Annotated in this window: 51 protein-coding genes and 2 pseudogenes (1 of these 53 running past the window's edge); 42 read left to right on the plus strand and 11 right to left on the minus strand. The window is 27.5% G+C overall.

Translation table 11 applies throughout. The features are described 5' to 3' along the window. The 3 genes and pseudogenes from CLPUN_RS28655 to CLPUN_RS28660 form a co-directional block, all read left to right on the plus strand. A pseudogene (locus CLPUN_RS28655) lies at positions 1 to 136 on the plus strand (GH25 family lysozyme); the annotation flags it as partial. Between the two features lie 130 nt (positions 137 to 266). Beyond that, entirely contained in the window at positions 267 to 416 is a 150-nt protein-coding gene (locus tag CLPUN_RS28025) for a hypothetical protein (protein ID WP_198944313.1), read from the plus strand. Positions 417 to 846: 430 nt separating this feature from the next. After that, complete coding sequence (locus tag CLPUN_RS28660; RefSeq protein WP_242954101.1) at positions 847 to 1,572, plus strand: hypothetical protein; 726 nt, start codon at positions 847 to 849, stop codon at positions 1,570 to 1,572. 153 nt (positions 1,573 to 1,725) lie between these two features. Here CLPUN_RS28660 and CLPUN_RS10000 read toward each other — a convergent pair whose 3' ends face one another. Beyond that, entirely contained in the window at positions 1,726 to 2,259 is a 534-nt protein-coding gene (locus CLPUN_RS10000) for a hypothetical protein (protein ID WP_077847140.1), read from the minus strand. 11 nt (positions 2,260 to 2,270) lie between these two features. Continuing rightward, on the minus strand, positions 2,271 to 2,870 hold the full coding sequence (locus CLPUN_RS10005; RefSeq protein WP_158078745.1) for an amidase domain-containing protein: 600 nt from the start codon (positions 2,868 to 2,870) through the stop codon (positions 2,271 to 2,273). Between the two features lie 489 nt (positions 2,871 to 3,359). Between CLPUN_RS10005 and CLPUN_RS10010 the strand changes: the two genes are divergently transcribed. Next, positions 3,360 to 4,127, plus strand: a complete 768-nt coding sequence (locus CLPUN_RS10010; protein WP_077847141.1) for a hypothetical protein — start codon at positions 3,360 to 3,362, stop codon at positions 4,125 to 4,127. Between the two features lie 499 nt (positions 4,128 to 4,626). Here the strand turns inward: CLPUN_RS10010 and CLPUN_RS29600 are convergent, their stop codons facing one another. The 3 genes from CLPUN_RS29600 to CLPUN_RS10025 form a co-directional block, all read right to left on the minus strand. Further along, the gene (locus CLPUN_RS29600) at positions 4,627 to 4,722 is read right to left on the minus strand and encodes a helix-turn-helix domain-containing protein (RefSeq protein WP_423237290.1); all 96 of its coding nucleotides are present in this window, start codon (positions 4,720 to 4,722) and stop codon (positions 4,627 to 4,629) included. Positions 4,723 to 4,763: 41 nt separating this feature from the next. Beyond that, positions 4,764 to 5,132, minus strand: a complete 369-nt coding sequence (locus tag CLPUN_RS10020) for a helix-turn-helix domain-containing protein (protein ID WP_077847142.1) — start codon at positions 5,130 to 5,132, stop codon at positions 4,764 to 4,766. 80 nt (positions 5,133 to 5,212) lie between these two features. Next, positions 5,213 to 5,473, minus strand: coding sequence for a helix-turn-helix domain-containing protein (locus CLPUN_RS10025; protein WP_158078746.1), 261 nt, complete (start codon positions 5,471 to 5,473; stop codon positions 5,213 to 5,215). A gap of 232 nt (positions 5,474 to 5,705) precedes the next feature. Between CLPUN_RS10025 and CLPUN_RS10030 the strand changes: the two genes are divergently transcribed. From CLPUN_RS10030 to splB, 7 genes are all read left to right on the plus strand, one after another. After that, entirely contained in the window at positions 5,706 to 5,888 is a 183-nt protein-coding gene (locus CLPUN_RS10030; protein ID WP_077847144.1) for an aspartyl-phosphate phosphatase Spo0E family protein, read from the plus strand. 93 nt (positions 5,889 to 5,981) lie between these two features. Continuing rightward, entirely contained in the window at positions 5,982 to 6,227 is a 246-nt protein-coding gene (locus tag CLPUN_RS10035) for a hypothetical protein (RefSeq protein WP_077847145.1), read from the plus strand. Positions 6,228 to 6,655: 428 nt separating this feature from the next. Next, on the plus strand, positions 6,656 to 7,225 hold the full coding sequence (locus CLPUN_RS10040) for a xanthine phosphoribosyltransferase (RefSeq protein ID WP_077847146.1): 570 nt from the start codon (positions 6,656 to 6,658) through the stop codon (positions 7,223 to 7,225). Between the two features lie 476 nt (positions 7,226 to 7,701). Further along, the gene (gene dltD, locus CLPUN_RS10045) at positions 7,702 to 8,898 is read left to right on the plus strand and encodes a D-alanyl-lipoteichoic acid biosynthesis protein DltD (protein ID WP_077847147.1); all 1,197 of its coding nucleotides are present in this window, start codon (positions 7,702 to 7,704) and stop codon (positions 8,896 to 8,898) included. Positions 8,899 to 9,413: 515 nt separating this feature from the next. Further along, positions 9,414 to 10,583, plus strand: a complete 1,170-nt coding sequence (dltB, locus tag CLPUN_RS10050; RefSeq protein ID WP_077847148.1) for a D-alanyl-lipoteichoic acid biosynthesis protein DltB — start codon at positions 9,414 to 9,416, stop codon at positions 10,581 to 10,583. Between the two features lie 291 nt (positions 10,584 to 10,874). Further along, positions 10,875 to 12,092 carry a peptidase T gene (gene pepT / locus CLPUN_RS10055; RefSeq protein ID WP_077847149.1) on the plus strand — a complete coding sequence of 406 codons (1,218 nt, stop codon included), beginning with the start codon at positions 10,875 to 10,877 and terminating at the stop codon, positions 12,090 to 12,092. Positions 12,093 to 12,377: 285 nt separating this feature from the next. Further along, on the plus strand, positions 12,378 to 13,400 hold the full coding sequence (splB, locus tag CLPUN_RS10060) for a spore photoproduct lyase (protein ID WP_077847150.1): 1,023 nt from the start codon (positions 12,378 to 12,380) through the stop codon (positions 13,398 to 13,400). Positions 13,401 to 13,827: 427 nt separating this feature from the next. Here the strand turns inward: splB and CLPUN_RS10065 are convergent, their stop codons facing one another. Then, positions 13,828 to 14,085: a hypothetical protein gene (locus tag CLPUN_RS10065; protein WP_077847151.1), complete on the minus strand. Its 258-nt coding sequence runs from the start codon at positions 14,083 to 14,085 to the stop codon at positions 13,828 to 13,830. Positions 14,086 to 14,345: 260 nt separating this feature from the next. Here CLPUN_RS10065 and CLPUN_RS10070 point away from each other — a divergent pair, with 260 nt between their 5' ends. From CLPUN_RS10070 to CLPUN_RS10080, 3 genes and pseudogenes are all read left to right on the plus strand, one after another. Next, positions 14,346 to 16,103 carry a helicase-related protein gene (locus CLPUN_RS10070; protein ID WP_077847152.1) on the plus strand — a complete coding sequence of 586 codons (1,758 nt, stop codon included), beginning with the start codon at positions 14,346 to 14,348 and terminating at the stop codon, positions 16,101 to 16,103. Positions 16,104 to 16,524: 421 nt separating this feature from the next. Next, positions 16,525 to 17,165 (plus strand): annotated as a pseudogene (locus tag CLPUN_RS10075) (ABC transporter ATP-binding protein). A 455-nt stretch (positions 17,166 to 17,620) separates the two neighbouring features. Beyond that, positions 17,621 to 18,712, plus strand: coding sequence for a ribose-phosphate pyrophosphokinase (locus CLPUN_RS10080; RefSeq protein ID WP_077847153.1), 1,092 nt, complete (start codon positions 17,621 to 17,623; stop codon positions 18,710 to 18,712). A 139-nt stretch (positions 18,713 to 18,851) separates the two neighbouring features. On the opposite strand, the gene CLPUN_RS10085 is transcribed toward CLPUN_RS10080, so the two are convergent. Together CLPUN_RS10085 and CLPUN_RS10090 are read right to left on the minus strand one after the other, a co-directional pair. After that, positions 18,852 to 19,115, minus strand: a complete 264-nt coding sequence (locus tag CLPUN_RS10085; protein WP_077847154.1) for a hypothetical protein — start codon at positions 19,113 to 19,115, stop codon at positions 18,852 to 18,854. 651 nt (positions 19,116 to 19,766) lie between these two features. Beyond that, on the minus strand, positions 19,767 to 20,795 hold the full coding sequence (locus CLPUN_RS10090; RefSeq protein WP_077847155.1) for a 3-deoxy-7-phosphoheptulonate synthase: 1,029 nt from the start codon (positions 20,793 to 20,795) through the stop codon (positions 19,767 to 19,769). 308 nt (positions 20,796 to 21,103) lie between these two features. On the opposite strand from CLPUN_RS10090, the gene CLPUN_RS10095 reads away from it, so the two are divergent. The 6 genes from CLPUN_RS10095 (at position 21,104) to CLPUN_RS10120 (ending at position 30,000) form a co-directional block, all read left to right on the plus strand. Further along, a complete protein-coding gene (locus tag CLPUN_RS10095) occupies positions 21,104 to 22,015 on the plus strand; it encodes a cytochrome b5 domain-containing protein (protein WP_077847156.1) in 912 nt (303 codons plus the stop codon). 241 nt (positions 22,016 to 22,256) lie between these two features. Next, positions 22,257 to 23,234, plus strand: a complete 978-nt coding sequence (locus CLPUN_RS10100) for a phosphotransferase enzyme family protein (RefSeq protein ID WP_077847157.1) — start codon at positions 22,257 to 22,259, stop codon at positions 23,232 to 23,234. A 221-nt stretch (positions 23,235 to 23,455) separates the two neighbouring features. Then, complete coding sequence (gene argF / locus CLPUN_RS10105) at positions 23,456 to 24,451, plus strand: ornithine carbamoyltransferase (protein WP_077847158.1); 996 nt, start codon at positions 23,456 to 23,458, stop codon at positions 24,449 to 24,451. Positions 24,452 to 24,923: 472 nt separating this feature from the next. Continuing rightward, positions 24,924 to 27,872 carry an EAL domain-containing protein gene (locus CLPUN_RS10110; protein WP_077847159.1) on the plus strand — a complete coding sequence of 983 codons (2,949 nt, stop codon included), beginning with the start codon at positions 24,924 to 24,926 and terminating at the stop codon, positions 27,870 to 27,872. A gap of 228 nt (positions 27,873 to 28,100) precedes the next feature. Continuing rightward, the gene (locus CLPUN_RS10115) at positions 28,101 to 28,709 is read left to right on the plus strand and encodes an ECF transporter S component (RefSeq protein ID WP_077847160.1); all 609 of its coding nucleotides are present in this window, start codon (positions 28,101 to 28,103) and stop codon (positions 28,707 to 28,709) included. A 310-nt stretch (positions 28,710 to 29,019) separates the two neighbouring features. Beyond that, the gene (locus CLPUN_RS10120; RefSeq protein ID WP_077847161.1) at positions 29,020 to 30,000 is read left to right on the plus strand and encodes a D-isomer specific 2-hydroxyacid dehydrogenase family protein; all 981 of its coding nucleotides are present in this window, start codon (positions 29,020 to 29,022) and stop codon (positions 29,998 to 30,000) included. 234 nt (positions 30,001 to 30,234) lie between these two features. Here CLPUN_RS10120 and CLPUN_RS10125 read toward each other — a convergent pair whose 3' ends face one another. Further along, positions 30,235 to 30,522 carry a GNAT family N-acetyltransferase gene (locus CLPUN_RS10125; RefSeq protein ID WP_077847162.1) on the minus strand — a complete coding sequence of 96 codons (288 nt, stop codon included), beginning with the start codon at positions 30,520 to 30,522 and terminating at the stop codon, positions 30,235 to 30,237. 314 nt (positions 30,523 to 30,836) lie between these two features. Here CLPUN_RS10125 and CLPUN_RS10130 point away from each other — a divergent pair, with 314 nt between their 5' ends. The 8 genes from CLPUN_RS10130 to CLPUN_RS10165 all read left to right on the plus strand — a co-directional run bounded on the left by CLPUN_RS10130 (position 30,837) and on the right by CLPUN_RS10165 (position 39,124). After that, the gene (locus CLPUN_RS10130; RefSeq protein WP_077847163.1) at positions 30,837 to 31,367 is read left to right on the plus strand and encodes a 2'-5' RNA ligase family protein; all 531 of its coding nucleotides are present in this window, start codon (positions 30,837 to 30,839) and stop codon (positions 31,365 to 31,367) included. A gap of 227 nt (positions 31,368 to 31,594) precedes the next feature. Further along, the gene (locus tag CLPUN_RS10135) at positions 31,595 to 32,221 is read left to right on the plus strand and encodes an ankyrin repeat domain-containing protein (RefSeq protein WP_077847164.1); all 627 of its coding nucleotides are present in this window, start codon (positions 31,595 to 31,597) and stop codon (positions 32,219 to 32,221) included. 118 nt (positions 32,222 to 32,339) lie between these two features. Then, the gene (locus CLPUN_RS10140) at positions 32,340 to 33,539 is read left to right on the plus strand and encodes a CobW family GTP-binding protein (protein WP_077847165.1); all 1,200 of its coding nucleotides are present in this window, start codon (positions 32,340 to 32,342) and stop codon (positions 33,537 to 33,539) included. A 56-nt stretch (positions 33,540 to 33,595) separates the two neighbouring features. Beyond that, positions 33,596 to 34,534 carry a TIGR03943 family putative permease subunit gene (locus tag CLPUN_RS10145; RefSeq protein ID WP_077847166.1) on the plus strand — a complete coding sequence of 313 codons (939 nt, stop codon included), beginning with the start codon at positions 33,596 to 33,598 and terminating at the stop codon, positions 34,532 to 34,534. Between the two features lie 250 nt (positions 34,535 to 34,784). After that, on the plus strand, positions 34,785 to 35,759 hold the full coding sequence (locus CLPUN_RS10150) for an ABC transporter ATP-binding protein (RefSeq protein ID WP_077847167.1): 975 nt from the start codon (positions 34,785 to 34,787) through the stop codon (positions 35,757 to 35,759). Continuing rightward, positions 35,756 to 36,559 (plus strand): ABC transporter permease, encoded by an 804-nt coding sequence (locus CLPUN_RS10155; protein ID WP_077847168.1) that lies wholly within the window; start codon positions 35,756 to 35,758, stop codon positions 36,557 to 36,559. Before CLPUN_RS10150 ends, CLPUN_RS10155 begins: the two co-directional genes overlap by 4 nt. A 3-nt stretch (positions 36,560 to 36,562) precedes the next feature. Next, positions 36,563 to 37,345, plus strand: coding sequence for an ABC transporter permease (locus CLPUN_RS10160; protein ID WP_077847169.1), 783 nt, complete (start codon positions 36,563 to 36,565; stop codon positions 37,343 to 37,345). 219 nt (positions 37,346 to 37,564) lie between these two features. Beyond that, a complete protein-coding gene (locus tag CLPUN_RS10165) occupies positions 37,565 to 39,124 on the plus strand; it encodes a hypothetical protein (protein WP_077847170.1) in 1,560 nt (519 codons plus the stop codon). Between the two features lie 114 nt (positions 39,125 to 39,238). On the opposite strand, the gene CLPUN_RS10170 is transcribed toward CLPUN_RS10165, so the two are convergent. After that, complete coding sequence (locus CLPUN_RS10170; RefSeq protein WP_077847171.1) at positions 39,239 to 39,979, minus strand: NADPH-dependent oxidoreductase; 741 nt, start codon at positions 39,977 to 39,979, stop codon at positions 39,239 to 39,241. A gap of 329 nt (positions 39,980 to 40,308) precedes the next feature. Between CLPUN_RS10170 and CLPUN_RS10175 the strand changes: the two genes are divergently transcribed. Beyond that, positions 40,309 to 41,202, plus strand: coding sequence for a hypothetical protein (locus tag CLPUN_RS10175; RefSeq protein ID WP_077847172.1), 894 nt, complete (start codon positions 40,309 to 40,311; stop codon positions 41,200 to 41,202). 213 nt (positions 41,203 to 41,415) lie between these two features. Here CLPUN_RS10175 and CLPUN_RS10180 read toward each other — a convergent pair whose 3' ends face one another. Further along, the gene (locus CLPUN_RS10180; protein WP_158078747.1) at positions 41,416 to 41,607 is read right to left on the minus strand and encodes a nitroreductase family protein; all 192 of its coding nucleotides are present in this window, start codon (positions 41,605 to 41,607) and stop codon (positions 41,416 to 41,418) included. A 159-nt stretch (positions 41,608 to 41,766) separates the two neighbouring features. Here CLPUN_RS10180 and CLPUN_RS10185 point away from each other — a divergent pair, with 159 nt between their 5' ends. The 13 genes from CLPUN_RS10185 to CLPUN_RS10245 form a co-directional block, all read left to right on the plus strand. Further along, entirely contained in the window at positions 41,767 to 42,186 is a 420-nt protein-coding gene (locus CLPUN_RS10185) for a 3D domain-containing protein (protein ID WP_077847174.1), read from the plus strand. Positions 42,187 to 43,305: 1,119 nt separating this feature from the next. Next, on the plus strand, positions 43,306 to 46,590 hold the full coding sequence (locus tag CLPUN_RS10190; protein WP_077847175.1) for a hybrid sensor histidine kinase/response regulator: 3,285 nt from the start codon (positions 43,306 to 43,308) through the stop codon (positions 46,588 to 46,590). Between the two features lie 4 nt (positions 46,591 to 46,594). Beyond that, complete coding sequence (locus tag CLPUN_RS10195) at positions 46,595 to 48,013, plus strand: HD domain-containing protein (protein ID WP_077847176.1); 1,419 nt, start codon at positions 46,595 to 46,597, stop codon at positions 48,011 to 48,013. Positions 48,014 to 48,328: 315 nt separating this feature from the next. After that, entirely contained in the window at positions 48,329 to 48,760 is a 432-nt protein-coding gene (locus CLPUN_RS10200; RefSeq protein WP_077847177.1) for a MarR family winged helix-turn-helix transcriptional regulator, read from the plus strand. Between the two features lie 58 nt (positions 48,761 to 48,818). Further along, a complete protein-coding gene (locus tag CLPUN_RS10205) occupies positions 48,819 to 50,558 on the plus strand; it encodes an ABC transporter ATP-binding protein (RefSeq protein WP_077847178.1) in 1,740 nt (579 codons plus the stop codon). Continuing rightward, on the plus strand, positions 50,545 to 52,476 hold the full coding sequence (locus tag CLPUN_RS10210; protein ID WP_077847179.1) for an ABC transporter ATP-binding protein: 1,932 nt from the start codon (positions 50,545 to 50,547) through the stop codon (positions 52,474 to 52,476). The genes CLPUN_RS10205 and CLPUN_RS10210 overlap by 14 nt, the downstream gene beginning before the upstream one ends. 366 nt (positions 52,477 to 52,842) lie before the next feature. Next, the gene (locus tag CLPUN_RS10215; RefSeq protein WP_077847180.1) at positions 52,843 to 53,568 is read left to right on the plus strand and encodes a class I SAM-dependent methyltransferase; all 726 of its coding nucleotides are present in this window, start codon (positions 52,843 to 52,845) and stop codon (positions 53,566 to 53,568) included. A gap of 268 nt (positions 53,569 to 53,836) precedes the next feature. After that, entirely contained in the window at positions 53,837 to 54,196 is a 360-nt protein-coding gene (locus CLPUN_RS10220; protein ID WP_077847181.1) for a PilZ domain-containing protein, read from the plus strand. Positions 54,197 to 54,288: 92 nt separating this feature from the next. Continuing rightward, complete coding sequence (yqeC, locus tag CLPUN_RS10225; RefSeq protein ID WP_077847182.1) at positions 54,289 to 55,095, plus strand: selenium cofactor biosynthesis protein YqeC; 807 nt, start codon at positions 54,289 to 54,291, stop codon at positions 55,093 to 55,095. Between the two features lie 105 nt (positions 55,096 to 55,200). Further along, the gene (gene yqeB / locus CLPUN_RS10230) at positions 55,201 to 55,989 is read left to right on the plus strand and encodes a selenium-dependent molybdenum cofactor biosynthesis protein YqeB (protein WP_077847183.1); all 789 of its coding nucleotides are present in this window, start codon (positions 55,201 to 55,203) and stop codon (positions 55,987 to 55,989) included. Between the two features lie 129 nt (positions 55,990 to 56,118). Beyond that, positions 56,119 to 56,724, plus strand: coding sequence for a sulfurtransferase-like selenium metabolism protein YedF (yedF, locus tag CLPUN_RS10235; protein ID WP_077847184.1), 606 nt, complete (start codon positions 56,119 to 56,121; stop codon positions 56,722 to 56,724). 80 nt (positions 56,725 to 56,804) lie between these two features. Continuing rightward, entirely contained in the window at positions 56,805 to 57,071 is a 267-nt protein-coding gene (locus CLPUN_RS10240) for a hypothetical protein (protein ID WP_077847185.1), read from the plus strand. 408 nt (positions 57,072 to 57,479) lie between these two features. Next, positions 57,480 to 57,671, plus strand: partial view of a MarR family winged helix-turn-helix transcriptional regulator gene (locus CLPUN_RS10245; protein WP_077847186.1) — the start only. 240 nt of this gene lie beyond the right edge of the window; 192 of the gene's 432 nt are visible here — the first part of the coding sequence; it begins with the start codon at positions 57,480 to 57,482; its stop codon lies off the right edge, out of view.

The following is a 57,671-nucleotide window of genomic DNA, read 5'->3' on the forward strand; positions in this document are numbered from 1 at the left end:
TGGAGCAATGCAAACTGGTTGGATAAAAGATGGTGGGAAAGACTACATGCTATATTCTACTGGACAAATGGTATCTAATATAGATTATGTAGGCTATAGATTTGATAGTGATGGTGTTGCAACTAAAATAAGTTAAGTCTTAGAGTATGGGAGTAATCCTGTACTCTTATTTTGTATAAATAAATCTTATCATATTAGGTTAAAATATCTATAAATTATACGATAATAAATTTAAGCTTCTATATTTTAATTTAAGGGGTGAGCTTATGAGTAATGTAACTAAAGATACAATAATGGAAACAATGAAAGGACTTCCAGAGGAGCAACAAGAAATTATATTACATTTAATGGAGATATTTGAAGGTGAAGAAGAGACGATTAATGAGTATATAAAGAACGAGTTAATTAATAGGTAGTGTAATTATTGATATAATACATTTGGCTAAATTGCCAGACGGTAGGCGTTAGAGGTAGATTTGTTAGAAATGGTAGGTCTGCCTTTATTTTGTTAAAGAAATGTACAGAAAAGTGAATTATAATAGAAATTGGTAAAAATTTTTTCATTAATTAAGGGCAGCAGATGGGAGAAATCTTGTTTGCTGCCCTTATTTTATTCAAAATTATTTACATAATATGTTATAATTAATGAGAAATGGTAATTTAGCACAAAGAACGTATTTTTAGGAGGTATAAAAAATGGAACGAATGCCACATAAATAATCAACTCCATATTGTGGATATATGTATATTTGAATATAGCATTCAAAATATAGTAAGAGTATTTTCCATAATATATTATAATTTCTTATAGGTATTTCCGACTTTGAATTGTGAGGTGTTAATTAAATGATATTAGAAAGATTATTTAACTTAAAAAATAGAAAGATTAACTTTATACTTATTATTATGATGATTACAATCTTTTGTAACTATTTTGTAGGCTGTAGTACTAAAAATACCACTACTACTACAGATGAAACAACTAAAGAAACACAAAAATTAAATAATAATACAACTGATGAAGTTGTAAAAGAAATAAAAAAATCACAAAACTTAACATTTACAAAAGTAGTATATGCTTCAAAAGATAGAGTTATTTTATATTGCGGTATTGGTTTGATTGTCTATGATATCATAAATCAACAAATTTATAGAGCAATAGATTTAAAATCTATTCATATGAATTTGTTTCAAGGTGATGATGTTACTATATTTAAAGTAAAAGTGGATGGAAGTCAAATATTAATGTATAACGAATTAATGTACAATAAATCAAATAACCTTGATGATAGATATTTATATGATATAGAAAATGATATATTAGAAAAAACTGATATTAAAGAATTTACCAATCAATATGATGGAATGAATCAGTTTGGTGAAATAAATCCTTATAATGATGACCATTTAAAAAAATATGAAAACATGGAGTTTATTGACTGTATAAATATAGATAAGAGCAGTATTTGTTATTTGATTCATCCTCGTAGCTCAGAAGAAACGGCACTTTTACAAATGCTCATAGTAAATAAAGATACAAATAAAGATACAATGTATACTATTTTCAGTTGATTTATATTAGTTTATAAAATAAAGAGTAATATTTGACTGGGAGACTGTATTGGTATAATCTACAGCTATTTTATTATATAGAGAAACCCCTACAAGATAGATTTTTATAAGGTATCTTGTAGGGGATATTTTAGTTACCACTAAACTATTATTTTAATTATCTACATCTGAACGGTCTTCTAATCTTTCTAATAATTCTTTAGAAGGGCGTTCATTAGAAATACTGTTTAAAGAAGAATCCAATGCTATGTTATTATTGCTTTTCTTTTTGTCATTAATTTTCATTTGAGCTTCTATATCCGCTAACTTTTTCTCAGTTTTATCAATGAAATCCTGGTTTTCTTGCACGTAATGTACTTTTTGTTCTTCTTTAGTATCCGCCAAACCACATTTAACACCAGCTATAAATGATTCAAGCTCTCTTCTATAATCTTCTTCAGTTTTTGTCTGTTCGCTTAGATCTGCTATTTGTATTCCCAGTGATTTTACTGCTTTAGCTTGGCTGGAAGTAGTTGAATAGACACCTGTCTTCTCCAAATCGCTTTTTTGGGAATTGAATTGTTCTTTTAATGTTTCAATTTTACTTTGTAAATTGATTGAAGAAGCTGTTACAGTTGTAGATCCTACCGCAGAAATAATCACTAAAGCAGAAATAGCAAATTTTAATAATTTTCTATTTTTATTCATAAATATCCTCCTTATTTACCATTTTTAATAAGATGAAAACAAACTCCACTACTGCTAGGTTTACCTGTTAGATAACCTTTAAGATTTCCATCTTTATAATAACCAGAACTAGAAGTTGAGTGCTGAGCATAAGATAGATATTTTGAAGAGTTATCATATCCGGTAATTATTTGGGAATGTGTTGCATTTACTCCATTCACCGTTGGTGTATAATTTACTATATCGCCTGGCCATAGCATTGAATAAATTGAATTCCATTCGTGCAAAGCGACCCCGACAGAATAAACTCTATAATCATAATCCCGATTTTGCGACCAGTAATACCTAAAATTATTTGCGTTTTGCCAAGGACCTGTACCAGGTTTCCATTCACTAGTAAGGCTCATTCCACCTGCATATAAACATTGGGAAATAAAGTTTGTACAATCACCTTGACCTGGAACATCGTAATGGGGATAGGCTGGATTATTTGATTCAGCCCAATCATTAGCATAACTTACAGCATCATCTCTATTGTATCCTGAATTTGAATTAGCAAATGTAGTAACACTGCTCGCAGTTAAACATAGCATTGTTGCAATTGCAAGAACTGTTTTTTTACATTTTATCATTATTTGTCCCCCCTTATTGTCATATTTTACATTTATTGTCTTGAGTATTTTTACATAACTTGTAAGAAATGTACATAATAATTGCACCAAATGCATAAATTCGAGCGTAAAATAACTCAAAAATATACAGACTTGGTGCAAAGTATATTTTTCCCATATAAATGCCTTAAAACAATACAAATGACATGTGGGCTATTTTTATACGTATTTTAAGTTGTTTCTTAATCCTTCTTAAAGATGCAGTCATTGATTTTGCTGCATTTTTTGTCCAAATGAAAAAAGGCAGAGCCGAAGCTCCACCAGTCCATTTTGCAATATAATTTTAACATATATAAATTCATAAAGGAAGAGATAGTATTTAGGTGATGAGTAAAAATACTATCTCTTTCATATATTATTGAACAGAAAAATTATGAACACAATAGTATTATTGACAAAAGTTTCTAATAATATACAATAATAGTATAAGAACAAAGGGGGGAAACAATAATGAAAAATTTAAGAAGAATACTTGCTAGTTTGATTACATTTATATCATTGTTAGGAGCAAATCCAGTAGTGATACATGCAGACTGGAAAGAAGATAATAAAGGCAAATGGAATACAGAAGGTAGTTCATATTCGATAGGTTGGAAACAAATTGATAATACTTGGTACTATTTTTATCCAGATTCTAATTATGATATAAAAGGGTATATGGCACATGATACTATTATTAATGGATACTATTTAAATAATAATGGAACTTGGTCAAATGGAGGATCTGAAATACAAACATATATTAATTTATTAAACGATACAAATTGGCAGAAAAAGAATGGAATTATATTTGGTAATGATAAAAGTACTGTAGATAAAAATATTATTGTAGATATAGACCAAGATGGAGTATTTGAAATGTTATTACATCATGGAACTTGTGAGGCAAACTCAACAATATCTATAGTTACGTATAATAATGGTAATATTAAAAAAATAGAAGACATAGGCATTCCTGATGGTGGTTATTATGGATATAGTAACTCTAAAAGAGTATTTTTTATTAGCGCTGGACGTATGGGACATTATTTCACCGATGGATATAAACTAGAGAATAATGAGTGTAAGAAAGTATTTTCAAGTACCGATGATGAAGTATATTCAAGAGATGATGAAAGTCTAATTGTAATCGGACATAATTATACTGTAAATGGACAAGAAGTTTCTGCAACAGAATATGATGAATCCTTTAAAAAATTTGGTAAAATAGAAAAATAAAACACTAATATACTAAAATTATTTAGTACCTAGATTAATTTCTAGGTCTTTTTTCTATGTAATTTTAATAAGTCTTTTTAATAAAATTTGTATTTAATACGTAGTTATTTTGGGAAATGAAATTAGTACCGAAGAACATTTTCTTTTATTATGCTTACATAGATTCTATTTAGGATATATATATAAATGGGTGTAATACAATTATTATTAGGTACTATTTTTGCAATACTAATGCTTTCAATAAGTTGATTTGTAGTAGAAATATGGGCACTTGTAGAATTTGTATTAATATTATGTGGTAATTTAAAATATTAGAAAGAGCTAGGAATATTAATTTTATTTCTAGCTTCGTTAAATTACTTTAATGTATTTTCTTCTTTTTTAATTCGTTCAATACAAATATTTGCAAAAAATTGAATATTTCAAGATCATCAACATGAAGTTCCTTAGATAATTTCAAAATAAGTTTAATGTTTGGATTGCATGATTCTGGACAATCTTACAATTCAAACATTAAACTTATTTTGCTAATCTTAAGCTTTTTAGCTAGCTCTTCTTGAGTTAACTCTAATTTTTCTCTTTGCTCTTTTATTATATAATCACTCCTATAATAATTATTAAAGTAATGCTATTTTGTTATGAATTATGTTCAGGGTATTTAATTGAATTTATAATTGATTGCAATGAAGTTGTAATCATATGTTTTTGGTCATCAGTTAAAGAATCGTTGTTGATTTTTAATTCATAATCTATATGGTATATTAACTTATTAATATACTCACAAACATTAACATTTTCGCCTAATAACGTTAATGTGCTCACATCTAAGGCTCTAGCTATTTTTTCTAAATCATTTGGGCTTACATTTTCTATATCTCCGCATTCAATTTCATACAATACTAGGCTGTCAATTTGGGTTGCTATACTTAATTGTTTTCTACTAATACCGTTAGACTTTCTAAATCTTTTAACATTTATTCCTAATATATTTATCTCGTTATTCATTTGTATTTACACCTTCTTTTTCTTTTGATGATAAATACAATTTATCATATAAGCTTGGACAATTGAAGACTAAGAATTAATCAATTTTTAAAATATTGGCAATCGATACAAAATACACTTTTCTGATCTACCAAATTACATTTATCATCTAAATAAATAAATGCCCAAATTTTTATAGGGCAGATATTTAACGCTCTAGAGATTTTCTTAATCGCTTCATTAGAAGGTAGCTTTTTACCAGACTCTATTCTGGAAATATGATTTGAAGATAAACTGCATCTTCTTCCTAACTCGGATTGACTTATTCCTTTTTCCGTTCTTATTTGTGCTATTATATTCATTAAATCACCTATTCGCCAAAATATTTTTGAAGTTTTTAATTGCATTTGGGTATATAGTTATTCTACGATATACAATTTGACAAAAACAGTGTAACTCGTAGGGAAAATAGGGAGAAATTGTCGGAATTGTGTCCGGTGGACACAGCTTTTTGTGATATAATTATTAGCGAGGGAAGAATTTTTACTAAATACCAGAGTTGATGCATCACCTCTTATTCATAGGAGGTAACTTATGGAAGATAAAAACAAAACAGAAGAACTTAGGATAAAACTATATGAAGCAATTGAGAAGTATGGGAGGGAATCTCCCAAAGCTTTAAAGATAAGTCAAGAGTTAGATAAATTAATAGTTAAAGATATGAAGAAAAAATTAAACAAGCAGCAGTGCAATTATAAAAAGAACAAGTGTTTGTAGAATGCCAGTAATTGTGATAAAAAAGCTTTAATAGTTAGGCTGTAAAAAATGCTAAAGAATAAAAATTAAACAACAAGAGGGAGAGCGGGTATTATGGATAAAAAAGATTTTAAAAATGATGAAGAACATATTGTTGGAGAAAAAACAGAAATAAAAATTTATGAAAATGATGACGATTATATAATAGAAGCGTTGGAAGAGGTTGGAGATGGTCTCACAACTGAAATTTTTAAAGAGGTATTAGAAGAGAATACATTACGTAAAATCTGCAAATATATTGCTGTAAGAAAGGCTATTGAGAATATTCGTGTGAAAAAAATTAAAACTCTAAAACAATAATATAATTATTATCCAAACAATAGAACCTAACATCTAATTAAATGTAGGTTCTATTTTAATAAAAAAAGTTTTGGCATAAAACAAAATTTAATGTATAATACAAAATAAGTTTTATAGTACATGCCTAAAAATATGTATCAGTTTGCAATGTATAGCATCTACCTGCTATCCATAAATTAGCAGACTACGAGGTAGTGTTTTGGTTTTAAATATTATTTTAAGTATATTTATCTATAAATACAACACCTCGTTTAATTTCGAGGTGTTTTTATTATGGAAAAAAATAGAAAATAATATATAATTTTACGTTGTTTATTAAAAAATAAATTTTTATTTAGGATATTAAAAAAATGGAGGGGAAAAAAGAAAATTAAAAAATCAATTATTATTAAATCTAGTTTTAAAAGTGTAGAATGGAGTGAACAGTAATGAAAAATTTACATAAACGTATATTAGAAGAAGGAAAGGCTTTATCAGATACTGTGTTAAAGGTTGATTCATTTTTAAATCATCAAGTTGATCCAGACTTAATGTATGAAATGGGTACATATTTTAAAAATTATTTTAAAAATCATAAGGTTACAAAGATATTTACAATAGAAAGTTCAGGCATTGCACCAACTGTTATGACAGCAATGCAAATGAATTTACCTATGGTTATATTAAAAAAACAAGGCTCAAAAATTTTAAATAGTGATGTCTATCAAACAACAGTACATTCTTATACAAAGGGTTCAGATTATGAGTTAACATTATCTGAGAAATATATAAATAAAGAAGATAATATATTAATTATAGATGATTTTTTAGCCAATGGGGAAGCAGCACTTGGAGCAGCACGTTTAGTAGAAGAGGCAGGAGCAAAGGTTGTTGGTATAGGAATTGTAATAGAAAAATCTTTTCAAAAAGGGCCACAAATGTTAAAAGATAAGGGCTATGATGTTTATTCATTAGCAAGAATATCTAAATTATCAAAGGGAACTATAGAATTTTTATAAAATATAAATATATATTTTAATAAATGAACTAAATACATTTAGCTAATATTTAACTATTGTATATGAGAGTTTAATGTAACAAATTAATTAAAACTTATATTTAAAATTAAGGATGATTTATGTATTTGGCAGGAATCATCTTTTTTAGTTTGTATGTATAAAGGATATCTATTAATTAATCTAGATAATAATATAATTAACAAACGAGTTGCTCATAAATATTTCTAATAATTTAATATTTTAAAAATTAAAATTGCAGAAAGGCTTGAATATTTAATAGTAGAATAATATAATCAAATCGTATGTTTAAAGATTCCACTTTTTTTATGTTTAGGTGTATATGGAATTTTTTAATATTGAAAGAATGTTAAGAACAGAAACATTATACATTGATAATAATTATTACGAGTTATATGTTTTGCTCTTTAGCAGTATTGTAGAAAAATTTTCGAAATATATAAAGAGGTTACGAAGAAATGAAAAAAGTAATTAATTTTTTTATACCAATAGTGATACCAATTGTCATCGTCATTATTGCAATAATAACATTAGATTTATTTTTAGACAATAAAATAGAGACTTTAACAAAGGAAAAAGATATTAGTGTAATGGGAAGACAATGTTTCGATGTGGTAAAAGATAAAAGTTCGTTTGATAAAAAAATATTATCTGATAAAGGTGATTTGTTTTTGCTTGGTTCGTCTGAATTAGGCATTAGTGTTCCACAAAACCCACTGGATTTTTTTCCTTTTAAAGGTGTAGATTATAATTTGAGCTGCTTTGGAAGAGCATTTGTACAAAGTCTGCAGCACGCTACTTATTTAGGTGGAGCAGATGTAAAAGCAAATCAAAAGGTGGTTTATATGCTTTCCATCCAATGGTTCGAGCAGCCCAAGGCAGTAAAGCCAGATCATTTTGTCGCCAATTTTTCAGAGGTGCAATTTTATCAATTTATGGAAAATCCTAAAATAAGTGAGGAAAATAAAAGATATTATGCTAAGAGAGTATATGATTTTTTAAAAGTTACAAAAAAATATCAAGGAGAAGCTTATTATGCAAAACTTTATTTGAACTCAAGCTTTTTTTCAAATACACAAAAGATTGCATTAAAGCCATATTATGAAATTAAACAATATTTATTAGCTATTCAAGATAAAGCTCTAATTTATAAAAAACTTACGAATTTACCAAACAAAAAAAATGGACAAACATTGAAAGAGGTAAATTGGGATGATGAGTATACAAAAATTAAAGAAGAAAATAAAAAGATTGTATCTACAAATCAATTTAATTTAGAAGATAAAACTTATAAGATTAATTTAAAAGATCAACTTGATAAATGTAAAGGTGAATTAAAGAATGTAAATCTTATCGAGTCTAAGGAAATGGATGACTATAAGTTTTTTTTAAATGTATGTAAAGAGCTTGGTATTAAGCCATACATAGTTATACAACCGGTTAATGGATGGTATTATGACTTTGCAGAACTTACTAAAGCTCAAAGAGACGAATGGAGTAAAACAGTCAAAAAAATTGCAGAGGATAGTGGCTTTGAGGTTTTCGACTTGCATGGATATGATTATAAAAAATATTTTCTAATAGATAGACAGCATTTAGGAAAAGAAGGGTGGCTTAGGGTAGATGAAGAAATTTATAAACATTTTAATAAATAACAAAAATCTAAAGAAAGTTTCAATACTAACAGTTATATTACTTTTAATATTAATTGTATTCTTTTTTCACGCTACATCAGATTTACCGTTTATTTATAGTCAATTTTAATTATAATAAATGTTATAAGGTTGTGTGGTGAAACTAAGTTTGTATTTTTACAACCCTTACAATAAATTGGGGATAATTATGATGAGAGTTGAGATTTTGTTAAAATATTTAATTAAGAAATTACTAGATAAAAGTGAGGCGAGATTTTATAATTGGTTCTTGGAAATTTGTATTTTGTGAGCTATATCTTTCACAGTAAGTAAATACGAGTTTTATTTCCTGTTAATTTAACTCCTTGAACTTTCTGTGTGAACTTTTATTCATAACTTTTAATTTTCTAATCTCAATTCTCAACTTAATTTAGCATTCTTCATAATATAAAATTATATATTATGGAGAATGCTAATAATTTTAGATTGATAATGATGATGCACTTGATGATCAAGGAATTTATGGAGGAATTGAAATGACACTAGTTCAATATGGTGACTACTTTTATTTATATATACTTGCAATAGCGTTAATACCAGCTATTATTTTAGGAATCCTAGAGAAGAATATTAAATATTATGGCACTTTTATATCTATTTTAATGATAATAGCAATAATGGGCATAGAAAAGGTATTTTTATTATTTTTGATTGGAGAAATTGTATTAATTAAGATATATTCTATTTTAAGAAAAAAAACAGATAATAAATATTTATATTATTTCACTCTGTTTTGTTCAATGCTGCCATTACTTATTTTTAAAGTAACTTCCTTAGTAACAATAAGAAATGGTATTGGATTTATAGGACTTTCGTATATGAATTTTAAAGCTGTACAAATAATTATTGAAATATACGATGAGACTATAAAAGAAGTTAGTATTTCAAATACTGTATATTTCTTTATATTTTTTACAACTTTGAGTTCTGGACCTGTAGATAGATCTAGGAGATTTGAAAGTGACTTAGACAAAAAAATAAGTAGATGGGAATATATATATGATTATTTAGATTTTGGTGTACAACGAATAATTAAAGGGATAGTATATAAGTTTGTTATAGCAGATTTAATTAATTCATTATGGATGAGTCAAATTCCTGCAAGAGTAACGTATACTGCGAAATCTGCACTTCTTTTCAATTCATTAAGTTATATGTACTCATATAGTTTGTATCTATTTTTTGATTTTGCTGGATATACAGCGTTTGCAGTTGGTACAAGCTATATTTTAGGAATAAGAATGCCAGAAAATTTTAATAAGCCATTTTTAAGTAAAGATATGAAGGAATTTTGGACTAGATGGCATATATCCTTATCTAAATGGTTTGGAGATTACATATATTCTAGATTTGTGTTAAGCAGCATGAGAAATAAAAGATTTAAAAATAGGTTTATTGCATCCCATGTAGGACAACTGCTTACAATGTTCATTATGGGAGCGTGGCATGGTTTACAGTGGTTTTATATTATATATGGACTTTATCAAGGCTTAGCTTTGGTAGGTACAGATATATACCAAAGAAAATCAAAATTTTATAAAAAGCATAAAAAAGAAAAATGGTTCCAATATATTCAAGTGGCAGTAACATTTCATATAGCATGTTTCGGTTTATTACTATTTTCAGGATATTTATATAATAAGTAGAAGAGAGTTTATATGAAAGAAAAAATACTAAGCATATTTTATATGGAATATGAGTAATTATTTTCCTTTATGATCTTAAAAGGTTTAAGAATTAGTTCATATGTTATATAATAAAATTGAATAGAAATCATAAATTAATAAAAAAGGATACAAAGTTACTAATGAGGAGAAACTAAAAAGTATAAAAGATAACTTATAAAAGCTAATTTAAATAAAGCATAGAAATTTAATTTCTTCTAAATGAAGTTTTATTTAGTAATAATATATGTAATTTAAAGGAGAGAAATATATATGAAAGCCTATGAACGTTTATTAAAATATGTTAAGGTACACACTACATCAGATGAAAATTCGGATACACATCCAACGACTTTAAGACAATTTGATTTAGCTAAGTTGCTTGTAGAGGAAATGAAAGAACTTGGAATTTGCGATGTTAAGCTTGATGATAATTGCTATGTTTATGGTTATATTCCTGCGACTAAAGGATATGAGGATAAGCCAAGTATAGGGCTTATAGCACATATAGACACTGCACCAGCAGCAAATGGAAATAATGTAAAACCTCAAGTAATTGAAAATTATGATGGAGGAGATGTTATTTTAAAAGGAAATAACAGTATTTTATCTCCAGAAAGATTTCCACATTTAAAGACATTGAAGGGTAGAACTCTTATTACAACTGATGGAACTTCACTTCTTGGAGCTGACGATAAGGCTGGTATTGCTGAAATACTTACAGCATGTGAAGTAATAATGAAAGAAAATATTCCTCATGGAAAGATTTGCATAGGATTCACTCCAGATGAAGAAGTTGGGCTTGGAGCACACCTTTTTGATGTAAAGAATTTTGGGGCGGATTTTGCATATACAATTGATGGAGGTATAGAAGGTGAAATTGCATATGAAAACTTTAATGCGGCATTAGCTAAAGTAGAAGTTAGTGGTGTATCAGTTCACCCAGGCTCAGCCAAAAATACTATGATAAATGCATTAAATGTAGCTATTGAATTTAATTCAATGTTACCTGCAGCTGAAAGACCAGAGAATACAGAAGAATATGAAGGGTTTTATTATTTAGAAAAATTCTCTGGAAACACAGATAATGCAATTATGGAGTATATTTTACGTGATCATGATCATGTAAAATTTGAAGTGAAAAAATCTATGATGAAGCTTGCAGAAAAGCTTATAAATGAAAAATATGGTGAAGGTACAATAAAAATTACATTAAAAGATCAATATAAAAATATGGTAGAGCTTATAAAACCTTGTTATCACCTTGTAGATAATGCTTTAGAAGCTATGAAATCATTAAGTGTTACACCTATTATAGAACCTATACGTGGAGGAACAGATGGTGCGACTTTAAGCTATATGGGATTACCTTGTCCTAACCTTGGTACAGGCGGCTTTGCATATCATGGAGAATTTGAACATATCACAGCAGAAGGTATGGACATCTGCACAAATATAATTGTTGAGATATTGAAAAGATATACACATTAGACGAAACATTAAAATTTAAATTCATAAGTATGATTATATCATATTAAAAGGAGCTGTTGCAAAACTAACTATGTTAGTTTTGCAACAGCTCCTTCTATTAATAACAGAATATAGTTACATACAAGATAAAAAATAAGTTTTATTTATTTTTATATATCGAATACACTTTAAGTATTATCAGTATATATTCAAGACGTTTAGTGAACAATAATTATAGAAATATAAAAAGTTGAGAGGAGAGAATAAAATTAGCTTGTTTTATGTGAGCTTATTTTAGCATAAGATATGTTTATACCTAAAAGAATTATATTTGAGAAGGATTCATTAAAATATGATATGGCTAAGGAGGTTTTTGATAAGTTCAAAGATAAAGATAATATTGAGATTATAAATATGACATCCAACAAGCTTAAACAACACATTCCAGGTAATGACTTATTCTCTCAATATAGAGAAGGTAAGAAGACTTTAGTTGTTGGAATAAAGAAGAGCTTAAAGTTTCAATCCTGTAAACCTTCAGCAAATTTTCAACTTCCATTGGTGTCAGGATGTATGGGGCAATGTGAGTATTGTTACTTAAACACAATGCTTGGAGATAAGCCTTTTGTAAAGATTCACGCCAATATTAATGATATTTTAAATCAAGCTCAAAAATATATAGATGAAAGATTACCTAACATAACTATATTTGAAGGCGCAGCTACATCTGATCCTATACCAGTAGAACCTTATACCCATTCTTTAGAAAGAGCAATAACATTCTTCGGAAGTAGTGCAAATTCTAGATTTAGATTTGTAACAAAGTATAATGATATAAATTCGTTGCTTAATTTAAAACATAATGGACATACGGAAATAAGGTTTAGTATAAATACTTCTTCAGTTATAAGTCAATATGAGCATGCTACAGCATCACGTGATCAAAGAATAGAAGCAAGTATGAAGGCAGCAAAGGCTGGATATCCTATTGGATTTTTAATTGCGCCTGTATTTATTTACTCTAATTGGAAAGAAGAATATCATGATTTGTTATTAGAATTAAAAAACAAGCTTCCAAATGACTTGAAATTTCCAGTAACGTTTGAAATTATATCTCATCGTTATACTACAATAGCTAAAAATAGAATACTTGATATATTTCCTGAGAATAAGCTACCTATGAATGATGAAGAGCGTAAGTTCAAATATGGGCAATTTGGATATGGTAAGTATGTATACCAAAAGGAAAATCTAGATGAAATAAAACAATTTTTTATAAAAGAGATAGAAGAATTGTTTATAAATAAAGAAGTTAAATATATTATATAAGCATTTATTGCAAAATGAAACTGTAGGAAAATGATAATTAATTCCATAAAAAATACATATTAAAAGCCGAACTTATGATGTTGATTTGTTGCAGGAGTTTATGTTTATTGATATGAACCAAGTGGAGTGTGTAGTTTTGTTATATCCTAAGTATAAGTATTGTAATTGCAAAGGAAATTAAACTTTTTAAATAAATATTAAAAAGAAAAATGTTTTTATATATTTAAGAATGAAAATATATAAGTTCTAATTAAGAAAGTTCATAATTTAGTTGGTTGTTTTATCCAATCACTATAATATAGAAATTAAATCTTAATGAACAAAATTTTTTAGAACATATATATATAAATATTTATAAGAAAATATTAGGGTTACAGAGAAATAATTATTAAATTAAAATGGTCTGAAAGGCGTCTAACCTTTCGGACTATTTTTTTCTAATAGATAAATAATTTTTGTGTATAGCATCAAAGAAAAAATTTGTAATCTCTTCATTAACTTTATTATTGTATATGGATGCAATACTACTTTCATTAGAACTAAAAGGTATAGAAGGTTTATCTATTTTTACTTTCTTTTTTTGATTAAAGGATATTATTTTTGAATCACTTATGATAGAATAGTCACCTTCCTTTATAATAGAATGTCTCATTCCATTTACATATTTTAGGTACATAATTTCCATAACAAACACCACCTTTATATTATTGACACTAATTTAAGATAAATACAAAATTTATTGTTAATTTAATATATTAATTTAAGTTATGAAATATTACATAATAATTTAAAGCATTATTATCTGTAATGCTAGATATATGGTATAATTTTCATATAATTATATAAAATAAATGAGTAGCTAGAATGTTATTTAAAAGATTAACGATCGAAAAAATATAAAATTTATGAGTTGAAAATAGATGTTGAGTATATGGAGTGAAATTAATGAAGAATAATGCAGCGCAAAGAGATTTCAAAAAATATAAAAGCCAAATTAATCAAATAGAAGAAATAGTAGAACATTCAAAGCCAGGAGCACTTATAGAACATGAAAGCTCAATGAGAAAGAAACTTAAAAAACTTAAAGAACTAGAAAATCAACAATTAAAGGATTTTAATGAGGTATGTGAAAGATACGAAGAAATATTAGAAACTGTCTCAAAGAGAATGCTGGATTGGTATAATAAGAAAAATAATACGGAATTTGATTTTTATGAAGTTGTACGAGGAAATTATAATAATTTCTTAAATCAAGGAATAATGACCATACTTACAAAACAGCATATACCTAAATTAATTGCAAAGGAATTTGAAGAGAATTTTCCAACTAATCCTAAGGATGAATATCTTAAAGCTAGACACATGAAGAGAAAGTTCTATATACATTTAGGTGATACTAATACTGGGAAAACTTATAATGCTTTAGAACGTCTTAAAACTGCAAAAAAAGGAGTGTATTTATCACCACTTAGAATTCTTGCTTTAGAAAACTTTGAAAAGCTTAATAGAGAAGGTGTAGTTTGTGATCTTTTAACAGGTGAAGAAGAAATAATAAATGTAGGTTCAACTCATACTTCATGTACTATAGAAAAGGTTAACTTAAAAGAACATTATGATATAGCTGTAATTGATGAAATTCAAATGATTAGTGATTCATTTCGTGGCATGGCATGGAGTAAATCAGTACTTGGGTTAAATTGTGATGAAATACATATATGTGGAGCAGCTAATGCAAGATTTATATTAGAAAAAATTATAAATGATTGTAGCGATGAATATGAAATAAAAGAATATAAAAGGGCGATTCCATTAGAAGTTGAATATAAAAACTTTAGTTATAATGATGCTAAAGAAGGAGATGCAATAGTAGTATTTTCTAAAAAGAGAGTATTAGAGATAGCGCAGGAGTATTCTAGTAAAGGTATAAAAACAAGCATAATATATGGAGATTTACCACCAGAAGTTAGAAAAATGCAGTATGAGCAGTTTGTAAATAAAGAAACAAAGATACTAGTAACCACCGATGCAATAGGAATGGGGGTTAATCTGCCTATTAGAAGAATTATTTTTATAAGTATAAAAAAATTTGATGGGGAAGAAGTAAGAGAATTAACGTCCCAAGAAATTAAGCAAGTTGGAGGACGTGCAGGAAGAATCGGTATTTATGATATTGGATATATTGGAAGTGTAGGAGGAAATGCAGATATAATTAAATCAAAGCTTGAAGAAGATGATGATATTATAAGAGAAGCTGTTATTGGACCATCAGAAGCAATACTTAAAATTAGAAGTTTGCCTTTAAACGAAAAACTTGCTCTTTGGAGTACTCGGGTGGAAAAATTAGATTATTATAGAAAAATGGATATTAGTGAATATATTTTGATTTTAGATAAGATAGAGAAATATAAGCTTAATGAAGAAATACAATGGGATTTATTAAAGGTTCCTTTTGACGTAACAAGAGATGAATTAATGAACACGTTTTTAGATTATGTAGATGAATTATTTGTTAATAAGCAAAAGGAATTATTTATTCCTCAGTGTTATAATGGTAACTTAGATGATTTAGAAATATATTATCAAAAAATAAATATGTATTATTCATTTTCTAAAATATTTAATTTGAAAATGGATGTAAATTGGGTTTATACTGAAAGAATTAAAATAAGTGAAGAAATAAACGAGATTCTTGTAAGAATTTAAGATGAAAAATAGCAAATTAAAATATTGATTTGCTGTTTTTATAAAAATAATTAAAAAAGTTTACATCGACTTGGCGACTGGAAAATACTAGCATTAAAAGAAAAGGTTTAAAAATTAACGACCAAAATATTGTTTCAAAATTAGCAGCAAAATATTACAAATAATATCTTGTGGAAAACTTTTATACAATCTTATGAATAAATATAAAATGAACATAGATTTTTATCCGATAGCTAGGTAGCATCCGTAAAACTCGTTTGCACTCTGTGAAAGTATATATGACAAATTTGCAACATCTGCTTTTCTTCAAGTGAGAGTTAACGGCTGCACGCTCCTGGATAAGTTCAACTAAATTCAGGTGAAGATAAAACTTCACTTGAAAAGTTTCACTTTATATTAATGAGGTAAGGAGGGGAGTTAATTGGACAATAATATAATTGAAATGACCAATGTTACAAAAAGCTTTTTATAGGAAGGCCCAATCAGTTAGATATTCTAAAAAATATTAATCTTAGTGTTAAAAAAGGTGAATTCATAGCTATTATTGGTGCATCTGGATCAGGAAAAAGTACCTTAATGAATATTATAGGTGCTCTTGATAGACAGACTTCAGGAGAATATTTTCTTTCTGGTATAGATATTAGCAAAATCAATGATAATGATTTGTCAGAAATAAGAAATAAGAAAATTGGTTTTGTATTTCAAAATTCTAATTTGATACCTAGAACAAATTCTTTGCAGAATGTTGAATTGCCAATGCTTTATTATGGTATAGATAGAAAAACTAGACTAAATAGAGCTAAGGAACTTTTACAGATAGTTGGAATAGAAGATAGTATGAATCATTTACCTAGTGAATTATTAGGTGGACAAAAGCAAAGAGTTACAATTGCTAGAGTCCTTGCCAATGATCCAGATATTATACTTGCAGATGAAGCAACAGGAGCTCCTGATTCTGAAACTGGAAGAGTAATTATGAATATATTACATAAAATTCATGAAACACAAGGAAGAATCATAATATTAATAACTCATGAAGTGAAACTTGCAAGTGAAGCATAAATAATAATAACATTAAAAGATGGAGAAATAATAAAAGAAAAAAATAATATTTCTAAGAATATAATGACTTTAGTTTAATAATATTTATAGTTTGTGTGCTGTATTTGAAAGTTTTAATACTTTTAAATATAGCATTTTTCAGTATATTAAATTGTAATTTTAACTAATAAATTTTAGATAAGTATAAGAGAATTATGAAATTTTTATATAAATTTTCAACAAAATATTTATATATAGATAAATTTAATGTATAATTTAATTGTTTGAGTTTTTTTGAAACTTTTCAAGTGGAGTTTTATACTCTAGTTAAATTTACTTTAACTTGTAACCTCAAGAGGTGTAGTATACCTTCACAGTGTATCTTATTTAAAGTCCTTAGTTTTGCTATTTACTAAAAACAGTGGTGGCTAGAACTATTAGACAACACATAAAATAATTTAAAAAGGGGAAAACCAATGAGTGAATTAAATCATGAACTAGGAATAATAGCATTAGAAAGTTGTGCTGAGTTAGGTAATGCTATTGACAAGTATATCCAAAATAACAGAAATTGCACTGAGTCATTTTTAATACCAATTGATGAAATAAGATTTTCTAATGGAGAAGGAAAGGTTAAAATTTCTGAAACTGTTAGAGGAAAAGATATTTACATTTTATGTGATGTTGGAAATTATAGCTGTACTTACAAAATGTTTGGAATTGAAAACCATAAGGGGCCTGATGAACATTTTCAAGACATAAAAAGAACTGTTGCAGCAATAAGAGGTAAGGCAACAAGAATAACTGTAATAATGCCACTTTTGTATGAATCAAGACAACATAGACGTAAAGGAAGAGAATCATTAGATTGTGCACTAGCACTTCAGGAACTTGAAAGATTAGGTGTTGATGAAATTATTACATTTGATGTACACGATCCAAACATTCAAAATGCGATTCCTTTATTATCTTTTGAAAATATTTATCCAACTTATGATATAGTAAAAACAATTATATCTAATGAAAAAACGTTAGAATTAGATAAGGAAAAATTACTTGCAATAAGTCCAGACACTGGAGCTATGGATAGAGCAATTTATTATTCAAGTGTATTAGGTGTTGATGTTGGTTTATTCTATAAGAGAAGAGATCATTCTACAATTGTTAATGGAAAAAATCCAATTGTTCAACATGAATATGTTGGAAGAAATGTTTCAGGAAAAGATGTTTTAATTGTTGATGATATGATAGCATCTGGAGAATCAGTTCTTGATATTGCGAAAGAATTGAAGAAGAGAAATGCTAGAAATGTTTATGTTGCTGCTACATTTGCTTTCTTTACAGAAGGAACTGAAAAATTCGCGAAAGCTTATGAAGATGGTTTAATATCAAGAATATACTCTACTAATTTAACATATATACCAGAAAGTCTGAAGAAGGAAGAATGGTTTAAAAGTGTTGATATGTCAGAACTTTCAGCTAGAATAATAAATAGATTAAATCATGGAAGATCAATTGCTAAATATATGGATGCAACTAGAATAATTCAGAGTTTATTAAATAAATAGTATAAATAAAAAAAGCAGGAGTTACAGAAAAAGTAGCTCTTGCTTTTTATTTTAAAGGATTAATTATTGTAAATTATTAGATTAACATGATTAAATATATTTAAGAATAAATTTACTAATTGTAAATTAGTTTTTTATATTATAAAAAAGTTCTTTGTGAAGCTTTTAGCTTTAAATCAGTAATATCTTCGTAATAATAATTAATGTTATTAGATTTAGTATTAGTAATTTCGTTATAAGTGTATTTAGTAGGTGTAAATATTGAACTCATAAAAGAAGTAAAGAGATTTATAAAATGTTTTAAGAAATTAACTAGAATATTTGAAGCTTTATTATGAGTAATATTTTGAGTAAAAGGATAGTTTATTGAATTAGATTTTGATTTTTCAATTCTATAGTTCATAATAATTCCTCCAATTTCGTAAACGTTTATTAACTTAATTCTATACTAATAATATAATACATAAAAAAAAGAATTACATCTCTCTAAAAATAGAAATTTATCAAAAATAAAGGTGAAATATTAAATATATTTATTAAAATATATTTAAATTTGCATTTATATTACTAAAATGTTAAAACTATTTAGTAGTTAATAAAAATATTAAGATTTTAAATATTTTTTAAGATGAATTTATAGTTAATATAGAGAAGCCTTATTTGATTTAACTAAAGTAAATTAAATAACTCAATACGAGGTTCTTGTTTCTGCATTTTTAGCTATATTGCTCGATATTTTAATTGAATGTACTAAGAAAATTAGAAACAAAGCAGACTTTAGCCTTCATAGCTAAATTACGTTTAAATCATAAAATAGTATATACTATTGATAGTGAAATTACTTAAATACAAAATAAGTATAAATATATACGTTCTAATTAGAAATTCACATAGAATTGAGGAATAGGTATGAATTTACGCAGGAATCATTTTTGAGAATATATTAAAAAAATTGTAGGTATCTTTTATAATAAACAATGGACGATTGCTTATTATCCATTGTTTATTATAAGTATCAATAAAAAAATAGTGAATTTTTTTATTGATATTTTAACTAGATTTGTTCAGCGATGTAATAAAGTAATTGTTCAGTAGCGTCCCAGCCAAGGCATGGATCAGTGATTGATTTACCATAAATACGATCTTCAATTTTTTGAGTTCCCTCTTCTATGTAACTTTCGATCATAACACCTTTAACCAGTTTTTTTAGGTCATTATTATAATTTCTACTATAAAGGATTTCTTTTACTATGCGAGGCTGCTCTGCAAATTTCTTCATAGAATTAGCATGATTTGCATCAACAATTACTGATGGATATGGAAAATCAGTTTCTCCATATGCTTCTGCAACTCTCATTAAATCTTCATAATGATAATTTGGAATATTATTACCGTGTTTATTAACTGAACCACGCATAATTGCATGAGCGTATGGATTACCAGTTGTATTTACTTCATTTTGTCTATATAAGAAGTTATGTTTTGCATGCGCAGCTTGAATTGAATTAAACATTACGGATATATCACCGCTTGTTGGATTTTTCATGCCAACAGGAACATCAATTCCACTAGCAGTAAGTCTATGTTGTTGATTTTCAACACTTCTAGCCCCAACAGCTACATAAGTTAATAAATCATCACAATACATATAATTTGAAGGATAAAGCATTTCATCAGCAGGAGTAAGATATGATTCCTCTATGGCACGAATAAACATCTTTCTAATAGCTAGTAATCCTTCAAGAATATTAGGTGATTTTTCAGGATCTGGTTGATGAAACATTCCTTTATATCCTTCACCTGTAGTTCTAGGTTTATTTGTGTAAATTCTAGGAACGATAAATAATTTATCTTTAACCTTTTCGTTTACTTTTGCAAGTCTGTTAATATAGTCACAAACTGAATTTTCATCGTCTGCTGAACAAGGTCCTATAATAACAACCAATTTATCCTTATTGCCTGTAAAGATTTCTTTGATTTCTGCATCTCTTTCAGCTTTAATCTTTTGCAGATTATCTGATAGAGGGATCATATTTTTAATTTCCTCTGGAGATGGTATTTTTCGTACGTTTATAAAACTCATTTATAAAGCCCCCTTGGTATTTAATGTATACTCAAAATACAAAAATAAAGTTATTTATATATACTTTTAGAAGAAGTATATTCTTTTTAATATTATGTACAATTAAAAGTATACGTAAAATTAATATTTGAGTACTTATATAAATATATAATTATTGAAAATTTAAGTCAAGTTTTAATATAAGCTGTTGATTTAAGATTAGTCAAATAATAATTAATTACAATGATTTTTATTTTAAAAAATTATTAATGCATTTTTTCACAAGGTAATGCATACATTTTCTATATATAAATTTAGAAGAGGTATTTATGTCTATTTATTTTGATTTTAAAACTATTAATGAATTGACAAGTAATAATTACAATTATTATAGAAAAGAAAAAGAATTTACCTTAGAAGAATTAGAAAAATGCGATGGAGAAAATGGAAATCCAGCTTATGTAGCTGTAGAAGGTGTAGTTTATGATGTAAGTGAATTATCAGCTTGGAGAACAGGAAAACATTTAGGGTTTATTGCAGGCCAAGATTTATCAGAGCAGTTTAATGGCTGTCATGGAATAATTGATATTCTTACTAATGCACCTAAGGTTGGTATACTTATAGACAATGAGTATATTAATGGTGGATTAAATACATCTATGAATAGATTAATAAGACAGCAAGATACATCTAAATTTACTCCTGATGACTGGATTAGATATACAGTACCATTGGTTACGTATGCATTAAGAGAGCCTAGTCAAGGAATGAATTTACAGAGAATATATCAAAAAATTATCTTAATGGGTGTATTAGTTGGATTAGGAAAAACTCCTCAAGAAGCTATTAATCAAGTTCAAGAATGGCAAAACACTGGTGCAGCAAAAATGCTGCAAGGAGGAACAGGGACAACCACAGGAGGAATGGGAACAAGCGGAGGACTTGGAACAGGAGGGACAACTACAGGAGGAATGGGAACAAGCGGAGGACTTGGAACAGGAGGGACAACCACAGGAGGAATGGGAACAAGCGGAGGACTTGGAACAGGAGGAACAACTACAGGAGGAATGGGAACAAGCGGAGGATTTGGAACAGGAGGAATAACTGCAGGAGGAATGGGAACAAGTGGGGTATTCGGAACAGGAGGAACAACTATAGGGGGAATGGGAACAAGCGGAGGATTTGGAACAGGAGGAACAACTGGAGGAAGAAATACTAGAGATAGAATTGATATTGATTAAGTAAAAATAAATTATAAAAGGATGTAAATTAAAAATCACATCCTTTTATAAACGTTAAGAATAAGATTTTAACTAGAAATAGTAATTATAATAAAAAATTTATGTCCATTTTTGTTATATTAAATATTTAATTATAAAAAGTTTAATTTAGTAGCTAGTTATGATCTTTTGTATAACTAGTTTATTTTAATTTTGATATAATTACTATATATTAAGCTAAATTATGTAAAAGGAGGAAGGAATGAAGGATTTATTAGGAGAGGCTTTATATAATTATGAAATTAATCAGCCTCAAGTTGAGTTTATAAGACATAATGAAAATGAAACTTATAAAATCAAAGATATGTTATTAAACAAACAATATGTTATTAGGATACACAAATCTAGTGAAGATTTTTCTTTAGATATTTTTAAGGAGGATAAACATTCTATTGATTATTTAACTGGTGAAATAAATATTTTAAATTGTATTAGAAGGAATACTAAAATAGGAGCTCAAATGCCCATAAAAAATAAATATGGTGAGTTTGTAACTATACTAAAGGATGGGACACCAGTCACGCTTTTATCTTGGATAAATGGAAATACAATTGACAATATAAAATTAAATAATCACATTTTATTTAAGTTAGGAGCAATGATTGGAGAATTTCATCAATTTTCAAAAGCTTGGTCGGAAAGCAAAAAAATAAGTAGATATTCCTATGATAAAATGCTCTTAAAAAGAATGAAATGTAAGCTTATAGGTGGATTAAGATTAAAAGCGATTTCAAATGAGCAATTTGAAATTATTGATGATACAATTAATGAGATTAGTAATACCTTAGATAGATTAGATTTGCAGAAAAAATCAAAAGGTATAGTACATTCGGATTTAGCGAAATCAAATATAATTGTCAGTGATAATGAGGAAATAATACCTATTGATTTTGGATTAAGTGGTAATAGCTATTATTATATGGATTTGGGATCTTTATTTAGTCATTTTAATAAGCCTAATCAGCAAAGCTTAATATTAAAAGGTTACAAAAGTATTATTAATGAAGACGTGGAAATAAAATATATTGAAGCCTTTATGGTGTTTCAAATAATTTTATTTATATCTACCCATATAGAAAATGCTTATAAAATTCAATGGTTTAATAGTGCTATAAATCGATGGAGCAAGGAATTTTTTATACCGTTTCTCAACAACATTAGATTTATTAAAAATATTTAAAAACATTATAGTAAAAAAATGAATTATTACGAAAAAAGATTACATAATTAGTATTTTTAAAATATAAATATAGTTTGTATCTCTATATTAAAGCGTATTTGTGATATAATAAAACAAATAAATGTAATTTTTTTAGTTACATTTAATAAACAGCAATAAGTAATATTCAATTATGATAAAGTCAAGAATCAAATTATTAGAAATGAAAAGAGGGAATAAAAGTGGCAGTAAATTTAAGGGGAAGAAATTTTTTGAAATTATTAGATTTCACACCAAATGAAATAAGGTATTTAATAGATTTATCTAAAGAATTAAAGACTTTAAAAAGAACTGGAATTTTACATGATAAATTAAGAGGTAAGAATATAGTTTTATTATTTGAAAAGACATCTACAAGAACAAGATGTTCCTTTGAAGTAGCTGGAAGTGATCTTGGCCTTGGTGTTACATATTTAGATGCAGCAGGTTCTCAAATGGGCAAGAAGGAAAGTGTTGCTGATACAGCAAGAGTTCTTGGTAGGATGTATGATGGAATAGAATACAGAGGTTTTAGCCAAGAAACTGTTGAAGAATTAGCTAAATATGCTGGAGTTCCTGTTTGGAATGGATTAACTGATGAATTCCATCCAACTCAAATGATAGCAGATCTTTTAACAATAGAAGAAAAATTTGGTAGATTAAAAGGAATTAATTTTGTTTACATGGGTGATGCAAGAAATAATATGGGAAATTCTTTAATGGTAGCTTGTGCAAAAATGGGACTTAATTTCACTGCATGTGCACCTAAAGAATTATTTCCAGCTGAAGAATTAGTAGAAAAATGCAAAGAAATTGCAAAAGAAAATGGAACTAGTATTACTTTAACTGAAGATGTTAAAGCAGGAACTAAAAATGCGGATGTAATTTATACTGATGTTTGGGTATCAATGGGTGAACCAGATGAAGTTTGGGAAAGCAGACTAAAAGTATTACTTCCATATCAAGTAAATAAAACTGTCATGAATAATGCTAATAAAGATGCAATTTTTATGCATTGTTTACCTGCCTATCATGATTTAAAAACTAAAGTTGGAAAAGAAGTAGGAGAGAAATTTGGAGTGTCTGAATTAGAAGTTACAGATGAAATCTTTGAAGGAAAGCAATCAGTAGTCTTTGATGAAGCCGAAAATCGTATGCACTCTATCAAAGCAATAATACTTGCAACTATTGGAGCATAATTATTATTAAATTATGAGTACTAATGTATTATTGTATCATGTCATAAATACATATGCTATAAATTAAATATCATAATCCCAAGATAAGGTTTAATTAGCCGTGTTTTGGGAAATTTTTTATTAGATTTAGAACTTTTCAAGATAGTTAAAAAGGACAAGGCGCTATCAAAATCTAATGGAATTAGTTTTTTATACAAACTAAATATCTAAAAATGTTGAAAAACAGTGGAATAAATGGTAAAATGTATAATTAAAGATTAGTATTTTTGATAAAATTATAATCGTTTTCAAATAAAGAATATTAAAATTAATGTAGATTTTACATTATTCACAATTAAATTTTAAGAATTTCAAAGGTATTTCATCCTTAACTGTTAACTGTTGATTGTAAATTGTTAACTACAACATATATGTTAAGAGTTTATTATTAACACATAAACATATAAAATGGTAGATTTGAGGAGAGTTGGATATGAGGTTTACTTTTAGACTAAAAATATTTATATATTTTGTAGCAATTATATTAGTTACGTCGATTCCAATATCGCTAATTACTTATAATTATATATATAATTCATTAAAAAATCATGTATATTTAAATGCAAAATCTCAAATGTTACTTATAGATGATAATTTCCATAATATTATTAATCAATTAAAGGAAGATACTGAATTTTTAGGGAATTCTTATGAAATAAAAAAAGCTGATCAATCAATATCAGCTTTATTTAACATACCAAACATTGAGTTAAATCCCAAATACTCAAAACAAAGCCTCGGAATAGAAGGGACTATTTATAATGAACTTGAGAATTATGGGACGACTCATCCAAGAACAACCTATGTATATGTTGGAACTAAATGGGGAGGTTATGTTCAGTGGCCAGATGGATTAAGTGCAAGTAAATTTGATCCGAGAGAGAGACCATGGTACAATCCTGCCTTAGAAAAGTCTAATGAAGTAATAATTTCAAATCCGTATATTTCTGCAATTGATAATAGTAATAATGTAATAATAAGTGCTTCTACGGCTATAAAAGATGTATCTGAAAATATTGTAGGAGTAATGGGGATAGATATAAGTTTAAAAAATTTATCTGATATGATAAAGAATACTAAAGTTAGTGATAGTGGATATATATTTCTTTTCCTAAAAGATGGTACAATATTAGCTCATCCAGATACTAATTTAAACTTCAAAAATATTTCAGAGCTAAAAATCGAGAACGGAACTAAAGAAACAGAGAGATATTCGAAAAATTTCTTTCAAAATTATAACAAATTCACAGATGGAGATAAGGGAAATTTTGAAACTATAATTAATGGAGAAGAGGTCTTAGTAAGTGTTTGTACTTCTCCTTATACAGGGTGGAAAATGGCATCAGTTATTCAAAAGAGCGAACTTACAAATAACGTAGATGAAATTGGTTATTTAATAAGTGTAATAACTCTTTTTTCACTGTTATTTGCAATAGGTTTTAGTTTTATTGTTACAAAAAGGATAACTAAACCAATTGCAGAGTTAACTCCTTTAATGAATGCTGCTGGAAAGGGAGATTTATCAGTTAAGGCTAATATTAATACTAATGATGAATTAGGTGAATTAGGTGAATCTTTCAACCTAATGATTGGGCAATTGAGTTCAAATTATGATGAATTGTCAGCTGTATATGAAGAATTATTAGCAACTGAAGAAGCAGTTCGAGCCCAATATGATGAACTGGCCTCTAATGAAGAAGCACTGAAAAATAGTGAGGAAAGGTACAAACTGGCTTTAGAATGTGTTAATGATTCGATTTGGGAATTAGATTTAGTTACAGGAAAATTTTTTGCATCGGATAAATTATATGATATTACAGGTTATAAATTATATAAAGATATTGATATATTAAGGTTTTTAGGGGAAAAAATTCATCCGGAGGATGTAGAAAGATCATTTAAAGAATTTCAAGATCATATTAATAATTTAATAGATGTTTATAAATCAGAATTTAGATTTAAAAAAAACAATGGAGATTATGTGTGGCTTTTTGCTAGAGGAATGGCTTTGAGGAATTCTGAAAATAAAGCTATAAAGCTTGCAGGTTCTGTTACAGATATATCATATAGAAAATTTTCAGAAGAAAAAATAAAATTTATGGCTTATTATGATTCTCTTACTAAACTTAAAAATAGAACTTCATTTATTAACAATTTAAATGAACAATTAGAATTCGTAAAAAGTGAAAATTTAGAGGGAGCTGTATTTTTTATAGATTTAGATAATTTTAAAAATATAAATGATACAATGGGCCATGATTACGGGGATAAATTATTAATATATTTAGCCCAAAAATTTGAAAATTGGATAAATGAAGAAGATATTATATGTAGGTTAGGCGGAGATGAGTTTATATTACTTCATCCTAATGCTAATGAATCAGAAGCAAAATTTTATGCTAAAAAATTTTTAAAGTTATTTAATAAGCCTTGTAAAATTGATGGAAAGCAGATTTATATTACAGTAAGCATAGGAATAGCTTTATACCCAAAGGATGGAATAGATTCAAATACTATTTTAAAAAATGCAGATGCGGCTATGTATAAAGCAAAGGAACTAGGAAAGAATCGATTTGTATTATTTGATCAAGATATGTATTTGAAATTAGAGAGAAAGACTCGTGTTGAAAGAATACTTAGAACAGCAATTGAAAATAATGAGTTGAGCATTAATTATCAGCCTCAATATGATGTGCAAAATAATGAAATATTTGGATTTGAATCATTACTTAGATTAAATAGTAAAGAATTAGGGTTTATATCTCCATTAGAATTTATTTCTATAGCAGAAGAATGCGGATATATAACTCAATTAGGACAATGGGTAATTGAAGAGTCTTGTAAACAAAGTGTAAAATGGCTAAAGCAAGGATATAAATTTAAAAGTATAAGTGTTAATATCTCTTCAGTTGATTTACAGCAAGCAAATTTTTTGGAAAACGTTAAAAAAATTATTAATAAAACTTCCATTGATCCAAGGATTCTTGAACTTGAAATTACTGAAACAGTTCTTATGGAATCACTTGATTCTAGTATAAGCATATTAAAGAAACTAATGGATATGGGCATTAGAATTGCACTTGATGATTTTGGTACAGGATATTCTTCATTGAGTTATTTAAGAAAGATTCCAATAAATACTTTAAAAATTGATAAATCTTTTATAGATAATATTACTTCAAATCAAAAGGAAGAATCAATTATTAATAATATTATTCAAATGGCACACAGCTTGGAGTTAAAAGTTGTAGCAGAAGGGGTAGAAACAAAAGATCAGCTTTCAGTTCTAAAAGAAAGAGATTGTGATTATATTCAAGGTTATTATTTTAGCAAACCACTTCCTCCTGGTGAGATTGAAAAATTATTAAGTAAAAAAGAATGAGAGTATATAAATTTGGTTTAAAAAAATTATAAAATCTATTGAAAAATAAAAACATGCATAAAAAGTAATCATTTTATGCATGTTTTTTGTTTTCAGAATATAGTAATCTAATTTGCAGTGGAATTTGAAGTGATAGATATGTATCCATACAATTGCTACAATATTTTTCTGATGCTATAATTACATAGTATTTACATATAAGAATAATATTTTATAGGGGGCTATTATATGGAAAATAATAATTCAAAGATTTTAAAATTAGTTCAGACAGGATTACTTTCAGCACTATGCTTTGTTGCATTTACTTTTCTTTCAATAAAAATACCAGTAAGTGGAGGAGATGCAGTTTCATTACATATTGGAAATGCTTTTTGTGTATTAGCAGCTTTGCTTCTTGGGGGATGGTATGGCGGACTTTCAGGCGCTATAGGAATGACAATATCAGATTTAATTGATCCTACATATGCTATAGGAGCACCAAAGACTTTTGTTCTGAAATTATGTATTGGTTTAGTAACAGGATTAGTTGCTCATAAATTTGCAAAAATAGATGAAAGCAATGATAAAAAATATATAGCTAAATGGAGTATTGTTGCTTCAATTTGTGGATTAGGGTTCAATGTCATTTTAGATCCGATTGTTGGATATTTCTATAAACAATACATTCTTGGACAACCTCAGCAAATAGCAGCTATATTGGCAAAGATGAGTTTATTTGCAACTTCTATTAATGCAGTAGTATCTGTAGTATTAGTAAACTTTATTTATAATGCTATAAGACCGGTTTTAACAAAAACAGGATTATTGCTTCCAGTATCAAAAAAGGAACCATTTTAATTATAAATTTAAAAATTTTATATATAAGATTTAATTAATTTGCTATATTAAAAACAGATACAGTAATTAAGTATATTTAATTTAGTTTAGTTATCATAACATATATAGGCATTTAATTTTTTCATAGATATTGAACTGAAGTTATATATTATTAATATAGATTATTTTACAATATATATTGAAAATACAAAACCATCAAAATTTAAAATAGTGATTTTGATGGTTGTTTTTGCTTTAAATATTTTCTGCATATATCTTAAAAATGATATAATAGCATTAAGTGAAATATTTTAGAATAGAAGGTATAGAAATGAAAGTTTTGGCTTATAATCACAGAAAAGATGAAACAAAATTTTTTAAGGAATTTAGTGAAAAATATAATGTAGAAGTGGTTTTAACAGGAAAATCACCTAAGATGGAAACCGCAGAATTAGCTAAAGGTTTTGATTGTATAAGTATAATCACTACAATAATAGATAGTGAATTAGTTAAAAAATTTCATGAACTTGGAGTTAAATTCATATCAACAAGAACCATTGGATATGATCATATAGATTTAAATGAAGCTAAAAAACTTGGAATTCATGTTGGAAATACAACATACTCTCCCAATAGTGTAGCTGATTATACTATTATGATGATTCTTATGGCAACTAGAAAAATGAAGCTTATTATGGAGAGCAACAATGTTCAGGACTATTCTTTAGTTGGTATTCAAGGGAAAGAATTACCTAATTTAACTATTGGTGTGATTGGAACTGGTAAAATTGGAAGGACTGTAATTAAACATCTTTCAGGTTTTGGATGCACTATATTAGCACATGATATATATGAACAAGAAGATGTAAGAATTTATAGCAAATATGTTGAGTTAGAATACCTATTTAAAAATAGTGATATTATAACTTTACACATGCCAGCTACAGATTGTAATTACCATATGATAAATAAGGATTCCTTGAGTAAAATGAAGGATGGAGTTTATATTATAAATACTGCAAGAGGATCTCTTATAAATACAAATGACTTTATTGAAGCAATTGAGAATGGTAAAGTTGGAGGAGCTGCTTTAGATGTAATAGAGCATGAAACAGGATTGTATTATAAGGATTTAAAAGGACAAATATTAAGTAATAAAAACTTAGCAATATTAAACTCTTTCCCCAATGTTATTGTAACTCCTCATACAGCATTTTACACTGATCAAGCAGTTAGTGATATGATTGAAAATTCAATAAAAAGTTGTATTTTATTTAATGAAAATAAGGACAATCCTTGGATGGTAATTTAAAACACAGATTTAAGAACAGAAATATTTAGATATTATTAAAAAAAATATGAATTTAAATCTTTTTAAGTAACTTATTTGGAGGAATCATAATGATAGTTTTTGGGATGATTTCTACTATTTGAAGGATTGCAGTGCTTTGTTTTTCTTAAATAAATCTATTCATATTGAAAATTGTATGTAGTCACACAAAAAGATGGTAGATAATTTTGTGTAAAAATTATCTACCAGTAATCTTTAACTGTTTTCTTTAAATAATACATCTTCATACTCTTTATTTTCAATAAATTCTTTTTCTGCAAATGAACATTGAGGTATTACTTTTTTGTTTTCTTCTCTTGCAAAATCTACTACTCTTTTAATTAATTTCTTACCTACATTTTGTCCACGTAATTCATTTGATACAAAGGTATGATTGATTATAATTGTGTCTTCGTTATAATCTACATAAGTTACTTCAGCCTTTGGATTTTGTGAATTATCACCCAAATAAAATTTCTTAATATCTTCTTTAAATTCAAGCATAATAATCACTCCTTATTAAAAATATAAACAATTAAAAGAAATATGTGTTAAAGTTATAATAAATAAATTTCGTATATTATAAAATTCTAATTTCTTGTAAAAATAAATAACGCCAATTAGCTTAAATTCAAATTTATTTTACAACATATATACAAAATTCTTATATAATATGTGTAATTCCACATTCATTAATACATACCTTCTTTAATTAAAAATTAATTAGTATTGATTTTCTAAAATATGGAGAGAATATTATTTAAAATTAAACTTATTAGATGAGATAAATAGGGTTATTTGAAGGAGAGACAATAATTATGAGATATGTAATAGTATGTGTAGTAAAAGGTGAAGCAGGAGATTTTAATAATAACTTGAGAAAAGAGCTATTAAAAAATTTAAATGCAAAATCCTCTAAGATGCCAGCTCATTTCACTATAAAAGCACCATTTGAACATAAGGGAGAAATCGATGAGCTAAATGATATTCTTGAAAAGTTTACTAAGAATGCTAAAGCTGAACCTTTTAGTATTGCGGGGTATGATCATTTTGACGACAGAGTAGTATATATGAAAGTAAATATGTCAAAGGAAGCTAAAGCTGTTCATGATAAGTTAATTGAGAATATGAGTACAATATCATACATTAATTTTGAAGAAAAAGATGGCAAAAATAAAATTTTTCATGTTACATTAGCATCGAAAAAATTAAAATTTTTGTATAATAAGATTTGGGATTATATTCAGAAGTATCCTTGCGAATTTCAATGTTTTTTTGATAATGTTACAATTTATAGATGGGAAGAAGAAACTTGGAAATTGTACAAAGAATTTAAATTTAATAGTTAATGCTTTGGTTTTAAAATAAAATTTTACATGTTTAAAAATTAATAATATAAATTGTTTAAGAAGTAATTTTTATAATGAACTTGATTATATTCAATACTATTTGATAAAGCCATTATTGACAGTGTTGAGTTTTAAGCGTAGGATAAAAGTGGAATACATGAATGGGAACTATTCTCAATAATTTCTATAATCTAGATTTTAAATAGAGTTTGGGGGTGTTAATTACTATGAAGATTTATGATATTTTATTTGGACCAAGAGAAAAATCGATTTCGTTAATAATAGAGGAAGGTAATTTAGATGAACTTAAAAGTTTCATAGCAAATGGAGCGGATGTTAATGGAAGATATGACGGTAAGAGTTTACTTCATTTTGCTATAGATAACTGTGAAAACAATTATTTTGAAGTAATAGAATTTTTAATAAATAGCGGAGCAGATATTAATAGTTGTCAGAGCTATCTACAAGAGACACCCTTGCATAGAGTATGTGCAAGAATAAATCCGAAAATGGACGTCGTTGAATTATTATTAGATAGAGGTGCTAAAACGAACCCTGAGAATATAGCAGGAAAAACTCCTGTATTTTACTGTAATTTCAGCTATTCTGTAGAACTTTTAAATCTTCTTGTGAAACATAGAGCAAATATTAATCATACTGATAAATATAAAAATACTATTTTACATGATGATTATCTAAACTATACTACAGGAACTTTTGAAGAGTTTTTAAAAGTACTTATTTCTCTCGGATTTGATGTAAATTCAAGAAATAACTTAGGACATACACCACTTTATTTATGCAAAAATAAGTATATTGAAAAGATATTGACTGAAAATGGTGCTGAGATATAAATGAAATTATTAATAAGTTAACTAAATTTATGAGGCATATAAAATATATAAATGGAAAGGAAGTGAATACTTTAGTGGGTTTAGTAAAAATTATATGACTGCCCATTAAGGGATATATATGACAAAGATAGATATAATTTCAGGATTCCTTGGAGCAGGGAAAACTACCTTGATTAAGAAGTTAATACAAGAAGCTTTTGTAGGCGAAAAACTTATGTTAATTGAAAATGAATTTGGTGAAATAGGAATTGATGGCGGATTTTTAAATAATTCAGGAATTGAAATTACTGAAATGAACTCAGGATGTATCTGCTGTTCTTTAGTAGGTGATTTTGGAGTTGCCCTTAAGGAAGCTATAGCTAAATATTCACCACAGCGTATAATAATAGAACCATCAGGGGTAGGGAAGTTATCAGATGTTATTAAAGCAGTAGAAAAGGTAAAAGATGAAGTTGATATAGTTCTTAATAGTTTTGCTACAGTTGTTGATGGCATAAAGTGCAAAATGTATATGGAGAACTTTGGAGAATTTTTTAATAATCAAATTGAAAATGCTAATACTATTATTTTAAGCCGTTCTCAAAAGCTTTCAGAAGAAAAGTTAGAACTATGTGTGTCTCAAATAAGAAAACATAATAAAAAAGCAGCTATAGTAACAACGAATTGGGAAGAAATTAATGGAAAACAAATTCTTTTAGCAATGGAAAAAGGAAATTCACTTGAAAAAGATTTATTAAATGAAACAAGAGAGCAACATGAAGATGTGCTTCATAATGATGAAGACTTTGGCTGCAGTAACCATGAACATAATCATAGTAAAGATAGTAGTTGTAGTGTTCCTGGACATAATTATAATAATGAAGAATGTAGTTGTAGTAATCATGAACACCATCATGATAAAGAATGTAATTGTAATAATCATCAGCACAATAATAAGAAAAAATGTAGTTGTGATGAACATAATGGTCATAATCACAATACTGAATGTGATTGCGGAAATGAGCATGGTCACCACCATGATAATAATGCAGATGATGTATTTACAAGTTGGGGGATAGAAACTCCTAAAAAATATTCTGAAGAAGAAATAAATGATATATTAAGAGCTTTAGCAGAATCCTCTGATTATGGAGTTATATTACGTGCAAAGGGTATAATACCCTCAAAAGAAGGCGGCTGGATTAATTTTGATTTAGTGCCAGGAGAATATGAAGTACGTGCTGGCGGTTCTGATTATACAGGAAAATTATGTGTTATAGGGACAAATCTTAATAAAAGAAAAATAGAAAAATTATTTAATATAGAGCAAGAAATATAGAACAAGATAGATATAAGCGCTAACATATACAGTTAGAAAAAGGAAGGAACAAATTTATGAAAGATGTACCAGTTTTTCTTATTACCGGTTTTTTAGAAAGTGGAAAATCTACTTTTGTTAAAGAAATATTTAATGATCCAGAATTTGTAGAAGGAGAAAATATTACTTTAATTGTATGTGAAAATGGTATAGAAGAATATGAAAATAGCTTTTTAAATAAAAATAACGTGACGTTAGTTAATGTTAAAAGTAAAGAAGACTTTACTAGTTCATTTTTAATAGAATGTAATAAAGAACATAAACCAAGCAAAATCATAATAGAATATAATGGTATGTGGGAAAATGACATTATAGGTAATATAGAATTTCCTGAAGGATGGGAAATAGCTCAAGTCATAACTACTATTGATGCATCTACTTTTGAATCTTATATGAATAATATGAAGTCTTTATTAATAGATCAATTTAAAGATTCCGATTTAATTATATTTAATCGCTGCAACGAAAATACAAATAAATTGAAATTTAGAAATATTGTAAAGGCTCTTAATGCAAGAACAAATATGATTTTTGAATTAGAAAATGGCGAAATCGATGATAGACCATTAGAGTTACCTTTTGATATAAATGCTCCTGTAATTGAATTTAATGATTATGATTTTGGTGCATGGTATTTAGATGTAACAGAAATACCAGAAAAATATGAAGGTAAAAGCATAAAAATGAGAGGGATTGTAGGAACAAACCCTAAATATCCTAAAAATATTTTCGCCTTTGGCAGAAATGCAATGACTTGCTGTGAAGATGATATTTCTTTTTTAGGACTTTTATGTCAAACTAAGAAACCTATGAAGCTTGAAGACAAAAAGTGGGTTGAAATTGAGGGTATAATTTCTAGAAAGTTTATAGAGCAGCAACAAAGATATATTCCTTTTATAGCAGTTAATAATTGTAAAATGATTGAAAAATTAGAAGAAGATTTAATTTATTTTTAAAGTATTTAATGATCAAAATATTAATAGTTTTTATAAAGAATAATCATGCATAAAGCGTATTTTCTATGCTTTATGCATGATTTTTTATGTAGAGACTATATAAAATCTGTAATGGTGTAAATTATACTATAACAAAATATGAAATGGTGTAAATTATACTATAACAAAATATGAAATAACTTTAAAAATTAGAAATAATATGGTATAATTCATAAGCATTTCACCCAATAAATTAAGGAGGTGTTATTTAATGATAGAAGTTAAAAATCTATCGAAAACATTTAAAGTTTACAAAAGAAATCAAGGGCTTAGTGAAGCTGTAAAAGCTTTATTCAATAGAAAGTATGAGATAGTACAAGCTCTAGACAATGTATCTTTTAAGATTGAGGAAGGAGAAATGGTTGGATATATCGGACCAAATGGGGCAGGGAAAAGTACTACGATAAAGATTATGAGTGGTATCTTAAATCCAGATAAAGGCCAATGCATTATTAATGGAAGAACTCCTTGGAAAGATAGAATTAACCATGTACGGGATATAGGTGTAGTCTTTGGACAAAGATCTCAGCTTTGGTGGGACGTACCTGTAGTAGATTCATTTACTCTTATAAAGGATATTTATAAGGTGCCTGAAAATCAATATAAAAAGAATGTTAAGAATCTTACAGAACTTCTTAATATAGGAAACATAATAAAAGTACCAACGCGTCAATTAAGTTTAGGACAAAGAATGAGGTGTGAAATTGCAGCATCCTTGATTCATAACCCTAAAATTTTATTTCTAGATGAACCTACTATAGGGTTAGATTCCATATCTAAAATTTCAGTAAGAGAATTTATAAAAGATATTAATAAAGAAAGAAAAACAACAGTTATTCTTACCACTCATGATACCCAAGATATAGAGGCACTAACAAAAAGAATAATTTTAATAGGAAAAGGAAGAGTTCTTTTAGATGGACAATTAGATGATTTAAAAGAAAAATTTAATAAAGAAAGAACAATAACCCTTAATTATTATGGTGATTTAGAACAAATATGTAATGGTTTAAAAATTAGTGAGAAATATGATGGCAGAGCAGTTATAGGAGTGGATACAAATATAATTTCAGTTTCAGAAAGTATTGGATACTTATCATCAAAAGTAAATATTATCGATGTTCAGGTAAGTTCAACTACAGTGGAAGATGTTGTTGTAGGGCTTTATAAGGAGTACAAGATATGATGGGTTACTGGAGCTTTTTTAAGATAAGATTTATAAATGGACTTCAATACAGAGCGGCGGCTTATGCAGGAATAGTTACTCAGCTGGCTTGGGGATTTATGTATATAATGCTTTATCATAGCTTTTATAAAAGTAATCCGGAAGCTGCTAATATGAATATTTCAGAACTTTCTAGTTATATATGGCTTCAACAGAGTTTTTTAGCTCTATTTATGACTTGGTTCTTAGATAATGATATATTTGAAGCAATTTCTAGTGGAAATGTTGCTTATGAAGTATGCAGACCTTTAGATGTCTACAACATGTGGTTTGTAAAAAGTTGTGCAATAAGAGTATCTAAAGCTATGCTAAGATGTTTTCCTATACTTATAATTGCTTCATTTTTGCCAGAAACATATAAATTTAGTATGCCACCCTCTATATATTCTTTTATATTATTTTTAATCGCTGTAATACTTGGCACCATAGTAGTTGTTGGATATAGCATGCTAATTTATATCTTTACATTTTTCACTATATCGTCTGTAGGTGTTAGAATGACAATGGTAATGATTGCAGATTTTTTTGCAGGAGGACTTGTCCCGCTACCGTTACTTCCTGAATATTTAACAAAATATATTTATCTTTCTCCATTTGCAGCTATGCAAAATACTCCATTTAGAATATATACAGGAGGAATCCCAAGTAATGAAGCAGTAAATGCGATAATTCTTCAATTATTTTGGGCAGTAGCATTAATTCTAATCGGAAAATTAATTATGGGGAAAGCAATGAAGAAAGTAATAGTTCAGGGAGGTTAGATTATGAGATTATATTTTAAATACTTTTCAATTCATTTAAAATCTGCTATGGAGTACAAAACCTCCTTTTTATTAACGACTATAGGACAAGGGATGACAACAGTATTTTCATTTTTGTGTATGTATTTTTTATTTGATAGATTTGGAAATATAGAGGGTTATACCTTTAATCAAGTACTTCTATGCTTTAGCACAATATTTATTTCATTTGCCTTAGCAGAATGCTTTGGAAGAGGCTTTGATAGATTTTCAGCTATAATATCAAATGGAGAATTTGATAGAATTATGTTAAGACCTAGAAATGAAATTATACAAGTCTTAGGAAGTAAAATTGAATTCTCAAGAATAGGAAGATTGATTCAAGCAATAGTTATTTTTATATATGGAATAATTACCTGCAATGTAGGATGGACATGGGAAAAAATATTCACATTAACACTTATGATAATAGGTGGAGTATGTTTATTCTTTTCGCTATTTATGATATATGCAACCATATGTTTTTATACAATAGAAGGCTTGGAATTTATGAATATTTTTACAGATGGGGGACGGGAAATAGCTCAGTATCCACTAAATATTTATAGCGACTGGGTATTGAAATTTTTTACTTTTATAATACCTTTAGCTTTCGTAAACTACTATCCTTATCTTTATCTAATTGATAGAGTAAATGAAAATAAGGTTTTATATATGATATCACCTGTATGTGCCATACTCTTTATAGTGTTAGCTTATGTTTTATGGAAAATTGGAGTAAGGCACTATAAATCTATAGGTTCGTAATAACAATAACAAAAATAATAATAAATTAGCAAAATAGAACTTAATAATTTTGCTAGTTTATTTTTTATTTTAAATAGCATAAGGGATGTTATACATATATCAAATTTGAAGTTATTATAATTTTATAAAGAATAATGTCATAATATTTAAAGAACTTTAAAATAGAGTAGTAATATGGTATAATTTATACGCATTTCATTTATATAGAAGGAGATAACTATGCCTAATATTTTTGATGGACTTAGACAAATTTCAGATAACGATATAATTGAACAAATTGCATTACTTGAGGCTATGAACATAACTAATATATCAAAGCCTATTTTACAAAAGGCTAAGAAAAAGACTATAAGTATAATTAATTTTTTAGGAAGCAAGCTTGGAAAAAATACTATGATTGAAGAACCAGAAGTAAAGGAATTGTGGACGTTAATTGATGAAAAAAAGGAAGAATTGATAGAGTGCACAAGAGAGGAATTAGAAGAACGATTATTTAATATTCTTAGGGAAAAAACTAAAAGTGGTTCAGAAAATGAATCAGAAGATGCACTATCAGTGGAAATAATTGAAGAGTCAGCTAAATTATATAAACTTTATAAAAATTCAACACCAGGCCAAAAAGCTAATACTATTTATTTAAAGTATAATGAAAAACTTAAAGGGAAAGCTAAGGAATATATAAATGACCAGCCCTTCGTTGATTTACAAGAAACTACTGAAGACATAGAAGAAATTATAAAGAATATGGATGAAGATCAAAAGAAAGAATTTTTGCAGTCAGTAGATGTTGAAAAATTCACATTATTAAATGTTTGGAAAAAGGTAGATAGACAACATTTTTCAAGGCTTATATGGATGTCAGTAAAAGCTTACGGAGGAGAGTTCACTCCAAAAGAGGAATTACTTCCAAGCTTTATAGATAGTGAAAAGGATGTTGAAATAATAGAAAGAGAAGAAGATTTAAGGAAATCACAAGAAGAATTATTAAAGTTAAAAAATGAAATGGAATTATGCCAAGATAAAATAAATTCCATAGAAAATAATTTAAAAAAAGAAAATAAAATATTAAATAATGCAGTTAAAGATAAAAATCAATCAGAAGATGATATATTAGACTTAGAAAAAATAGGTACTAAGTTACAAGTGATGAAGAAATCTAAGGAAGAGAAATTAATCGAAATTAAAGAACAAATGGAAAATGTAATATTAGAAGATTTAGAAGTATTAATGGAAGATTTTAAAACAGTTAAATTTGATACAATTGACATTAATAATAAGATTTCGGATATTAAGATAGAATATGCATATAAAAAGCAACTAATAGAAGACAATATTAAATTAATAGAAAGTAAAGAAAAAGCTATAAAAGAAATTGCTATTGGGTTTCAACAACTCAAACTGGATACAGACAAGTTGATAACGGCTTATAATCAAAAGAAGCTTGAAGTACATAAAAAAGAAGATATCAAAAGAAATGAAATTTATCAAAATTGGAACGAATTTTTTGATAAATTTATCTTTGAATTTAAGAATTTAAGAAATGTTGTGAATTTTTCTAGAAAAGAATTACTTCAAATTGAAGAGTGTTTATATGAATTACATTTCACCAAAGATTCAATGGCTTTAAGTATGGGGATAATAGAAAGTAAAGATGAAAAAGAAGAATATCAATATATAGATTTAAGCTTTTCTGATAAATTTGAAGTTGAAATACAATATAAAGTATTAAGTGGCGAAGAAAAAAATGTGAAGATAGTAGGAATTACTACTGAATTATAATAAATGGGTACAAATTACTCTACAAGTAGCTGTTTGATGCAAATTTTATTTTTCATAAGGGAACGGTGGATAGTTTTGTGTAAAAACAAAACTATCCACTGTTCCTTTTATAAATTACTTTGTTTTAAAGCCTTGTTTGTCCATAGCAGGTTTTACTTTTGGATAATAAACCGATTGATAAATTTTTGAAGTAAAAGTACTCCAATTTGTTTCTTGCTCAGATCTTCCTATATCTTTTAGGTACTCACTCATTTGTTTGTCATATGCATCTATAGATTCTTCAACAACTTTTGTAGCATAAATTTCTTCATGCCTAAAACTATTAAAAGGAACTCTTGGTTTCTGATGGGATTCATCCACTGGATACCCAAGTACTAAACCAACCATTGGGAAAGTATATTTAGGTAAGCCTAAAAGTTCTATAACTTCATCAGGATTTTTTCTGATACCCCCAATAGGCACAATTCCAAGACCAAAAGACTCAGCTGCGATTATTGAAGCACCTAAAGCTATCCCAACATCTACAGATCCAGCTTCTACACCTTCAATATCCTCATGAATTACTTGTTTAAAGCTAGTTTTTTCACCTGCAAGATAAGTTCTGTAGAAATCCATTACGAAAACTAAAAATACTGGTGCTTTTGCAACGTATTCTTGATTCCCTACAAGCTCTGCTAATTTTGCTTTCTTTTCCTTATCTCTAATTACTATGACACTTGTTTGTTGACCATTTATTGAATTAGGCATAGCTTGAGCTGCTTTTACTATTTCATCAACAATTTCAGTTGGAATGTCCTTGTCTAAGTATTGTCTGATAGATCTATGATTTTTTATTGTTTCTACTACATTATTCATAATTAACCACCCTCATAATTAAAATTTATTTTTATATTTTTAATTTGTTTTATTTATAATACGTCTATTGAAAAAGAAAGTCAATAGTATTTAATTGAATTTTATAAAATTTAATTTTAGCTAAGCGAATTCGATTTTAGTTGAATTCATACAAAGAGATAAATTATATATTTGAAGCATACAACAAATAGAAGCATTGTATGTTTACAACCGGAAAAAACAGTGTTAAATACTACTAGTCTATGGGGCAATAATACAAAATATGATATACTTACTAAAGTAAATAACAATATACTAATTTTTATAAATACAATAGTTAGGAGATCAACATGAAATATTATCCTAAATCACTAAAGTTAACAATAATTATATTACTTGCTATTTTTACTTTTACATTTTTTGGCGTAGATGTTTATGCTAAAAGTTCAACCACTTCTAGTGTAACCACTTCAAAATCTAGCGAAAATAGCTTCAAATCAGGAAATTATGGAGCATCAACGGCCAAAAGCAGTACAAGTACTAATAGTCAAAGTTCAAACAAAGATACATCTGCAGGAAGTGCAAGTGGTTATAAATCAGGAAGTTATAGTAGTGGATCGGGGGCTAGCAGTAGTAAGAGTTCAAGTACAAACACTTCGAAGGCTAATGGAAGCGGCTTCAAGTCGGGAAATTATGGAGCATCAACGGCCAAAAGTAGTACAAGTACTAATAGTCAAAGCTCAAACAAAGATGCATCTGTGGGAAGTGCAAGTGGTTATAAATCAGGAAGTTATAGTAGTGGATCAAGGTCTAGTAGTAATAAGAGTTTAGGTACAGACACTTCTAAGGCTAGCGGAAGTGGTGTCAAATCAGGAAATTATGGAGCAACAGTTGCAAAAAGAAGTTCAAATCCTCAAGTAACTAATAACTCAAGGTATGGAAAATCAGGTGTTGGATTAGGAATATATATTATTAATTCAAACGAAGATGATTCAACAGGGGATTACATAGAATCAGATGATGATAATCTAATAGATGACGATAATCCAATAGTTGATGATGATGATGAAAATAATAAAACATCTGTGGAAGTAGATAAATCTAATCCATCAGCTACCCAAAAAACATTATCTAAAAACCAAGTTATAGCAGCCTCATTATTTGGGTTAGGGCTTATAGAAATTATTTGTTCAGCAATAGTAGGACTATTTGTGTATTTGATTCTAAGAATAAAACGAAAATAGTCAGTATAGATTTTTTGAGAAGCTATATTACAAAAAGAATTCTGACTTCTTATGAAGACACAAATTTTCTTGAAACAAAAACGAAAGGGGAATGGAGCAATTATTACATAAAGTAGTTTGCACCATACCCCTTTTAGCTTCGAAAATTATTTTAAAGCTTTGCTTATTCATAGAGTTTTTTACTTTTTGATAATAAACTGATTTATGAATTCTTCAAGTTAAAGTACTCCAATTTGTTTCTTGCTCTGATCTTCTAATATCCTTTAGGTATTCACTTATTTGTTCATTACATGTATCTATAGCTTCTTCAACAACTTTTGTATGATAAATTTCTTTGTGGATAAAGCTATTAAAAGGCACTCTTGGTTTTTTGTGTGATTCGTCTGATGGATACCCAAGCACCAAACCAACAATTGGGAAAGTATATATAATTACGAGAAATGGTTTAGTGTAAAATTAGTTTAAGTTAGTATAAAGTGAAAAAAATAAAATATTTTCTATACGTTTACATAATTTTGTGTTATAATTGAAGATATAGTTTGCGAAGTGAAAAGGAGAGATTTGATGTTGATAGGTTATAAGTGGAGAAAAGTTATAAAAAAATCAATTGCTTTTGTAGCAGCACTGAGTATTTATTTAGGAACAGGAATTGCTTTTTTAAGTAATACAGCTAAGGCAGCAACAGCAAATGAACTAATTTGTTCAGCAACAGCATATACAGCAAGTGATGGAAGCTTAACAGCAAGTGGACGAGCAGTAGAAAGAAATCAAGATGGAATAAGTACAGTTTCAGTGGATCCAAATGTAATTCCGTTTGGAACATACTTATATATTGAAGGATATGGGTATGCAGTAGCTGCAGATACTGGTAGTTCAATAAAAGGAAATGAAGTTGATGTATACTTTCGAAGCTCCAGTGAATGTAATAATTGGGGAAGACAAACTGTTAAGGTTACAGTGTTAGGTGATTCTATAAACTGGTAAATAACACATTGAAATAGATTGTTATAACAAAACAAATTTTATAATACATAATTACTTTATATAGTTTTTTAAGTATGATTTTAATTTGTAGTTACAATTGAATATATGGAGAAAAGTAAAAATAGTAAGTAAAAAATTGATATACACTAAGCATTTTAATTGTTAAATGTTTAGTGTATTTTTGGTTTTATCTTTTTATATAGTATATAAATCTCATTGAAATTAAAATAATATTAAATGATATGTAGAAATGTGTGGAAATTAGGGTGAAAAAAGGTTCGAAAATTAAGAGGGAATGAGAGGTATATGTAGAAATAACTTATATGAGCATGAAAAACTTTGGAGAAATTTATATATATGTTCTAAAAAATTTTGTTCATTAAGATTTAATTTCTATATTAGAGTGATTGGATAAGACAACCAACTAAATTATGAACTTTCTTAATTAGAACTTATATACTTTAGTTTTTCCTGAAATTTTATTAGAAAGCAAACAAATAATTTTGTGAAAACTCATATTTTAGTAAGGAATAATTTGCACGATGAAGAATTCGAATGAAAATATTTCCGAATAAATTATAAATAATGTAAACTTCTGTATATAGAACTATGGAATTGTGATAAAAATTCAACCAGAATTAATAATAAAATTTTAAAATGTATTTGTTTGCGTATAAGAAAAGAAGGACTTGGATAAAATTTTTATTAAACCTTTATAATAAGTTATAAAATATAAAGGACAAAAGATTAGTTACGCAATTATTAGATTAAGTAGCTAATCTTTTTTGAATATATATTTTGAAATATATATGTTATGAAAAGTTTGTTCAGAAAAAAGGAAGTTCTATTTTTAGAAACATGGATAAGATAATATTATTAATTAAATTATATAATTAATAATTATTCTTATGATAAATAGTTTTAATTTATTATAATTTTTAACAATATGACAAAAAAGATAATATTAGGAATATTATTGCTATAATATTCCTCCAAGTGCTATAATTAAAATATTAAATTAATAATATTTGTTAATTAACAATTATTACAGTATACTAGATTAGTAGAAGGAATAAAGGTTGCAGTTATATGTATTAAAAATAAATAGGGGGAATTTTTATGTTTAAGATACCAAGATTGAAAAATCTCATTAAGGTCCTTAGAACAGGTTCAGTAAGACTATTAATTAGTGCTTTGTTTATAACCCTTATGACTACGACTGTAGGAATTATAACTTATATTGTATTTACAAATTGGAAAGTTTCTGTAGATAATACTATAACAAAAATGGAAGAAGATTCAAGTCAGGACACTTTTAATGAAATACAATCACTATTTAGTGTACCTTTATATAATAATGCAATTAATCATAATTTAATTCAATATGGAATTGTAGATATACATAATAAAGAGCAAAGGGATGCCTTTTTTTCAGGAGTAATTAAATCAAGTAGTGAAGAAATTTATAGTTTTAGTTTTGGAACAGAAGATGGAGAATATTATGGAGCAAGAAAAAATGAAAAAAATGAACTGGAAGTATATAGAAGTAATTCTGAGACTAATGGTAATTCTATGTATTATAGCTTAGATGATGACTTAAAGGAAGGACGTTTTATTAAGGACTATGGAGAATTTGATCCGAGAACAAGAGATTGGTATGTAAAAGCTAAGGAAAAGAAAAAACCAGTATTTTCAGCTATTTATAAGCATTTTATAAAAGATGATTTAGCGCTATCAGCAGCTTATCCTATTTATAATAAAGATGGAAGTCTCAAAGGCGTAATGGGAACACATATAACTATTTCAAATCTTAACGAATCTTTAAAAAAAATTGCAGATAATAATTTAACTACAACATATATAATTGAGAAAAATTCAGGATACCTTGTTGCAAATTCACTTAATAAGCTTAATTTTGAAGTGCTTTCAGATGGGAATATTGAAAGAGCCTTAATTGGAAATATTGAAAATAAACCAATTATTGAAGCATATGAAAATTACAAAAATACCTCTAATGAGAGTTTTATTTCACAAATAGAAGATGAAAAGTACCATATAAAAATAGTTGAATATGAAAAAGAGGGTTTAGATTGGCTTATAATAACTTCTATTCCTGAAAGTATGTTCACAAAAGAAATAAAAAATAACATTAATATTGCAATAATATTAATTATGATTGCTTTTATTTTAGCAACTATAATTCACATAGAAAGTACTGCATTTATTTTAAAACCAATTAATCATTTAATAATAATTTCAGATAAATTTTCTAAGGGGGATTTATCAAAGAGAGCTAAGATTTTCAGAAATGATGAAATTGGAAGCCTGTCTAAGGCTTTTAATAGTATGGCAGAAGAACTGTATTCGTTAATAAATAATCTTGAGGAAAAAGTTAAACATAGAACAAATCAATTGGTTATTGAAAAAGAAAGGGCAGAAGAAGCTAACATGACCAAGAGTCAATTTTTGGCAAATATGAGCCATGAAATAAGAACACCTATGAATGGAATTGTTGGTTTTATAAGTCTCCTTGAGAAAACTGAGTTAGATAGCACTCAAAAAGATTATGTTGAAACAATTAAAAGCTCTTCTGATACTTTAGTTGCAGTCATTAATGATATACTTGATATTTCTAAAATAGAAGCCGGAAGAATGGAAATGGAAAATATTCCCTTTGACATTCGATCTATATTTGAAAGTACTATATTCTTATATGATGCAAAAGCAACTGAAAAGGAAATTGAACTTAATATGCTTATAAGTTCGGCTATTCCAAACTTTGTTATAGGAGATCCAACAAAATTACGACAAGTTATAAGCAACTTAGTTAGTAACGCAGTAAAGTTTACACATGAGGGAGAAATATTTATAGAAATTTCATTAATCACAGAAACAGACAATAACGCGGAACTTTTATTTGAAATTAGAGATACTGGAATAGGGATGAATGAAGAAGAGATAAGTAAACTTTTTAAACCATTTAGTCAAGCAGATTCATCTTCTACCAGAAAATATGGAGGATCTGGTTTAGGACTTGCAATATGTAAAAGATTAGTTGAAATGATGGGAGGGTCAATAGGCGTTAAAAGTGAAAAAGGGAAAGGCAGTACTTTTAGCTTTGAATTAACCCTAGATAAGGCAAAGGATTCTGTTATTCCAGCAATGCCAGATTATTCTATGCTTAAAGGTAAAAGAATATTAGTCATAGATGATTATGAAATGAATCGCTATATAGCAAAGGTATATCTTGAAGAAGTTGGAGCTATAGTTAGTGAAGCAGAAAATCTGGAATCTGTTTTAAATAAGCTTACAGGTTTTGAACATTTATATAATGTCATTTTAGTTGATTATCAAATGAGAGGAATGACAGGATTTCAACTGGCAGAAATTATAAAGAAAAAGTATTTGATAGATGATATTCCTTTAATACTTTTAACTTCCATAACTACAAACCTAGAATTAAAAGAGGCTAAACAAAATGGATTTTCAGGATATATTTCAAAACCATATAAGCGAAGTGAATTACTTGATTGTGTTGCAATGGTGATAGAAGGAAATTACTCAAAAGAAGATTTGAGTAATGTTTTTATTACAGAATATACTGCAGTAGAAGCTAAATATAACCATAAGTTAAAAATACTTTTAGTTGAAGATAATGACATAAACAGAAAATTCTTCATTAATAGTTTGAAGTTATTTGGCTTAACGTGTGATATTGCCGTCAATGGGTTAGAAGGTTTAAAAGCTTATGAAAATAAAGAATATGACATAATTTTTATGGATTGTCAAATGCCAGTAATGGATGGCTATGAAGTAACAGGTGAGATACGCAAATTAGAAGATTTAAAAAAGCACATACCTATTATAGCCATGACTGCTTATTCTATGAAAGGTGATGAAAATAAATGTTTAGAAGCTGGAATGGATGATTATTTAAGTAAACCTTTTGATTTTGAACAAGTTATAGACATTATTAAAAAGCATGTTAAGTCTTTTGAAGATAATAGTTTAAATAAGGATACAAATAAAATTAATGACTTAAATATCAGTGAAATTCGTGAAAATAAAAATTCTTATTTTGATGAAACTGTGAAGCTTCTTAGGAAAGAATCAGGATTTGATGAAGAATTTTGCAGGGAACTAGTGATGGATTTTTGTAAACAAGCAGAACAACTTCTTATGGATATTAAAGCGAATATAAATCAAAATAATTTAATTGAAGCTGGTAGACTTCTTCATAAGTTAAAAGGTTCAGCAGGTACTGCAAGAATTAATGATATAGCTAAAAATTCATTAGAAGGCGAAACTGCAATAAAGAATAATAATAAGGAGTTACTAGTTGAAATAGTAGAAAAAACAGAAAAGTTATTATGTAAATTATGGAGAAAAGGAGAGGAGGAATAAATTTATGGGGGGAAATATACTAATTGTTGATGATTCTTCAATTGAAAGAAAAATAATTAGTCAAGCAATTAAAAAGAAATTAAAGGATGTTAATATTTTTGAAGCGGAAAATGGATTAGATATCTCTAATAAACTTATAAAGTATGATATAAATGCATGTATTTTAGATATAATGATGCCAATGAAAAATGGTTTTGAAGTTCTAGAAGAAATTAAAGAAGACTATAATTTAATGGATATTCCAGTAATTGTATGTACTGGTATTTCTGATAAAGAAGCAATAGAGAAAGCATTAAATCTTGGCGTATATGATTATTTTTCTAAGCCATTAAGTGAAGAAGCAATGAAAATATCTCTTCCTTTAAAAATTAAAAATGCCATTGATCTTATGAGAAGAAAAGAAGAGATAATTTATTTAAGTTATCATGATCAGCTTACAGGTGTATATAACCGAAGATTTTTTGAAGAAGAATTAATAAGGCTTAATGACAAAGAAAATTTTCCATTAACAATTGCTATGGGAGATTTAAATGGATTGAAACTTATTAATGATTCTTTTGGACATGTTATGGGTGATGAAATTATTAAGAAGGTAGCAAAAGTCATAAAGTCAGGATGCAGACCCAAAGATATTACAGCAAGACTATCAGGTGATGAATTTGTTATTGTATTGCCTAAAACTGACGGTTCTAAAGCAGAAGAAATAATTAATAATATTAAAGAAACATTAGCAGAAGAAAGAGTAGGTTCCATAGATATTTCGGTTTCCTTCGGCTATGGATGTAAGTATAGTGAGGAAGAAAAGATCGAGGATGTTTTTAAAATTGCTGAAGACAATATGTATGGAAAGAAATTGTTTGAAAGTCAAGCTATGAGAGGAAAAACAATTAGAACAATAATTAATGTTCTCCGTGAAAAAAGCAATATTGAGAAGGAGCATTCTTATAGAGTTTCAGAATTATGCAAAAGTATGGCAGAAGCGCTAGGATTACCTAAGGCTGAAATTGATGAACTTATGTTAGCTGGAGAATTTCATGATATAGGAAAAATTGCTCTTGATGATAAAATAATTAATAAAGAGGGCAAACTTACAGAGGAGGAGTGGAAGGAAGTTAAACACCATCCAGAAATAGGATATAGAATGATTAATACAGTAAATCAAATGGCAGCCATAGCTAATTATATATTATATCATCATGAAAGATGGGATGGAAAAGGATATCCCAAAGGCTTGAAAGGAGAAGAGATACCGTTTGTATCAAGGATTATAACAATAGCAGATGCTTATGATGCAATGGTTAGTAAAAGAAGTTATAAAAATGAATTATCAAAAGAATTTGCAATAAAAGAATTGCAAAGAAATGCAGGTAGTCAATTTGACCCTAAGCTGGTAAATGTATTTATTAAAAAAGTATTAAATTGAATTAAAATTTTTATTAGTACCTACAGACTAAACTAATGAAAAGATGTTTAGATTGTAGGTATTTCTGTAGATTCTATTAATTTGAAAAAGTTTTACAATTTAGTTATTTATCAGATTGTATAAACATATAGTATATGACTTATAGTCTAGGTCCTGTATAACATATTTTATTATTTAAATTTTGAACTATGAAATATTTTCATTTATTTATAAAATTTAAGAATAATAGAACTTTATTTTGTATTGACAAATATTTTAACTGGAATTATAATTATTAAATGTTAGAAATCTAACAAATAGATAGGAGCATGAAATATGGATAAAGAGATACATATTGGTCGAAAAATAATTATATTATCTAAGAGAATTCATAGAAAATTAGATAATGGTACTTCGAAATACGGTATTACAGGTGTTCAAAGTAGGATACTTGGTTTTATAAACCATAATTCTGAAAAAAGAGATATATTTCAAAAAGATATAGAAGAAGAGCTTGACATTAGACGTTCTTCAGTAACTAGTGTACTTCAATTAATGGAAAAGAACGGATATATAGAAAGAGTAAGTGTGTGTAAGGATGCAAGACTTAAAAAGATAATTCTTACAGAAAAAGGTTCAGAAATTCAAAGAAATGTAAAGAATCTTATTCTTGAACTTGAGAAATCTTTAATAGATGAATTAAGTGGCGAAGAATTAGAGGTATTAGTTTCTTTAATTGACAGATTATCTAATAAAATTGCTGATTAATAGCAAATTTTTTTTGAAAGATTATTAGTTAGAAACCTAACAAAAAGGAGGAATATATATGATAAAAAAATTAATAAGTTATGCAGCAGAATTTAAAAAAGATACAATTTTAACTCCAGTATATGTTGCATTAGAAGTAGTGATGGAGACGATTATTCCACTATTAATGGCCGTGATTATTGATGAGGGAGTAAATAAGAAAGATATGAAAACTGTAACTGTTGTTGGAGTAGCAATGTTAGCAGTAGCATTTTTATCTCTTGCATTTGGTGTACTTGGGGGTAAACATGCAGCTAAATCATCTACAGGTTTTGCTAGAAATGTAAGAAAAGGAATGTATTATAATATACAAAATTTTTCTTTTTCAAACATAGATAAGTATTCTACAGCAGGGCTTATAACAAGACTTACTACCGATGTAACAAATGTTCAAAATGCATTTCAAATGATAATAAGAATGTTTGTTAGAGCACCATTTATGCTTGTATCTGCAACAGCAATGTGTATTTACATAAATGCAAAACTATCTTTAATATTTATAGGTGCAATTATATTTTTGGGCGTTATATTGTATTTTATTATGACTAGAGTACATCCATATTTTGTGGAGGTTTTCAAAAAATATGATGATTTAAATGCCAGCGTACAAGAAAATTTAACTTCAATTCGTACTGTAAAAGCTTATGTAAGAGAAGAACATGAAACAAGCAAATTCTATAAAGCTTCTGAAGTTTTATATAAATTCTTTATAAGAGCTGAAAAATTAATTATAATTAATGCTCCAGCAATGCAATTTACTGTTTATAGTTGTATTTTACTATTATCTTGGCTTGGAGCAAAGATGATAGTTTCAAATTCTATGACAACTGGTGAACTTATGAGTTTATTCACTTATACAACTAACATATTAATGAGTCTTATGATTTTATCTATGATATTTGTAATGGTCATTATGTCGAAATCATCAGCTGAAAGAATAAATGAAGTTTTAAATGAAAAAAGTGATTTAACAAACTGCGAAAATCCAGTTTATGAAGTAAAAGATGGCTCTATTACTTTTAAAGATGTTAATTTTTCATACAGTAAAAATTTAGAGAATTCAGTACTTCAAAATGTAGACATAAAAATTAACTCTGGTGAAACTATAGGAATTATAGGAGGAACAGGTAGTGCCAAATCTACTTTAGTACAACTCATTCCAAGATTATATGATGCAACAAAAGGAAGTATTGAAGTTGGCGGAGTTGATGTAAGAAACTACGATATAGAAACACTTAGGGATGAAGTTTCAATGGTATTACAAAAGAATGTACTATTTTCTGGAACAATAAAAGAAAATTTAAGATGGGGAAATAAAGAAGCTACAGATGAAGAGTTGATTTTTGCATGTAGACAAGCTCAAGCGGAAGAATTTATAGAAAATCTTCCAGATAAATATGATACTCATATTGAACAAGGTGGAACAAATGTATCTGGAGGACAAAAACAAAGATTATGTATTGCAAGAGCGCTACTTAAGAAACCTAAAATACTAATTTTAGATGATTCCACAAGTGCAGTAGATACAAAAACTGATTCTCTTATTAGAAGAGCATTTAAAGAAACAATACCAGATACTACAAAGATTATCATTGCACAACGTATTTCATCTGTAGAAGAAGCAGATAGAATTATTGTATTAAATGATGGAAAAATAGATGGATTTGGAACACATGACGAATTATTAAAAACAAATGATATATATGCTGAAGTTTATGAATCACAAGTGAAAGGAGCTGATAATAATGAGTCAAAATAATAAGCCCAGAGCAGTGAGAGGACCAGGCGGTAATGGACCAAGAGGGGCTATGAAGCCTAACAAGGATTCACTAAAAATATTAAAAAGGTTATTAGCTTATGTATTTAAGGAATATAAGTTTCTATTTTTGATTGTATCTGTAACTATTGTTATAAGTTCTCTTGCTAATGTTGTTGGTACATTATTTTTAAGAAATTTAATTGATGATTATGTAGTTCCGCTTATGAATAAATCAGGTGCTGATTTTGGGCCATTACTTAAGATGATAATTACTATGGCAGTAATTTATTATGTTGGAGTTTTATCAACATATGTATATAGCCGTATTATGATTGTAATTTCTCAAGGTTCTCTTAAGAAAATAAGAGATGATATGTTTTCTCATATGGAGACTTTACCAATTAAATTCTTTGATACAAATGCACATGGAGATTTAATGAGTCTTTATACAAATGATACCGATGCATTAAGACAAATGATAAGCCAAGGTATACCACAGTTATTATCTGCAATTATTACTGTTGTTAGTATATTTATTTCTATGATTTATTTAAGTTTACCGCTGGCTGGAATTCAAATTTTAATAATATTATTAATGTTTAGAGTTACTAAATCTATTGGTGGAAAAAGTGGAAAATACTTTGGTCTTCAACAAAAAGATATGGGCGCAGTAAATGGATACATTGAAGAAATGATGGAAGGGCAAAAAGTTGTAAAAGTTTTTTGTCATGAAGACGAAGCAAAAGTTAAGTTTGATAAGTTAAATGATATGCTGTTTGATAGTGCAAATAATGCAAATAAATATGCCAATGTTTTAATGCCGATTATGGGTAACATAGGCTATATTAACTATGTTTTAGCTGCAATAGTTGGAGCAATTCTTGCTATTGGTGGCTTTGGTGGATTTACTATTGGAGCACTGGCTTCATTCTTACAATTAACAAGAAGCTTTAGCCAAACAATAAACCAAATGTCTCAACAATTTAACTTTGTAGTTATGGCTTTAGCCGGATCAGAACGTATCTTTAAGCTTCTTGATGAAAAGCAAGAAATGGATGAAGGATATGTAACTTTAGTTAATGCAGAAGAAGATGAAAATGGAGAATTAACTGAAACTAAAAAACGTACTGGAATCTGGGCATGGAAACATCCTCATGAAGATGGTAAGGTTACTTATACAAGACTTTTAGGTGAAGTAGTATTTGATGATGTTGATTTTGGTTACAATGATGAAAAAATAATATTGCATAACATAAAACTTTTTGCGAAACCAGGACAAAAAATAGCTTTTGTAGGATCTACAGGTGCAGGAAAAACTACTATTACAAACTTAATCAATCGTTTCTATGATATTCAAGATGGTAAAATCAGATATGATGGAATTAATATTAACAAGATTAAGAAAGATGATTTAAGAAGTTCTCTTGGAATAGTGCTTCAAGATGCACATTTATTTACAGGAACAGTTGCAGATAACATTAGATATGGGAAATTAGATGCAACAGATGAAGAAGTACATGCAGCGGCAAAACTTGCAAATGCAGATCAATTTATAAAACATCTCCCAAATGGATATGATACAATACTTACAGGAGATGGAGGAAATCTTTCACAAGGTCAAAGACAGCTTTTAACAATAGCTAGAGCAGCAATTGCCGATCCACCTGTTTTAATATTGGATGAAGCTACATCTAGTATTGATACAAGAACAGAAAAAATCGTTCAAGATGGTATGGATAAATTAATGAATGGTAGAACAGTTTTCGTAATAGCGCATAGACTTTCAACAATTAAAAATTCTGATGTAATTATGGTATTAGACCAAGGAGAAATTATTGAAAGAGGAAATCATGATGCGTTAATTGAGCAAAAAGGCAAGTATTATCAATTATATACTGGTGCATTTGAATTATCATAAGATATACACATATAAAAAAAGCAGCTATGCTGCAACCAAGAACTTTTCAAATATAAAAAACAAAAAGTACCTTATAAGATAGATAATTTAATAAATATTATATGCTCCTCTTAAAGGAAACAGGTTAAAAATTAAAAATCTGTCACTAGAAAGAGGAGTATTTTTGTGTTCTCGAAATTAAATATATGGTAAAAGAAAATTAGTATGAGTAAAAAGGATATTTATGAAAAGCAAAAGAAGTAGTGTTAAAAATCAATATATTTTAAATGTTACATAAATGGTATAATGTGGTATGATTAATTCGTAAAATAAATTTATAATTTATAAGATGACTTAGAATGAAGGAGTTATATAAGGGGATACATAATGAATAGTGAGTTAGAGTTATACTTAGAATATACAAGTAAACCTTGGGGAATGTTGACTTATAGGGCAGTTTGGAGCCAATTACCACATATAGTTAATTCTAAAATTCTTGATTTTGGAAGTGGTTTTGGAACCACAGCAAATCATTTAGCAAAGAACAATGATGTTTTGGCAATAGAACCAAATGCTGATATGGTAGAAGCTAGAATATGTGAAAATAGTTATAAGCAAATTATAGGAAGTATAGAGCAATTAAGAGAGCAAGAAGATAATTCATTTGATGTTATAGTGTGTCATTGTGTTTTGGAATATTTAAAAGAGAGAAAAGATATATTTAGGGAATTTTGTCGTGTTCTTAGACCTAATGGAATAATATCAATTCTAAAACATAATTATGCAGGAAAAATTATGCACCAAGTTGTTCGTGAAAATAATACTGATCAAGCTACATATCTTCTAAATAATGGAACGATTAATATAATGAATTTTGGAGAGGTAAATTATTATGATATAAATGAAATGCTAGAGTGGGCAGAAGATATTGAAATTAGTGTTGAAAAAATTTTTGGAGTTAGAACTTTTTGGGATTTGCAACAAAATGATTCAAATAAATATGAACCTAATTGGGTCCCCAAAATGATTGAGATGGAAATGAAAGTATCTCACATAGATGAGTTTATAAAAATATCATATTTTAATCACATTCTACTTAGAAAAAATAGATGAATTTTTATGTTGATATATTTTTGCTAAATAAAAAAACTGATGAAGTCAAAAAAATTCCTTCCATGTAGGCATTATAGTTTTGTCGAACTTATAGTAAAATTTCTTTACATGTGCATGTTAATAATTTCATGAGATTAGAAGTTAGTAATTAATATTAATTACTGACTTTTTTCATAAAATTAAAAGTTTTATAAAAACTTTTAAAAAACAATTATGATATAATTGTTTATATTAAATTTAATCAATAACAAAGAAAGGAGTCCAATATATGAATGGATATAGTTACCTAAACGAAAAAGAACAAGTATTTACTAAAGAACGCAGAGTTAATAAAAGATATAAATATAATCTTAAATTTAAGGTAGAAAGTATAAATCTAAAACATGCAAATTTGGAGGTAAAGGGAATAGATATTTCAATCTCTGGCATGGGATTTATATCTGATATGAATTTAAAAGTAAATGATCTGTTGGAAATAGCATTTAACTATAATAATGTAACTATTCCAGTTATAATTAAAATAGAACATGTAAACTTATATGATTCGGGATTTTTTGTTGGAGGACAGTTTGTGGCTTTACAGGACTCATATAGAAAAATATTAAATGAAAAATATTCATGTAAGTAAAACATCCATATTATAAGAATATTTGAGCTTCTGACTTGAAAAAACTATACGACTATTTATAAGCTATTTTATAAAAATAATAAAGGTGAAATATGAAGAGTTTTGAGTTTTGCAATGGAGAAATAGAAGAAAGAAAATTACTGCTGGAAGCACTAAAGATTAATATTAATACAAAAAATATAATTTCATTCGTTGGAGGCGGAGGTAAAACAAGTTTAATATATGAATTGGGAAATGAATTAAGCGAACTAGGAAAAAAAGTTATAATAACTACTACTACTCATATGTTTATGCCTAAAAGTAACGTGGTGCTTACAGGTAAAAGATGCGACATTATTAAATTATTAAATAGTGAAAATATGATTACTGTTGGAATGTTATGTGATGAAAAAAATGTAAAATTAGAGCTGAATCAATTGAAAAATGAAGACACATTTAGTAACGTTAAAGAAAAAAAATTAAACAAAATAAGAGGATTGCTTGAAAGTACGGCAACATCCCTTATTGAATTAGCCGATTTTGTACTTGTTGAAGCTGATGGATCAAGAAGGTTACCTCTAAAAATGCCAGCTTTTCATGAACCGGTAATACTTGAAGGGAGTAATTTAGTTATAGGAGTATGTGGAATTGATGCAATAGGAAAAACCATTAAAGAAACATGTCATAGACCTAATTTAGTTTCAAAGTTTTTAGATGTAACTGAAGAACATATTATAAATGAAAATGATATTGCGAAAATATTACTAAGCGATAAAGGTCAAAGAAAAAATGTAAAATGTGATTATAAAGTGATTGTAAATAAAGTAGATAATAGGGAAAGCTTTGAAATAGGTAAAAATATTTCATATGAAATTTCTAAATTAGGAACAGATGAATTAATATTAACAACATTTAAATAAAATATAAAAAAGCTATGTTTTAAGAGTATGTGGCAATAGGAAGCTAAATTAAAACATAGCTAACTTTTTAATTCGCTAAGAATTTAACTAAGGAGAATACATATTATGATATTAATAAAAGGCGCTGGAGATTTAGCTACAGGAGTTGCTCATAGATTAAAAAAATGTGGTTTTAATATAGTTATGACAGAAATTTCAGAACCAACTATGGTAAGAAGAACTGTAGCCTTTTCACAAGCTGTATATGATAAAGAAGTAGAAGTGGAAGATATAAAGGCAGTACTTGCTTTTGAAAAACAGGATATTTATAGCATAATTAAAGATGGAAATATTGCAATATTAGTAGATGAAGAAGCTAAGATTGTAGATCAAATTAGGCCTGAAATAATAATTGATGCCATAATAGCAAAGAGAAATTTAGGAACTAATATTAATGATGCTAAAATTGTAATAGCACTTGGACCAGGCTTTAGAGCTGGGATTGACTGCCACTGTGTTGTTGAAACCAAAAGGGGTCATTATTTAGGAAAAGCAATATATAGTGGAAGTGCAATACCTAATACTGGAGTGCCAGGAGATATTGGCGGATATACGAAAGAAAGAATAATTAGAGCAACTGATGATGGAAAAATATCTCCTGTAGCTAATATTGGTGATTATGTTAAAAAGGGAGAGACTGTCGCTTATGTTAATGAAACTCCAATTTTTGCAGAAATAAATGGAATAGTTAGAGGAATGCTTCAAAAGGATATTAAAGTATTTAAAGGAATGAAAAGTGGAGATATTGATCCAAGATGTGAAAAAGATCATTGTTTTACAATTTCAGATAAGGCTAGATCTATAGGGGGAGGAGTTTTAGAGGCAATTTTATATTTAAAGTCCCAGCAGAAATAGAGATATGCTTATAAACATACAATATTTTAAAGATGTATACTAAATTATAGATTACATTGTTATAAAATGAGTAAAATAAATTCATATGGCTTATGTTATAAGATATATTATAGAGAGGAATGAATTTAAATGAATAAAATAATTGATGCAAAGGGCAAGAATTGTCCAATTCCTGTAATAATGGCAAAAAAAGAAATTGATGGAGGAAATAGTAGCTTTGTAATTGAAGTTGATAATAATATAGCGGTGCAAAATCTACAGAAGCTTGGTAATAGTCAAGGATTTATAACAGAGTTAAAAGAAGATAATCAGATATTTAAGGTTTATTTTTCAAAGACTTCGGATATGTTCAGAAGTGAAGAGTGTAATGAAATATTAGAAGAAAGAAAAAAGGATTTAGGGACATGGTCAGTATTTATAGGAAAAGAAATTATCGGTGCAGGTAATGAAGAACTTGGAAAGTCATTAATAAAAATGTACTTTTATACAATTTTAGAAGGGGAGGATTTGCCAAAATCAGTTTTATTTATGAATGATGGAGTAAAGGTTCCTACATTAAATGAGCAAGCAATAGAGCATTTGAAGGATTTAGAAAAGGAAGGGGTCGAAATCTTAGTATGTGGAGCATGCCTTAATTTTTATGGGCTTGAAGAAAACTTAAAGGTAGGAAAAGTAAGTAATATGTATGATATAACAAATCGTATGAAGGAAGTATCAAAGGTTATTACACTTTAAAAAATTACTTACAGTAAATGATGTTGATAAATAAGTGGAATTTGGTGAATTAGAATTTGTAAATTTTGACGTAATAATTAATGCATTCAGATGTAAGTTATGAAGAAGCTATAGTCCAATTTTTACAGGATAATCGAATAACGATTGATGATTTTGAGTATGTAGGGAAATGTGATTCTGAATGCCATGAATGTGATGCGGAAAGATTTAGTGTCTGGCGTAGGGATATAGGATTTATCGAAGAAGAAAACATTTTTACTTTCGATTTGGATGCGGCTGATGAAACATTGGATTTCGCTATATACTGGTGTAATAAATGCAATAAATGGACTACTTATATTGAGTAACGCATTATTGTTAAATTATTAATCACTAAAAATTAAGTAGCAAATTGTAAAATCGCATTATTCAAGAGATTGAATTTGCGATTTTTTACTGTGCAATTCTAAATTTGATGAAGTAAAAGGAGAATATGCTATAAAAAGGTAATTTTAAGAAAAGATGAAAAGTTTCAATATCAGTGATGATAAAAAGGTGTCAAAATGCAAACATTTTAACTGATAATCAAGGTAAAAAAGGTACTTTATTAAGCAATGCAATATATTTGAAAGAAATTTATTAAATAGTATGTTTACAAAATAATAAATTTATAAAATAAATTAGATTGTTGACAGTTAGAAGTCTAAGTATTATAATCAATTATATCCCTAGTTAGGATAGTAATAATTAATTGAATTTTATTAGGAGAGATAATTATGGAGGATAGAACAAGTAAATCAGGCACACCTTTTTCGAATTTGTTTAGGGTTATTGCAATTAAGTTGAAAAATAAAGCGGATAGCAATATTTCAGAGTTAGGATTAAATTCTGAACAGGGACGTACTATTGGTTATATTAGTGATCATGAAGGAATTATTCAAAAAGATTTAGCAGATTTTTTTAATAAA

The sequence above is a fragment of the Clostridium puniceum genome (assembly GCF_002006345.1).
Taxonomy (GTDB): domain Bacteria; phylum Bacillota; class Clostridia; order Clostridiales; family Clostridiaceae; genus Clostridium; species Clostridium puniceum.

What these genes read in the sequence shown, in the direction of transcription:
- CLPUN_RS28025 (WP_198944313.1), top strand. Translation starts at nt 267, where the DNA reads ATGAGTAATGTAACTAAAGATACAATAATGGAAACAATGAAAGGACTT.
- CLPUN_RS28660 (WP_242954101.1), top strand. Translation starts at nt 847, where the DNA reads ATGATATTAGAAAGATTATTTAACTTAAAAAATAGAAAGATTAACTTT.
- CLPUN_RS10000 (WP_077847140.1), bottom strand. Translation starts at nt 2,259, where the DNA reads ATGAATAAAAATAGAAAATTATTAAAATTTGCTATTTCTGCTTTAGTG.
- CLPUN_RS10005 (WP_158078745.1), bottom strand. Translation starts at nt 2,870, where the DNA reads ATGATAAAATGTAAAAAAACAGTTCTTGCAATTGCAACAATGCTATGT.
- CLPUN_RS10010 (WP_077847141.1), top strand. Translation starts at nt 3,360, where the DNA reads ATGAAAAATTTAAGAAGAATACTTGCTAGTTTGATTACATTTATATCA.
- CLPUN_RS10020 (WP_077847142.1), bottom strand. Translation starts at nt 5,132, where the DNA reads ATGAATAACGAGATAAATATATTAGGAATAAATGTTAAAAGATTTAGA.
- CLPUN_RS10025 (WP_158078746.1), bottom strand. Translation starts at nt 5,473, where the DNA reads ATGAATATAATAGCACAAATAAGAACGGAAAAAGGAATAAGTCAATCC.
- CLPUN_RS10030 (WP_077847144.1), top strand. Translation starts at nt 5,706, where the DNA reads ATGGAAGATAAAAACAAAACAGAAGAACTTAGGATAAAACTATATGAA.
- CLPUN_RS10035 (WP_077847145.1), top strand. Translation starts at nt 5,982, where the DNA reads ATGGATAAAAAAGATTTTAAAAATGATGAAGAACATATTGTTGGAGAA.
- CLPUN_RS10040 (WP_077847146.1), top strand. Translation starts at nt 6,656, where the DNA reads ATGAAAAATTTACATAAACGTATATTAGAAGAAGGAAAGGCTTTATCA.
- dltD (WP_077847147.1), top strand. Translation starts at nt 7,702, where the DNA reads ATGAAAAAAGTAATTAATTTTTTTATACCAATAGTGATACCAATTGTC.
- dltB (WP_077847148.1), top strand. Translation starts at nt 9,414, where the DNA reads ATGACACTAGTTCAATATGGTGACTACTTTTATTTATATATACTTGCA.
- pepT (WP_077847149.1), top strand. Translation starts at nt 10,875, where the DNA reads ATGAAAGCCTATGAACGTTTATTAAAATATGTTAAGGTACACACTACA.
- splB (WP_077847150.1), top strand. Translation starts at nt 12,378, where the DNA reads ATGTTTATACCTAAAAGAATTATATTTGAGAAGGATTCATTAAAATAT.
- CLPUN_RS10065 (WP_077847151.1), bottom strand. Translation starts at nt 14,085, where the DNA reads ATGGAAATTATGTACCTAAAATATGTAAATGGAATGAGACATTCTATT.
- CLPUN_RS10070 (WP_077847152.1), top strand. Translation starts at nt 14,346, where the DNA reads ATGAAGAATAATGCAGCGCAAAGAGATTTCAAAAAATATAAAAGCCAA.
- CLPUN_RS10080 (WP_077847153.1), top strand. Translation starts at nt 17,621, where the DNA reads ATGAGTGAATTAAATCATGAACTAGGAATAATAGCATTAGAAAGTTGT.
- CLPUN_RS10085 (WP_077847154.1), bottom strand. Translation starts at nt 19,115, where the DNA reads ATGAACTATAGAATTGAAAAATCAAAATCTAATTCAATAAACTATCCT.
- CLPUN_RS10090 (WP_077847155.1), bottom strand. Translation starts at nt 20,795, where the DNA reads ATGAGTTTTATAAACGTACGAAAAATACCATCTCCAGAGGAAATTAAA.
- CLPUN_RS10095 (WP_077847156.1), top strand. Translation starts at nt 21,104, where the DNA reads ATGTCTATTTATTTTGATTTTAAAACTATTAATGAATTGACAAGTAAT.
- CLPUN_RS10100 (WP_077847157.1), top strand. Translation starts at nt 22,257, where the DNA reads ATGAAGGATTTATTAGGAGAGGCTTTATATAATTATGAAATTAATCAG.
- CLPUN_RS10110 (WP_077847159.1), top strand. Translation starts at nt 24,924, where the DNA reads ATGAGGTTTACTTTTAGACTAAAAATATTTATATATTTTGTAGCAATT.
- CLPUN_RS10115 (WP_077847160.1), top strand. Translation starts at nt 28,101, where the DNA reads ATGGAAAATAATAATTCAAAGATTTTAAAATTAGTTCAGACAGGATTA.
- CLPUN_RS10120 (WP_077847161.1), top strand. Translation starts at nt 29,020, where the DNA reads ATGAAAGTTTTGGCTTATAATCACAGAAAAGATGAAACAAAATTTTTT.
- CLPUN_RS10125 (WP_077847162.1), bottom strand. Translation starts at nt 30,522, where the DNA reads ATGCTTGAATTTAAAGAAGATATTAAGAAATTTTATTTGGGTGATAAT.
- CLPUN_RS10130 (WP_077847163.1), top strand. Translation starts at nt 30,837, where the DNA reads ATGAGATATGTAATAGTATGTGTAGTAAAAGGTGAAGCAGGAGATTTT.
- CLPUN_RS10135 (WP_077847164.1), top strand. Translation starts at nt 31,595, where the DNA reads ATGAAGATTTATGATATTTTATTTGGACCAAGAGAAAAATCGATTTCG.
- CLPUN_RS10140 (WP_077847165.1), top strand. Translation starts at nt 32,340, where the DNA reads ATGACAAAGATAGATATAATTTCAGGATTCCTTGGAGCAGGGAAAACT.
- CLPUN_RS10145 (WP_077847166.1), top strand. Translation starts at nt 33,596, where the DNA reads ATGAAAGATGTACCAGTTTTTCTTATTACCGGTTTTTTAGAAAGTGGA.
- CLPUN_RS10150 (WP_077847167.1), top strand. Translation starts at nt 34,785, where the DNA reads ATGATAGAAGTTAAAAATCTATCGAAAACATTTAAAGTTTACAAAAGA.
- CLPUN_RS10155 (WP_077847168.1), top strand. Translation starts at nt 35,756, where the DNA reads ATGATGGGTTACTGGAGCTTTTTTAAGATAAGATTTATAAATGGACTT.
- CLPUN_RS10160 (WP_077847169.1), top strand. Translation starts at nt 36,563, where the DNA reads ATGAGATTATATTTTAAATACTTTTCAATTCATTTAAAATCTGCTATG.
- CLPUN_RS10165 (WP_077847170.1), top strand. Translation starts at nt 37,565, where the DNA reads ATGCCTAATATTTTTGATGGACTTAGACAAATTTCAGATAACGATATA.
- CLPUN_RS10170 (WP_077847171.1), bottom strand. Translation starts at nt 39,979, where the DNA reads ATGAATAATGTAGTAGAAACAATAAAAAATCATAGATCTATCAGACAA.
- CLPUN_RS10175 (WP_077847172.1), top strand. Translation starts at nt 40,309, where the DNA reads ATGAAATATTATCCTAAATCACTAAAGTTAACAATAATTATATTACTT.
- CLPUN_RS10185 (WP_077847174.1), top strand. Translation starts at nt 41,767, where the DNA reads ATGTTGATAGGTTATAAGTGGAGAAAAGTTATAAAAAAATCAATTGCT.
- CLPUN_RS10190 (WP_077847175.1), top strand. Translation starts at nt 43,306, where the DNA reads ATGTTTAAGATACCAAGATTGAAAAATCTCATTAAGGTCCTTAGAACA.
- CLPUN_RS10195 (WP_077847176.1), top strand. Translation starts at nt 46,595, where the DNA reads ATGGGGGGAAATATACTAATTGTTGATGATTCTTCAATTGAAAGAAAA.
- CLPUN_RS10200 (WP_077847177.1), top strand. Translation starts at nt 48,329, where the DNA reads ATGGATAAAGAGATACATATTGGTCGAAAAATAATTATATTATCTAAG.
- CLPUN_RS10205 (WP_077847178.1), top strand. Translation starts at nt 48,819, where the DNA reads ATGATAAAAAAATTAATAAGTTATGCAGCAGAATTTAAAAAAGATACA.
- CLPUN_RS10210 (WP_077847179.1), top strand. Translation starts at nt 50,545, where the DNA reads ATGAGTCAAAATAATAAGCCCAGAGCAGTGAGAGGACCAGGCGGTAAT.
- CLPUN_RS10215 (WP_077847180.1), top strand. Translation starts at nt 52,843, where the DNA reads ATGAATAGTGAGTTAGAGTTATACTTAGAATATACAAGTAAACCTTGG.
- CLPUN_RS10220 (WP_077847181.1), top strand. Translation starts at nt 53,837, where the DNA reads ATGAATGGATATAGTTACCTAAACGAAAAAGAACAAGTATTTACTAAA.
- yqeC (WP_077847182.1), top strand. Translation starts at nt 54,289, where the DNA reads ATGAAGAGTTTTGAGTTTTGCAATGGAGAAATAGAAGAAAGAAAATTA.
- yqeB (WP_077847183.1), top strand. Translation starts at nt 55,201, where the DNA reads ATGATATTAATAAAAGGCGCTGGAGATTTAGCTACAGGAGTTGCTCAT.
- yedF (WP_077847184.1), top strand. Translation starts at nt 56,119, where the DNA reads ATGAATAAAATAATTGATGCAAAGGGCAAGAATTGTCCAATTCCTGTA.
- CLPUN_RS10240 (WP_077847185.1), top strand. Translation starts at nt 56,805, where the DNA reads ATGCATTCAGATGTAAGTTATGAAGAAGCTATAGTCCAATTTTTACAG.